48 protein-coding genes and 3 tRNA genes (1 of these 51 only partly in view) are annotated in these 55,997 nt (G+C 67.9%); 26 read left to right on the top strand and 25 right to left on the bottom strand.

The window, feature by feature from the left end; translation table 11 throughout:
- Positions 1-126: 126 nt before the first annotated feature.
- Together HPS01S_RS00550 and HPS01S_RS00545 are read left to right on the top strand one after the other, a co-directional pair.
- Entirely contained in the window at positions 127-1,533 is a 1,407-nt protein-coding gene (locus HPS01S_RS00550) for a sigma-54-dependent transcriptional regulator (RefSeq protein ID WP_243721695.1), read from the top strand.
- Positions 1,533-3,569 (top strand): sensor histidine kinase, encoded by a 2,037-nt coding sequence (locus HPS01S_RS00545; RefSeq protein WP_066149664.1) that lies wholly within the window; start codon positions 1,533-1,535, stop codon positions 3,567-3,569. The genes HPS01S_RS00550 and HPS01S_RS00545 overlap by 1 nt, the downstream gene beginning before the upstream one ends.
- Before the next feature lie 24 nt (positions 3,570-3,593).
- Here HPS01S_RS00545 and HPS01S_RS00540 read toward each other — a convergent pair whose 3' ends face one another.
- Complete coding sequence (locus tag HPS01S_RS00540; RefSeq protein ID WP_066149661.1) at positions 3,594-4,163, bottom strand: exopolysaccharide biosynthesis protein; 570 nt, start codon at positions 4,161-4,163, stop codon at positions 3,594-3,596.
- A 264-nt stretch (positions 4,164-4,427) separates the two neighbouring features.
- Here HPS01S_RS00540 and HPS01S_RS00535 point away from each other — a divergent pair, with 264 nt between their 5' ends.
- Both HPS01S_RS00535 and HPS01S_RS00530 read left to right on the top strand, forming a co-directional pair.
- On the top strand, positions 4,428-5,375 hold the full coding sequence (locus HPS01S_RS00535; RefSeq protein ID WP_066149658.1) for a diacylglycerol/lipid kinase family protein: 948 nt from the start codon (positions 4,428-4,430) through the stop codon (positions 5,373-5,375).
- Positions 5,372-6,175 (top strand): metallophosphoesterase family protein, encoded by an 804-nt coding sequence (locus HPS01S_RS00530; RefSeq protein ID WP_066149655.1) that lies wholly within the window; start codon positions 5,372-5,374, stop codon positions 6,173-6,175. Before HPS01S_RS00535 ends, HPS01S_RS00530 begins: the two co-directional genes overlap by 4 nt.
- Positions 6,176-6,202: 27 nt before the next feature.
- Here the strand turns inward: HPS01S_RS00530 and HPS01S_RS00525 are convergent, their stop codons facing one another.
- From HPS01S_RS00525 to HPS01S_RS00500, 6 genes are read right to left on the bottom strand one after another with little or no spacing between them, the layout of a single operon-like run.
- A complete protein-coding gene (locus tag HPS01S_RS00525) occupies positions 6,203-6,685 on the bottom strand; it encodes a DUF456 domain-containing protein (RefSeq protein WP_066149652.1) in 483 nt (160 codons plus the stop codon).
- A gap of 26 nt (positions 6,686-6,711) precedes the next feature.
- Positions 6,712-7,329: a TorD/DmsD family molecular chaperone gene (locus HPS01S_RS00520; protein WP_066149649.1), complete on the bottom strand. Its 618-nt coding sequence runs from the start codon at positions 7,327-7,329 to the stop codon at positions 6,712-6,714.
- A 5-nt stretch (positions 7,330-7,334) separates the two neighbouring features.
- A complete protein-coding gene (locus HPS01S_RS00515) occupies positions 7,335-9,416 on the bottom strand; it encodes a 4Fe-4S binding protein (RefSeq protein WP_066150863.1) in 2,082 nt (693 codons plus the stop codon).
- Entirely contained in the window at positions 9,376-10,029 is a 654-nt protein-coding gene (locus HPS01S_RS00510; protein WP_066149647.1) for a DUF3306 domain-containing protein, read from the bottom strand. The genes HPS01S_RS00515 and HPS01S_RS00510 overlap by 41 nt, the downstream gene beginning before the upstream one ends.
- On the bottom strand, positions 10,026-10,826 hold the full coding sequence (locus tag HPS01S_RS00505) for a gamma-glutamyl-gamma-aminobutyrate hydrolase family protein (RefSeq protein WP_066149644.1): 801 nt from the start codon (positions 10,824-10,826) through the stop codon (positions 10,026-10,028). Before HPS01S_RS00505 ends, HPS01S_RS00510 begins: the two co-directional genes overlap by 4 nt.
- Complete coding sequence (locus tag HPS01S_RS00500) at positions 10,823-11,467, bottom strand: DUF3305 domain-containing protein (RefSeq protein WP_066149641.1); 645 nt, start codon at positions 11,465-11,467, stop codon at positions 10,823-10,825. Before HPS01S_RS00500 ends, HPS01S_RS00505 begins: the two co-directional genes overlap by 4 nt.
- A gap of 140 nt (positions 11,468-11,607) precedes the next feature.
- Between HPS01S_RS00500 and HPS01S_RS00495 the strand changes: the two genes are divergently transcribed.
- On the top strand, positions 11,608-14,046 hold the full coding sequence (locus HPS01S_RS00495) for a DUF1631 family protein (protein WP_084396925.1): 2,439 nt from the start codon (positions 11,608-11,610) through the stop codon (positions 14,044-14,046).
- Here the strand turns inward: HPS01S_RS00495 and boxA are convergent.
- The 4 genes from boxA to HPS01S_RS00475 form a co-directional block, all read right to left on the bottom strand.
- Positions 14,040-15,329 carry a benzoyl-CoA 2,3-epoxidase subunit BoxA gene (gene boxA, locus HPS01S_RS00490; protein ID WP_066149635.1) on the bottom strand — a complete coding sequence of 430 codons (1,290 nt, stop codon included), beginning with the start codon at positions 15,327-15,329 and terminating at the stop codon, positions 14,040-14,042. The genes HPS01S_RS00495 and boxA overlap by 7 nt on opposite strands.
- A gap of 205 nt (positions 15,330-15,534) precedes the next feature.
- Positions 15,535-16,962, bottom strand: a complete 1,428-nt coding sequence (gene boxB / locus HPS01S_RS00485; RefSeq protein ID WP_066149629.1) for a benzoyl-CoA 2,3-epoxidase subunit BoxB — start codon at positions 16,960-16,962, stop codon at positions 15,535-15,537.
- A 125-nt stretch (positions 16,963-17,087) separates the two neighbouring features.
- The gene (gene boxC / locus HPS01S_RS00480; protein WP_066149626.1) at positions 17,088-18,758 is read right to left on the bottom strand and encodes a 2,3-epoxybenzoyl-CoA dihydrolase; all 1,671 of its coding nucleotides are present in this window, start codon (positions 18,756-18,758) and stop codon (positions 17,088-17,090) included.
- 137 nt (positions 18,759-18,895) lie between these two features.
- Complete coding sequence (locus tag HPS01S_RS00475) at positions 18,896-19,822, bottom strand: helix-turn-helix transcriptional regulator (protein WP_066149623.1); 927 nt, start codon at positions 19,820-19,822, stop codon at positions 18,896-18,898.
- A 174-nt stretch (positions 19,823-19,996) separates the two neighbouring features.
- Here HPS01S_RS00475 and HPS01S_RS00470 point away from each other — a divergent pair, with 174 nt between their 5' ends.
- The 3 genes from HPS01S_RS00470 to HPS01S_RS00460 all read left to right on the top strand — a co-directional run bounded on the left by HPS01S_RS00470 (position 19,997) and on the right by HPS01S_RS00460 (position 24,456).
- Positions 19,997-21,580 (top strand): 3,4-dehydroadipyl-CoA semialdehyde dehydrogenase, encoded by a 1,584-nt coding sequence (locus HPS01S_RS00470; protein ID WP_066149620.1) that lies wholly within the window; start codon positions 19,997-19,999, stop codon positions 21,578-21,580.
- Between the two features lie 33 nt (positions 21,581-21,613).
- Positions 21,614-23,194 carry a benzoate-CoA ligase family protein gene (locus HPS01S_RS00465; RefSeq protein WP_066149618.1) on the top strand — a complete coding sequence of 527 codons (1,581 nt, stop codon included), beginning with the start codon at positions 21,614-21,616 and terminating at the stop codon, positions 23,192-23,194.
- Between the two features lie 149 nt (positions 23,195-23,343).
- A complete protein-coding gene (locus tag HPS01S_RS00460) occupies positions 23,344-24,456 on the top strand; it encodes an ABC transporter substrate-binding protein (RefSeq protein WP_243721694.1) in 1,113 nt (370 codons plus the stop codon).
- Between the two features lie 18 nt (positions 24,457-24,474).
- Here HPS01S_RS00460 and apbC read toward each other — a convergent pair whose 3' ends face one another.
- Complete coding sequence (gene apbC, locus HPS01S_RS00455) at positions 24,475-25,566, bottom strand: iron-sulfur cluster carrier protein ApbC (RefSeq protein WP_066149612.1); 1,092 nt, start codon at positions 25,564-25,566, stop codon at positions 24,475-24,477.
- Positions 25,567-25,679: 113 nt separating this feature from the next.
- Here apbC and metG point away from each other — a divergent pair, with 113 nt between their 5' ends.
- Positions 25,680-27,725: a methionine--tRNA ligase gene (gene metG / locus HPS01S_RS00450; RefSeq protein WP_066149606.1), complete on the top strand. Its 2,046-nt coding sequence runs from the start codon at positions 25,680-25,682 to the stop codon at positions 27,723-27,725.
- A 13-nt stretch (positions 27,726-27,738) separates the two neighbouring features.
- Positions 27,739-28,479 (top strand): YoaK family protein, encoded by a 741-nt coding sequence (locus tag HPS01S_RS00445; protein ID WP_066149603.1) that lies wholly within the window; start codon positions 27,739-27,741, stop codon positions 28,477-28,479.
- 15 nt (positions 28,480-28,494) lie between these two features.
- Here the strand turns inward: HPS01S_RS00445 and bamE are convergent, their stop codons facing one another.
- Complete coding sequence (bamE, locus tag HPS01S_RS00440; protein ID WP_066149600.1) at positions 28,495-29,001, bottom strand: outer membrane protein assembly factor BamE domain-containing protein; 507 nt, start codon at positions 28,999-29,001, stop codon at positions 28,495-28,497.
- 93 nt (positions 29,002-29,094) lie between these two features.
- On the opposite strand from bamE, the gene HPS01S_RS00435 reads away from it, so the two are divergent.
- From HPS01S_RS00435 to HPS01S_RS00415, 5 genes are read left to right on the top strand one after another with little or no spacing between them, the layout of a single operon-like run.
- On the top strand, positions 29,095-30,759 hold the full coding sequence (locus HPS01S_RS00435) for a SulP family inorganic anion transporter (protein ID WP_066149596.1): 1,665 nt from the start codon (positions 29,095-29,097) through the stop codon (positions 30,757-30,759).
- Positions 30,760-30,819: 60 nt separating this feature from the next.
- Positions 30,820-31,032, top strand: coding sequence for a DUF3460 family protein (locus HPS01S_RS00430; protein ID WP_066150860.1), 213 nt, complete (start codon positions 30,820-30,822; stop codon positions 31,030-31,032).
- Positions 31,033-31,054: 22 nt separating this feature from the next.
- The gene (locus tag HPS01S_RS00425) at positions 31,055-31,909 is read left to right on the top strand and encodes a segregation and condensation protein A (RefSeq protein ID WP_066149593.1); all 855 of its coding nucleotides are present in this window, start codon (positions 31,055-31,057) and stop codon (positions 31,907-31,909) included.
- Positions 31,906-33,507: an L-aspartate oxidase gene (gene nadB / locus HPS01S_RS00420; RefSeq protein ID WP_066149590.1), complete on the top strand. Its 1,602-nt coding sequence runs from the start codon at positions 31,906-31,908 to the stop codon at positions 33,505-33,507. Before HPS01S_RS00425 ends, nadB begins: the two co-directional genes overlap by 4 nt.
- Positions 33,508-33,555: 48 nt before the next feature.
- On the top strand, positions 33,556-35,808 hold the full coding sequence (locus tag HPS01S_RS00415; RefSeq protein WP_066149587.1) for a RelA/SpoT family protein: 2,253 nt from the start codon (positions 33,556-33,558) through the stop codon (positions 35,806-35,808).
- Positions 35,809-35,817: 9 nt separating this feature from the next.
- Here HPS01S_RS00415 and greB read toward each other — a convergent pair whose 3' ends face one another.
- From greB to hrcA, 4 genes are all read right to left on the bottom strand, one after another.
- Positions 35,818-36,450 carry a transcription elongation factor GreB gene (greB, locus tag HPS01S_RS00410; RefSeq protein ID WP_084396923.1) on the bottom strand — a complete coding sequence of 211 codons (633 nt, stop codon included), beginning with the start codon at positions 36,448-36,450 and terminating at the stop codon, positions 35,818-35,820.
- 1 nt (position 36,451) lies between these two features.
- Positions 36,452-36,528: transfer RNA gene (locus HPS01S_RS00405), tRNA-Arg, on the bottom strand.
- Between the two features lie 27 nt (positions 36,529-36,555).
- Positions 36,556-36,632 (bottom strand) — tRNA-Ile (locus HPS01S_RS00400).
- 37 nt (positions 36,633-36,669) lie between these two features.
- Entirely contained in the window at positions 36,670-37,689 is a 1,020-nt protein-coding gene (hrcA, locus tag HPS01S_RS00395; RefSeq protein WP_066149581.1) for a heat-inducible transcriptional repressor HrcA, read from the bottom strand.
- 97 nt (positions 37,690-37,786) lie between these two features.
- On the opposite strand from hrcA, the gene HPS01S_RS00390 reads away from it, so the two are divergent.
- From HPS01S_RS00390 to rapZ, 3 genes are read left to right on the top strand one after another with little or no spacing between them, the layout of a single operon-like run.
- Entirely contained in the window at positions 37,787-38,704 is a 918-nt protein-coding gene (locus tag HPS01S_RS00390; RefSeq protein ID WP_066149577.1) for an NAD kinase, read from the top strand.
- Between the two features lie 43 nt (positions 38,705-38,747).
- The gene (gene recN / locus HPS01S_RS00385) at positions 38,748-40,394 is read left to right on the top strand and encodes a DNA repair protein RecN (protein WP_066149574.1); all 1,647 of its coding nucleotides are present in this window, start codon (positions 38,748-38,750) and stop codon (positions 40,392-40,394) included.
- The gene (gene rapZ, locus HPS01S_RS00380) at positions 40,391-41,329 is read left to right on the top strand and encodes an RNase adapter RapZ (protein WP_066149571.1); all 939 of its coding nucleotides are present in this window, start codon (positions 40,391-40,393) and stop codon (positions 41,327-41,329) included. Before recN ends, rapZ begins: the two co-directional genes overlap by 4 nt.
- Positions 41,330-41,336: 7 nt before the next feature.
- On the opposite strand, the gene mutY is transcribed toward rapZ, so the two are convergent.
- From mutY to mutM, 3 genes are read right to left on the bottom strand one after another with little or no spacing between them, the layout of a single operon-like run.
- The gene (gene mutY, locus HPS01S_RS00375) at positions 41,337-42,407 is read right to left on the bottom strand and encodes an A/G-specific adenine glycosylase (RefSeq protein WP_066149568.1); all 1,071 of its coding nucleotides are present in this window, start codon (positions 42,405-42,407) and stop codon (positions 41,337-41,339) included.
- Positions 42,404-44,347 carry a dynamin family protein gene (locus tag HPS01S_RS00370; RefSeq protein ID WP_066149563.1) on the bottom strand — a complete coding sequence of 648 codons (1,944 nt, stop codon included), beginning with the start codon at positions 44,345-44,347 and terminating at the stop codon, positions 42,404-42,406. Before HPS01S_RS00370 ends, mutY begins: the two co-directional genes overlap by 4 nt.
- 50 nt (positions 44,348-44,397) lie before the next feature.
- Positions 44,398-45,213 (bottom strand): bifunctional DNA-formamidopyrimidine glycosylase/DNA-(apurinic or apyrimidinic site) lyase, encoded by an 816-nt coding sequence (gene mutM / locus HPS01S_RS00365; RefSeq protein WP_066149560.1) that lies wholly within the window; start codon positions 45,211-45,213, stop codon positions 44,398-44,400.
- Positions 45,214-45,476: 263 nt separating this feature from the next.
- Here mutM and HPS01S_RS00360 point away from each other — a divergent pair, with 263 nt between their 5' ends.
- The 7 genes from HPS01S_RS00360 to pth all read left to right on the top strand — a co-directional run bounded on the left by HPS01S_RS00360 (position 45,477) and on the right by pth (position 51,173).
- Complete coding sequence (locus HPS01S_RS00360) at positions 45,477-47,099, top strand: tetratricopeptide repeat protein (protein ID WP_255284121.1); 1,623 nt, start codon at positions 45,477-45,479, stop codon at positions 47,097-47,099.
- Positions 47,096-47,587, top strand: coding sequence for a lipoprotein insertase outer membrane protein LolB (locus tag HPS01S_RS21390; protein ID WP_084396921.1), 492 nt, complete (start codon positions 47,096-47,098; stop codon positions 47,585-47,587). The genes HPS01S_RS00360 and HPS01S_RS21390 overlap by 4 nt, the downstream gene beginning before the upstream one ends.
- Positions 47,584-48,498 carry a 4-(cytidine 5'-diphospho)-2-C-methyl-D-erythritol kinase gene (gene ispE, locus HPS01S_RS00355; RefSeq protein ID WP_066149554.1) on the top strand — a complete coding sequence of 305 codons (915 nt, stop codon included), beginning with the start codon at positions 47,584-47,586 and terminating at the stop codon, positions 48,496-48,498. The genes HPS01S_RS21390 and ispE overlap by 4 nt, the downstream gene beginning before the upstream one ends.
- A gap of 89 nt (positions 48,499-48,587) precedes the next feature.
- Positions 48,588-48,664: transfer RNA gene (locus HPS01S_RS00350), tRNA-Gln, on the top strand.
- 80 nt (positions 48,665-48,744) lie between these two features.
- Positions 48,745-49,719 (top strand): ribose-phosphate pyrophosphokinase, encoded by a 975-nt coding sequence (locus tag HPS01S_RS00345; protein WP_066149552.1) that lies wholly within the window; start codon positions 48,745-48,747, stop codon positions 49,717-49,719.
- Between the two features lie 87 nt (positions 49,720-49,806).
- Complete coding sequence (locus HPS01S_RS00340) at positions 49,807-50,433, top strand: 50S ribosomal protein L25/general stress protein Ctc (protein ID WP_066149549.1); 627 nt, start codon at positions 49,807-49,809, stop codon at positions 50,431-50,433.
- A 71-nt stretch (positions 50,434-50,504) separates the two neighbouring features.
- A complete protein-coding gene (pth, locus tag HPS01S_RS00335) occupies positions 50,505-51,173 on the top strand; it encodes an aminoacyl-tRNA hydrolase (protein ID WP_066149546.1) in 669 nt (222 codons plus the stop codon).
- Here pth and HPS01S_RS00330 read toward each other — a convergent pair.
- Genes HPS01S_RS00330 through HPS01S_RS00310 form a run of 5 tightly spaced genes read right to left on the bottom strand, consistent with a single transcriptional unit; the run spans position 51,122 to position 55,365 of the window.
- Positions 51,122-51,421 carry a YfhL family 4Fe-4S dicluster ferredoxin gene (locus HPS01S_RS00330; RefSeq protein ID WP_066149543.1) on the bottom strand — a complete coding sequence of 100 codons (300 nt, stop codon included), beginning with the start codon at positions 51,419-51,421 and terminating at the stop codon, positions 51,122-51,124. The two genes, pth and HPS01S_RS00330, sit on opposite strands and share 52 nt — an antisense overlap.
- Before the next feature lie 10 nt (positions 51,422-51,431).
- Entirely contained in the window at positions 51,432-51,935 is a 504-nt protein-coding gene (gene coaD / locus HPS01S_RS00325) for a pantetheine-phosphate adenylyltransferase (protein WP_066149540.1), read from the bottom strand.
- Positions 51,936-51,985: 50 nt separating this feature from the next.
- The gene (gene rsmD / locus HPS01S_RS00320; RefSeq protein ID WP_066149537.1) at positions 51,986-52,591 is read right to left on the bottom strand and encodes a 16S rRNA (guanine(966)-N(2))-methyltransferase RsmD; all 606 of its coding nucleotides are present in this window, start codon (positions 52,589-52,591) and stop codon (positions 51,986-51,988) included.
- A gap of 17 nt (positions 52,592-52,608) precedes the next feature.
- Positions 52,609-53,937, bottom strand: a complete 1,329-nt coding sequence (locus HPS01S_RS00315) for a M16 family metallopeptidase (protein ID WP_084396919.1) — start codon at positions 53,935-53,937, stop codon at positions 52,609-52,611.
- 18 nt (positions 53,938-53,955) lie between these two features.
- Positions 53,956-55,365 carry a M16 family metallopeptidase gene (locus HPS01S_RS00310; protein ID WP_066149531.1) on the bottom strand — a complete coding sequence of 470 codons (1,410 nt, stop codon included), beginning with the start codon at positions 55,363-55,365 and terminating at the stop codon, positions 53,956-53,958.
- A 29-nt stretch (positions 55,366-55,394) separates the two neighbouring features.
- On the opposite strand from HPS01S_RS00310, the gene ftsY reads away from it, so the two are divergent.
- Positions 55,395-55,997: the 5' portion of a signal recognition particle-docking protein FtsY gene (gene ftsY / locus HPS01S_RS00305; protein WP_066149528.1), read on the top strand. The gene runs 447 nt beyond the window's last position; 603 of the gene's 1,050 nt are visible here — the first part of the coding sequence; it begins with the start codon at positions 55,395-55,397; the stop codon falls past the right edge of the window.

Genomic DNA, 55,997 nt, shown 5'->3' with positions numbered 1-55,997 from the left:
GAGGCCAGTCGCGACAATTTGTCGCGACCCACATCCCACCATCACCGCTGCTCCGGCGGGCCACGTTGTCGGATCGGCGCCAATATCCGAGTGAATTGCTCCACCTCCTCCGTAGAATGCCGCCGGGTGGACACCTCACCTGCGCCTATCTCCTCCCCCGACAAAGGCCTTGAAGGCTGGCCCGACTGGTCCATCCTGGTCGTGGACGACGAGCAGGGCATGCTCAATTTCCTCGTCAAGACGCTGGCGCCACGCTGCCACTTCGTGATGAGCGCCACCAGCGCCGAGGAAGGCGCCGACTGGCTGCACGGCCACCACGCCGACCTGGTCATCCTCGACATCTCGCTGCCCGGCAAGAGCGGTGTGACCTGGCTCAAGGAGTTGCGCGAGCAGGGCTTCAGCGGCGAGGTCATCCTGATCACGGCCTTTGCCGACCTGGACACCGCCATCGAGGCGCTGCGCGCCGGTGCGTCGGACTTCATCCTCAAGCCCTTCCGCGTACCCCAGATCCTCAACGCCGTGAAGCACTGCTTCGAGCGCTCGCGGCTGCGGCGCGAGAACTTCGTGCTGCGCCGCGCGGTGGCCAGCTCCAACGGCCGCAACCAGGCGCTGGTGGGCGCGTCCGAAGCGATGCAGCGGCTGCGCGCCTCGGTGGCTCGCGTGGCACCGGTGGACAGCACCGTGCTGCTGCAGGGCGAGTCCGGCACCGGCAAGGAGCTGGTGGCCCGCACCCTGCACGCCAACGGCCCGCGGGCCAACGGCCCCTTCGTGCCGCTCAACTGCGCCGCCGTCTCGCCCGAGCTGATGGAGAGCGAACTCTTCGGCCACGCCCGCGGCGCGTTCACCGGCGCTGCGCGGGCGCGCGAGGGCCTGTTCCACTACGCACAGGGGGGCACGCTGTTCCTCGACGAAGTGGCCGAACTGCCCCTGCCGATCCAGGCCACGCTGCTGCGGGCCATCGAAGACCTGAAGATCCGCCCGGTGGGCAGCGAACAGCTGGTGCCGCTGAACCTGCGCATCATGGCCGCGAGCAACCGCCGCCTGGCGGACGAGGTGGCCGCGGGCCGCTTCCGCAAGGACCTGTATTTCCGGCTGCAGGTGGTGGAGCTGAGCCTGCCACCACTGCGCGAGCACAAGGCCGACATCCCGGCCCTGGTGCAGCACTTCATGGAGCAGCTCGCGCCCGCGCTCGGCGTGGCGCCGCTGGCGATCAGTGCGCAGGAGCTCGACTACCTCGCGCAGTACGACTGGCCGGGCAATGTGCGCGAGCTGCGCAACCTGATCGAGCGCTCGCTCATCCTCGGTTCGCTCAACATCTCGGCCCTCTACCCCGGGGACCCTGTGCGCAGCGCCGGCACCGAGGCAGGGGCCCCCATGGATCTGGCGACGCTCGAGAAGCAGCACATCCTCAGCGTGCTCGACTCGGTGCAGGGCGACAAGACCCGCGCGGCCGAACTGCTGGGCGTGTCGCGCCGCACGCTGGAGCGGCGCGTGGCCGAGTGGGGTCATGGCTCACAGGCGTTCGGCCGCTGATGAAGCTGCCCACACCGCGCTGGCTCGCCACCTCGGTGCGCAACAAGCTGCTGGCCATGGCGCTGCTGCCGCTGCTGGTGGTGTTCCCCCTCCTGGTGCTGGCCATCGCGGTGTGGAGCAGCGTCACCTACGACCGTCTGCTGATCACCAAGGTGCGCAGCGATCTGGCCGTGGCGCGCGGCTACTTCGACCAGACCCTGGCCGAGGTGGGCAGCGGCACGCGCGGCGTGGCGCGTTCGCAGCGCCTGCTGCAGGCCATGGCCGGTGGTGACCTGGCCGCACGCCTGGCGGCCGACCGGCAGGAGCTGGGGCTGGACTTCCTGCTGCTCATGCGCCAGGACGACCCGAGCGCCACCCTGCCCGCCGGTGTGGCGTCGCTGCTGCAAACGGCCGCGACGACGCCCGCAAGGTCCGCGCAGATCGTGCGCCTCTCGCGCGACGAACTCGCGGCCCTCGCCCCGCGGTTGCTGCCTCGCCTGCACATCCCGCTGGTGAGCACGCGCAACGCCGCGCCCGATGCCCGCGCCACGGAAGACCGCGCCCTGGTGCTGCTGGCGCTGCAGCCGGTGCGGGACGCCGCGGGCCAGCCCCAGGCCCTGCTGGTGGGCGGTCTGCTGCTCAACCAGAACCTGGATTTCATCGACCACATCAACCGCATCGTCTATCCCGAAGGCGCCCTGCCCTTCGGCAGCGAGGGCACCGCCACCCTGTTCCTCGACGACGTGCGCATCACCACCAACGTGCGCCTGTTCCAGGACCAGCGCGCCATCGGCACCCGCGTGTCGCAGACCGTGCGCGACCGGGTGCTCGGCCAGGGTGAGACCTGGCTGGACCGCGCCTTCGTGGTCAACGACTGGTACGTCTCGGCCTACGAACCGCTGCTGGACGCCGCGGGACAGCGTGTGGGCATGCTCTACGTGGGTTTCCTGGAGTCGCCCTTCCGCTGGGTGCGCCACGCCATGCTGGCCGTCATGGGCCTGATCTTCCTGGCGGTGATGGCGGTGTCGGCCTGGTTCTCGGTGCGCTGGGCGCGCAGCATCTTCAAGCCGGTGGAGCAGATGAACCGCACCATGCAGCGCGTGGAGGACGGCGAGGCCGCGGCCCGTGTGGGCACCTTGCCGGCGCGCGACGAGCTCGGCGCCCTGGCCGGCCACCTGGACCAGCTGCTGGACGTGATCGACGAGAACACCGCCGCGCTGCGCCGCTGGGGCGAAGAGCTGGACCAGAAGGTGGCCGAGCGCACGCGCGAGCTGGAGGAGAGCAACGCCTCGCTGCGGCTGGCGCAGCAGCAACTGGTCAAGAGCGAAAAGCTCGCCGCCATCGGCCAGCTCACGGCCAGCATCGCACACGAGATCAACAACCCGATCGCGGTGATGCAGGGCAACCTCGACCTGATCCGCGACACCCTGGGCCCGCAGGCCCGGCCGGTGACGGCAGAGTTCAGGCTGCTGGACGAACAGGTCGAGCGCATGCGCCTGATCGTCACCCAGCTGCTGCAGTACGCGCGGCCCACCGAGTACGCCGGCTACGTGGAGACGCTGGACCTCAACCAGACCGTGCACGACAGCCTGGTGCTGGTGGCGCACCTGCTGGCGCAGACCCGCATCGAAGTGGTGCGCGACCTTCAAGCCACGCAGCGCGTAGGCCTGAACCGGCAGGAGCTGCAGCAAGTCATCATCAACCTGCTCATCAACGCCATCCAGGCCATGCCCAAGGGCGGCACGCTGCGACTGGTCACGCGGGACTGGACCGACGAGCACGGCGCGCGTGGTGCGCTGCTGCAGGTGCAGGACTCGGGGCCGGGGCTGGCACCGGGCGTGGCCGAGCGCCTGTTCCGGCCCTTCTTCACCACCAAGAACGACGGCAACGGTCTGGGCCTGTGGATCAGCCTGGGGCTGGTGGAGCGCTACGGCGGCGGCATCTTCGCGGGGAACCGGGAGGATGGCCACAGCGGTGCCGTGTTCGGCGTGCGGCTATTGACCGAGCCACAGGCGCCGGCGGCGGTGAACACACGGGACGGAAGACCCGGCGGATGAACCGGTGGCGTGTGCCGCTTGCGGTCACTGCAGGGCGGGGACGCCAAGTCTCGTGAGCAGGTCGACCACCAGTTGCGAGCCCCCCCACCACAGCAGCACCACCGACGCGGCGGCCACCAGCGTCGCCACGTGCCCGGCCAGCAGCATCAGGCCATCGCGCAGGCGCAGGCCCCAGGCCGTCAGCACCATGGCCAGGGCGGGCAGCACGTTGTCAAAACTGATGACGGGCACCGGCACCACCATGGAGACCCCCGCCACCGACAGCATCAGGCCGTTGGCCCAGCGCGCGGAGTGGTGGCTCAGGCCCAGTAGCCGGGGCCGCCCCAGACGCGCAATGAGATGGATGACGCGGGCGAGCATGCGGGTGAGCAGTTCCCGGACACGGTCGTTCAGCGTCCGCTCACCGAGCCAAGCGGGCAGGGGCACCGACCGGCCGGCGCAGAGACCGAAGGCGATCACCAGACAGAAGACCCCGACAGCCGAGCCCATGCCCGGCAGCGCCACCGGAAACAGCAGGGGCATGGCCAGCAGCGCCAGCCAGACCAGGCGCTGCCGGCTGTCGTGACCGATGGTGTCGGCCAGGGTGCCACCCATGGCGGACAAATGAGCGTCCGCAATCCGCGCCACGGTGGCGCGGCGCCGGTCCTTGCGGAGCTCGGAGGGTGTCGGGGTTGGGGATGGCTGGCCTGGCATGCGGGATCCAGGAGACGCATGGTCTCGCTGAAGGAAAAAACACCCGCACTGTGCCCGCTGGCGGTGCGCGGTGCAAGGAGCCTGGGCCGAACGCGTCGATCGAAAAAAACTGAACGCCGCGCAGCCGTGCCGACTCACACTCTGTCCTTTCGCCCTCTCGCAACCATGCCGGCACCCCCCTTCGACCCCGACTCACCGCTGCTGTTCGTCATCAATGCCGGGGCCGGCGCCCAGGACGTCGACGCCAAACGGGCCGTGATCGAGTCGGCCCTGGCGGCGCGCGGTCGCCGGGGCGAACTGCGGGTCTGCGAGCCGGCCGAACTGCCGCGCGTGGCGGCCCGGGCCGCGGCGGAGGCGGTGCAGCGGCGTTCGGCAGTGGTCGCCGTGGGCGGCGACGGCAGCCTCAACGCCGTTGCCCAGGCGGCGCACGCGGCCGGCTGCACCATGGGGGTGATGCCCTATGGCACCTTCAACTACTTCGCCCGGACCCACGGCATTCCCACCGACCCGGCCGCAGCGGCACAGCTGCTGATGGATGCGCGACCGCAGCCGGTGCAGGTGGGCGCCATCAACGACCGGGTGTTCCTGGTCAATGCCAGCCTGGGCATCTACCCCGAGCTGCTGCAGGACCGCGAGGCCTTCAAGGCGCGCTTCGGCCGCAGCCGCTGGGTGGCCTTCGTGGCGGCCTGCGCCACCCTGCTGCGTGCGCAGCGCCGGCTGCGCCTGCACATCGAGCTGGGCGACCAGGTGCGCGATGTGAACACGCTGACGCTCTTCGTGGGCAACAACCGGCTGCAGCTGGAGCAGTTCGGCGCCCACCCGGAGGACACCATCGCCGGCACGCCCGGACACGGCAGCATGGCCGCGCTGATGCTGCGCCCCATCGGCACCCTGTCCATGCTCGGGCTGCTGCTGCACGGCGCCATGGGCCGCCTGGGCGAAGCCGCTGGTGTCGAGAGCTTCGAGTTCCACCACCTGGTGGCCCGGCCGCGGCTGCTGCCGGGCCGCCGGGAGGTGATGGTGGCCTTCGACGGTGAGGTGGCGCGCATGCGTGCACCGATCGACTTCCGCGTGCTCGAACAGCCGCTCTATCTGCTCCAGGCCGATTCATGAGCGTACTGCTGCACATTTCAGACACCCACTTCGGTACCGAGCAGGCGCCCGTGATGGCCGCGCTACTGGACCTGGCCGCGCAGCAGCAACCAGACCTGGTGGTGCTCTCGGGCGACATCACCCAGCGCGCCCGGCCGGCCCAATTCCAGGCGGCCAGGGCCTTCGTCGACCGGCTGGGCGCGCCGGTGCTGGCCATCCCCGGCAACCACGACATTCCGCTGCTGGACCTGCGGGAGCGCCTGGCCCGGCCCTACGCGCGCTATGCCGCGGCCTTCGGCACCGACCTCGAACCGGTGATCGCAGCCCCCGAATGGCTGGTCATCGGCGCGAACACCACCCGGGCCTGGCGTCACCGCAACGGCGACCTGTCCATTGCGCAGATCGACCGCGTGGCCAGACTGCTGAGCTCTGCAGACCCCGGCCAGTTGCGCGTGGTGGTGGTGCACCAGCCGCTGGCCGTGACCGAGCCGCGCGACCGCCACCACCTGCTGCGCGGCCACGACGAGGCCCTGCGGGTCTGGGCCGAGGCCGGGGCCGATCTGCTGCTGGGAGGTCACATCCACCTGCCCTACACACTGGCTCTGCACGGGCAGGCGCGCCGGCTGTGGGTGGTGCAGGCGGGCACCGCCGTGTCCTCGCGCCTGCGGCCCGGGGTGCCCAACTCGGTGAACATCGTGCGCTGGGCGCCGGCCCAGGAGCGCTGCCGCGTCGAACGCTGGGACTTCCTGGTTCGCGAGCAAACCTTTGCGCGCACGCTTGCCACCACCTTGCAGCCCGACCGCGAACCCGTCGGCGCCTGAGCACCGGCTATGCGCCGGCGGCGCGCCTCAGATCAGCAGCGCCGCGACAAACAGACCCACCATCACGAAGGCCAGCACCACCTTGGCCAGCAGGCCGAGCATGATGCCCAGCCAGGTGGCCACACCCACGCGGACCGCGCGGGTCTGGTCTTTCTGCGCCAGGTACTCGCCCAGCGCCGCGCCCACCAGGGGCATGAACAGCACACCCACCACGCCCATGAACAGGCCCGCCACGGTGCCGATGGCCGCGCCCAGCAGGGCCTGCCGGCTGGCGCCGGCCTTGCGGGCGCCGAGCAGCCCGGCCACGTAGTCCAGCACCCAGGCCAGCGCGGCCAACACCGTCACCACCACCAGGGTGGTCGTGCCCACGCGCTGGAAGTCGTCGATCCAGGCGCCCAGCACGATGCCCGCCCACACCAGCACCGTGCCCGGCAACACCGGCAGCACGGTGCCGGCGAGGCCCGCCACGATCAGGGCGGCACACAGAATCCAGAGCAGGGTGATTTCCAAGGCGGGCTTTCAGTAGGTGGTCACGCTCACACCATCAGATCAAAACCCTGCGACTCCACGCTGACAAAGGCCGCCGTGAAACCGGCCAGCGCGGCGTAGAACCGGGCCTTGGGGTGGGCGCTGATGGCCTCGCACATGGCGGGCACCCAGGGCTGCACGTGGGCGCTGAAGAACTTCTGCTGCTGGGTGAGGTTGGCCACTTCCACGTCGTCACCGGCGATGAGGTAGCGCATGACTTCGCAGACACAGGCGAAGTGGTCTTCGGTTTCGGGCATGGCCTCGTCGCGCGCCAGACCCAGGGCGGCCAGGTCGCTGCGCAGCGCGGCGAGCGGCTTTTCGTTCAGGAAGCCGCTGAGGTAGAACGAGCCGAACAGGTAGACCTCGGGCTTGCCGACGCCGCCGAACAGGGCGTCGTACTCGTTCGCCACCTGTTCGTCGCTGAGGTCGCGCACGGTGCCGACGAACTGGCGCCACGGTTCTTCGAGGAAGCCGCCGGCCGCGGGCGCTTCGGTCACGGCCACGCGCAGCTGAGCCAGCAGTTCGGGGCCGGGTGGCGCGTAGTACAGCGCGGCCAGCAGGCCATAGACCTCGGCGCGGGCGGTTTCTTCGTCGAGGGCGGAGGACACGGGGATCGGTTCGTTCATATCGTTCACAGATCGGAGATGCGGGACTCGCCCGGGTTCGAATAGATGTCCACCACACGGCAGTCGCCGCACATTTTCAGCCGCTCCAGCGCCTCGCCCTGGAACATGGCGTGGCCGCTGAGTTTGGCCAGCATGACCTCGATGCCCTTGAGCGTGCCGAAGGGCTTGCCGCAGCGCACGCACTGGTAAGGCTGTGCTTCATTCAGCACTCGCGGCTGACGGCGTTCATCGGAGAGCAGCAGGCGCGGCTGCAGGGTGATGGCGTTTTCGGGACAGGTGGTGGCGCACAGGCCGCACTGCACGCAGTTCTTCTCGATGAAGCGCAGCTGCGGGCGTTCGGCGTTGTCCTGCAGTGCACTGGCCGGGCAGGCGCTGACGCAGCTCAGGCAGAGCGTGCAGGCGTCGCGGCCCACGTTCAGGCTGCCAAAAGGCGATGCGGCGGGCAGCGCGATGGCCGCATCCTTCGTGCGGCTGATGCGGTTCGCGCTGTCCTGCAGCAGGTGGTCCAGCGCGAGGTCGAGCGTGGCGCGTTTTTCGGGCTGCACCGCGAAGCTGGCCGCCTTGGTGACGCCTTGCGCGGGCGCTTCGCCCAGCTCGGCGTCGAGCAGCGGCAGGTCGCGCGCGTCGCGCACCTCGATGAGCTTGAAGTGGCGGCCGCTGTAGCCCAGCGCCTGCACGATGGATTCGGCCACCGCCATCTGCTCGCGCAGGGCCTCGTGGTACTGCGGCGCTTCTTCGCCGGTCATCAGCACCCAGACCTGGCGGGCGCCGTAGGCGAACGCGGTGAGCCAGAGGTCGATGCCGGTGGAGGACGTGTGCCACAGCGGCAGCGGGATCACGCGGGCGGGCACGCCGCGCACCGTCTTGTCGAGCTGCGCCAGACGGCCCAGGTCGTTGACCAGCGCTGCGCCCGCTTCCTGGCTGTGCAGCAACAGGGCGGCGTCCTGGCCGCCGGCCTTGGCGTAGGTGGCCAGCAGGGTGCGCAGCTTGACGCCCTGCTCGGTGGCGCGCGGGTATGCGTAGCTGATCGCACCGGTGGGGCAGACGGTGGTGCAGGTGCCGCAGCCGACGCAGAGGTGGGGGTTGACGACGATCTGGTTGCGCTTGAGGTCGCTGGAAATCGCCGAGGCCGAGCACACGTCCACGCAGGCGCTGCAGCCCACGCTCTGGTTGCGGCCGTGGGCGCAGATCTTCTGCTTGTAGGTGAAGAACCTGGGCTTCTCGAACTCACCCACCAGGTCGCGCAGCTGGGTAACGGCGCGCACCTGGGCCAGGGCATCGGCCGTGGCCGGCAGGTGCACATAGCCTTGCGGCAGCGCGTGCTGGGTGAAGCCGGGGGCGTCGCGCAGGTCGAGCACGAGGTCGAAGGTCTCTTCGCGTTCCTGCGCTTCGCGCTGGAAGTTGATCGCGCCCACGGCCTCGCAGGCCTTGACGCAGGCACGGTGCGATTTGCAGAGCGACAGGTCCACCTGGTAATCGAGGCCGATGGCACCTTCGGGGCAGGCGGCCACGCAGGCGTTGCAGCGGGTGCAGAGGTCCAGGTCGATCGGGTTGCTGGCGCTCACCGTCACGGCGAACGCACCGAGCCAGCCCTGCAGGCGGTGCAGCTGGCCGGGGAGCACCGGGTACAGGCGCGCCTGCTGGCCGCTGCCGCCCGTGGGCAGCAGGGTCACGTCCAGCGCGTCGCTGACCAGCGCAGCCAGGGCTTCGGCGCGCTCCAGCGGGCCGATGATCAGCAGGCGGCCTTCGCTGTTGTAGGTGACGGTAGGCACCGGCTCCGGATCGGGCAGGCGGGCCGCCGCCAGCAGGGCCGCCATCTTGGGCGTGGCCTGCGGGGCCTCGCGGCCCCAGCCGCCGGTTTCGCGGATGTTGACGAAGCGGATCGGCCGAACGTCCAGGTCCACCGCGCCTTCGGTCTGGGCCGAGAGTTCACCGAACAGCCGGCTTTCCTGCGTGCAGGCCACCACCAGGTCGTCGCGGCTGCGGCAGGCCTTCTGGAAGGAGGGGGCGTCGCGCCGGCACAGCGTGGTGTGCAGGCTCAGGTCTTCATCCAGCGCCCGGCCCAGGGCCTTGGGGTCCAGGGGCATGGTCTGGTTGCAGTTGCAGATCAGCGTGGTCATCGTGGGGGGTCTCTTCGGGTGCGGCCGCGTCTGGTGCGCGGGTGTCTTCTGTGGCCGGTGGAGGCTCTGCTCTGGCGTCCGTGGCAATGGCTTCGGAGGCCAAGTTCACGGGCTTCTTTGTGTCGTTGTCTTCGGGGTCGTCCACCAGTTTCAAAAACTGGGCGCTGACCATCCGGGCCATGTCGGCGGCCAACAGCGGACTGGGTTTGGAGTAGTCGTCGATGTAGATGTCCAGACCGTCCATCACGTTGAAGTGCGGGTCGGCGAACAGCTTCTTGACGGCGGCATTGCGCACTTCGGGCGGTACGTCCCTAGCCACAAAGCGGCGGAAATCGGAGGCCGGCGTGAGGTGCTGCGTGTCTTCCAGCGTGGGCGGCGGTGGGGCTTCCGCAGCCTCGGGCGCGGGCGCAGCGGCCACATCTTCGGGAGGAACAGGAAACGCTGCTGCGGGGGCCGCAGCAGCGGGCTGCGGGGGAAGAGCCAGGGGCGCGGCCGCTTCTGGCAGTGGCTCGCCCGCGCGGGCCTGCGCCTTGCGGCGCGACCAGCGCGAGAAGAATCCGTCGTCGCCAGCGGCACTCATGCGGGTTTGCGGTGGCGGTCCGCCCGTTCGCGTGTGGCCTGCAGAAAGGCTTCCATCAGCGGACCGCTGTCGATCAGGCCCTGGCGGGCCTCGGCGGGCAGCAGGTGGAACTCGGGGTGCCATTGCAGGCCGAGCACGAAGCCCGGCCCGGTGGCGCGGATGGCCTCGATCACATCGTCCTGCGGGCAACGGGCCTCGACGATCAGCCCTTCGCCCAGACGGTCCACGCACTGATGGTGGATGCTGGTGACGCTGTGCACCGAGGAGCCGTACAGCCGGTCGAGCAGCAGGCCCGGTTCAAAACGGACCTCGTGATGCAGCCGGTCGTAGTGGGCCAGGTCCTGGTGCAGCACCGGGCTGCGGCGCTGCGAAGGGATGTCCTGCAGCAGCGTGCCACCGTAGTACACGTTGATCAGCTGGGCTCCGCGGCAGATGCCGAGCACCGGCTTGCGCGCCTCGATGAAGCCGCGCAGCAGGGCCAGTTCGTAGCGGTCGCGCACCGGATCGCCCGCCCATTCGGGCCGCAGCAGCGTGCCACCATAGGTTTCGGGGCAGACATCAATGCCGCCCTGCAGCACCAGGCCGTCGAGCAGGTCCACCACCTCGCTTGCGGGCACGCGGTTGACCAGGTGGGGGCTGTTTTCGTCGACGAATGGCACCATGAGCGCGATCGCGCCATGGGCCATCACCCAGTGCGCCATGGAGCTTTCAAGGAACTGCAGGCGTTTCTGCGGCAGACCCAGCCCTGGCGGGGGCTCGTGCAGCAAGCGTGCACTGATGCCGATGCGAAGCATCATCTGGATTCTCCTCCGCTGTGGCGCGGGCCCACCTTGCCGGTGCTCACGCGGGCCGGCTGGCCGAACCGGTCGGTCAGTGGCTTGAAGCTGTCGGGCCGCTTGCGGCGCTTGGGCTCGATATGGTGGTGCTCGGCCACGAAGGTCTGCAGCCATTCAACCACCTCGGGCGAGGCGGGCACCTGGTCCACCTTTTCCTGGGCATCAAGCCAGCGACCAGCGTCGTGGTAGCTGAGCGTGGCGATCTGCGGCACGGCCATGGGCTCGCCATCGATCAGCTGCGCATCGTCGGTGCGCCAGAACACCCAGAAGCACGGCGACGGGCTGTTGAGGTTCAGAAAATAGCCTTCTGCGTCGTCCCGGTACAGCGTGGCGCGCAGGCCGTTGAACAGCCAGTACCGTGCGCCCTCCACCACCACCGCACCCGGCAGCGGCTGGACCTCGCGCGGTGCGCCGGCCACAGCCTCGGGGGCGCCCACGGGCACCTCGCCAGGGGCCCCGGCCGCCATCACGTCGGCCAGCACCCAGCGCCAGCGCTGCCACCGAGCCATCGGCCCCGTGACGGGCTCGCGCCGCATCACCACATCGACCGGCAGAGAGGGACGACCGGATGGCGTCGGAGAAACTTGTGCATCGGCATTCATAGGACAACGGACTGTACGCCAAGGCGATGGACGGCTGTATCTGCGGGGTGAATGACCAGTTCGTCCTGTACGGAGGGCGTGCCTCGGTGTAATCTGCGTGAGTTTTCGCACAACAACACCCCACATTCCCCCGCCTTGCCATGTCTTCAGCCCCGTCGTTGCTCGATCAATGCTTTGACCGGGTGCTCAGGGAAGCCCCAGCCTTGCTGGGCCGCAGCCTGAACGCGACGGTGGCGGCGCTTCAGGACGCGGAAAACCAGAGCCGCGAGGTGGCGCAGCGGTCCCTGCTGGCACGCGCCTGGTTCAGCCTGGAACGCCAGCGCAACCCATTGACCGCCCAGTTCCCGCTGCGCCTGCAGCAGGCCTTCCAGCGTGGTGACCACGACGGGCCCACCTCGTCGATGGGGCGCATGTCCGACTCGTCCCTGCTGGCGCTGGTGGACGACGACTCGGTCAACGAGTCGCTGGAGGCGGCCCGCATGCTGCAGGCGCTGCTGCCGGTGGTCGAACAGTCGCTGTCGATGGTGGACGCCCGCATGAGCTCGCTCATCGGCCTGGACACCGTGCACGCCGAGAAAAACCCGCTGCGGCCCTCGGTGTTCGTGCGCACACTGCGCGACCTGATGGCCGAGCGCGAGTCCGACCCGCAGTTGCGCAGCCTGTGGATGCAGAAGATCGTCGCCCCGCTGGCGAAGGAGTTGAGCCAGCTCTACGGACAGGTGGCCCTGATGCTGCAGCAGGCGCGGGTGCAGGAGGCGGGTTACCGCATCCGCCTGGTGGCCGACGGTTCGCCCCAGAGCGCGACGCACCTGTCCACGCGGGGCTGGCTGGAGGAAGGCTCGCCCTCCGAGCGGGCCGGGCTGGCCCCTTCCCGGGAGGGACTGGACACCCCCGCACCGCCGATGTCGCTGCGCATGAAGGACCTGGCGCGCACCCAGACGCCGCTGCAGCACGAGGTGCTGCAGGCCTTCATGGCCGGCGAACAGGCGGTGTTCGATCACCCGCTGGACAACGCGTATTTCGAGCAGGTGCGCCAGGAACTGCACCACGTCGACCTGCTGGCCCGGCTGCCCCAGCCCGCGCCCGAAGAACTGGAGCAGGAGCGCACACGCTACCGCGACCTGCCCGCGGTGGAACGCCCGGCGCGACCGGTCGACGTGGCCTCGCCGCTGGATGCGGACCAGTGGGGCGACTACGCCGCGCCGCACGAACGCACCCGCGTCCTGCTGGAGCTCAAGCACCAGGCCGACAAGGTGTCGCAGGCCGTCGGTCTGGACGTGGTGCGCAAGCTGGTCAACCAGGTCTCGGGCGATCCGCTGCTGCTGGCACCGGTGCGCGAGGCGGTGGTGGCGCTGGAGCCGGCGCTGCTGCGTCTGGCCATGGCCGAGCCGCGCTACTTCAGCCGCGGCGACCACCCCGCGCGCCTGTGGATCGAGGCGGTGGCCCAGCGCAGCTTCCGCTACAACGACGAGTTCTCTCCCGGCTTCGAAGCCTTTTTCGAACCGGTGCGCGCCCAGGTCCGTTCGCTCAACGACAGCGGGTCGGTGGAGGCCGGCCCTTTCGCCTCCGCCCTGGACGAGCTCAAGGCGCAGTGGGCGAGCGACGACGAGGCGCAGGAGCAGCGCCGCCAGCGGCAGCTGCAGGCACTGAACTTCGCCGAGCGGCGCCAGGAGCTGGCGGACCAGATCGCCTGGGAAATCAGCCACCGGCCCGACCTCTACGACGCACCCGCCATCGTGCTCGACTTCCTGTACGGCTCGTGGTCGCTGGTGATCGCCTCGGCCGAGCTGCAGCACCCCGGCAAGGGGCCGGACCCGTTTGGCTACCGCAAGGTCATCGGCCACCTGCTGTGGAGCACACGCAGCCAGGTGACCCTGCGCCAGCCCAGCCAGCTGTTCCAGATCGTGCCCGGCATGCTGATGACCCTGCGCCAGGGGCTGGAGAGCCTGGGCCAGTCACCCGACGAAACCCGGACCTTTTTCGACGCCCTGCTCAAGCTGCACGAACCCGTGCTGCGGCTGCGGCGCGCCCGCGCCCGGGTGGACGGCCATGCCACGGCGCTCACACCCGAGGTCAGCGAGTCGGAGCAGCAGGCGCTGGCCACCCTGCTGGCACCCGCATCGCCCGAGCAGCAGAAACCCACCCCGCGCGAACAGCCCTGGATCGGCGCGCGCGAACTCGCCAGCGCCGGGTTCAGTGAAACCATGCCGCTCACCAGCAGCGAGGCCTCGGAAGCGGCGGAGGTGGTGGAGGCGTTCGCGGAGATCGCAGTCACAACCGATGCGGATGTGAACACGGACGCGGTCGAACCGGCGATGCTGCTCGCGCGCATGACGACCGGCACCTGGGTGGACCTGTACTCCGGCGGCGAGTGGCTGCGGGCGCAGCTGGTCTGGAGCAGCCAGAAGGCCAGCCTGTTCATGTTCAACAGCCTGGGCGGCCGCACCCACACCATGACACGCCGCAGCTGCGAGAAGCTGATGACCAAGCGCTGGCTGCGCCTGGTCGAAACCCGGCCGGTGATGGCGCGGGCGCTGAACCAGGTCGTGACCGCCGAGGCGGTCGCCGAGGCTCAGTAGGTTTCCAGGTGCAGGCGGCCTTCGCGCTTGAGCGCGGCGCCGACCTCGTCCCAGTTCAGTCCGGCGCCGGTGGCGATGTCGCGCAGCGCCAGCACCACGCCCTCCTCCATGGCCTTGAGGCCGCACACGTAGAAGCAGGCGTTCGGATCCTGCAGCAGCTGCGCCAGATCGGCCGCGCGCTCGCGCATCGCGTCCTGCACATAGCGCTTGGGCTGGCCCGGCGTGCGGCTGAACGCGAAGTTGCTGTCGATGAAATCCTTGGGCAGGCTCTGCAGCGGGCCGAAGTACGGCAGCTCTTCCTGCGTGCGGGCACCGAAGAACAGCATCAGCTTGCCGCCCTCGAACTTGCCGCTGGCGCGCAGCCGGCGGCGCCACTCGGTCATGGCGCGCATGGGGGCCGAACCGGTGCCGGTGCAGATCATGACGATGCTGGACCTGGGGTGGTTGGGCATCAGGAAGCTGGTGCCGAAGGGCCCGATCACCTGCACCTGGTCACCCACCTGGAGGTCGCACATGTAGTTGCTGGCGACACCGCGCACCGGCTGGCCCGAGTGGTCTTCCAGCACGCGCTTGATGGTCAGCGAGAGGTTGTTGTGGCCGGGCCGCTCGCCGTTGCGCGGACTGGCGATGCTGTACTGGCGCGCATGGTGCGGCTTGCCGCTGGCGTCCACCCCGGGCGGCACGATGCCGATGCTCTGGCCTTCGAGCACCGGGAAGGGCATGGCGCCGAAGTCCAGCACGATGTGGTGGGTGTCGTAGTCCTTGCCGACGGCGGTCACGCGCAGGTTGCCTGTCACCGTGGCGGTGACGGTCTTCTGCGCGGCCTTGGGGCCGTAGAGGTTGGTGTAGGCGTGGGCCGCGCTCCAGGGCGGGATGGTGGCGCCGTACTGGGCGGAGTTGAAGGCGGTCTGGCCGCTCGGGTCGGCCGCGGGGGCCGGCTCGGGTTCGGCCACCGCGGCGGGCGCAGTTTCACCGGCATCGGCCGCCGCGGCGGCGAGGTCCGCGGCCGGGATCTCGGCGGGCAGCACGTCCCAGCCGAGCTGTTCCTCGATGGAGTAGGCCCTGGCGCGCACCACGCGGCGGTAGTTGTCGATGGAGCCGGTGGGGCACGGCGAGATGCAGTCGTTGCACCAGTTGCACTTGCTGACGTCGACGACGTAGTTGCGCGAGTCGTGGGTGATGGCACCGACCGGGCAGATCGATTCGCAGGTGTTGCAGCGGATGCAGATCTCGGGGTCGATCAGGTGCTGCTTGATGACGGCGGCTTCGGCGGGGGCGTTCATCTTCGGTCTCCGGCTTCTTGTCTCGTGGGGTTCAATTGTCTGGGTTGTTGACTACTTCGTTGCACCGCGTGAACCCGGGTGGCTGACTCCGTTCGTGTCCCCCGCCGGCCTGCGGCCGGCTCCTCCTCTTACCTCACTGCGCCAGCCACCCGGGCTCACGCTCGCGGGCTCGCGCGCGTGGATGCCCGGGCAGACTTCTGGCGGTTCAGTTGAAGCGGACGTATTCGAAGTCCACCGGCTGGCGGTTGATGCCCATGACGGGCGGCGCGATCCAGTTGGCGAACTTGCCCGGCTCAACCACGCGGCCCATCAGCGAACCGACGTAGGCGCGGTCGGTGTCCGACGGCAGCCACTCTTCCACGCGCTGGTTCCACTCGTGGTCGCTCACCACGCGGCCGTCCGGGCTGACCTTGACGCCGGCCAGGCTGCCGATGTTGCGGTGGAAAGCCTTGTGCGGCACCTTCAGGCGGAAGTCGATGCCGGCCTTTTCGATGATGCGGTTCCAGCGCTCGACGCCACCGACGCTGTCCTTGATGTAGTCGTCGCGCAGCACCTCGTTGAGTGCGTTGAGCATCGGCACTTCCTTCTCGACCAGCTTGCCCTCTTCGACGGCCAGGATCTTGTAGGTGTTGCCCTTGAGCACGTGGTCGTCGGTGCGCTTGCCTTCTTCGTAGCGGCCCTTGAGGCCCGAGCTGTAGAAGGTGGCGGCGTTGGACGACTGGTCGGCGCCGAACAGGTCGATGGTGACCGAGAAGTGGAAGTTGATGTAGCGCTGGATGGTCGGCAGGTCGATCACGCCGGCCGCACGCAGCTTGCCCACGTCGTCGGTCTTGAGCTCGTTCATCGCCGCGCAGGTGCGGCTGATGACGCGACCCACGCCGGACTCGCCCACGAACATGTGGTGCGCCTCTTCGGTCAGCATGAACTTGGTGGTGCGGGCCAGCGGGTCGAAGCTCGACTCGGCCAGCGCGCACAGCTGGAACTTGCCGTCGCGGTCGGTGAAGTAGGTGAACATGAAGAAGCTCAGCCAGTCGGGCGTCTTCTCGTTGAAGGCCTGCAGGATGCGCGGGTTGTCGGCGTTGCCGCTGTTGCGCTCCAGCAGGGCTTCGGCTTCTTCGCGGCCGTCCTTGCCGAAGTACTTGTGCAGCAGGTAGACCATGGCCCACAGGTGGCGGCCTTCTTCGACGTTGACCTGGAACAGGTTGCGCAGGTCGTACTGGCTGGGGCAGGTCAGGCCCAGGTGGCGCTGCTGCTCGACCGAAGCCGGCTCGGTGTCGCCCTGGGTGACGATGATGCGGCGCAGGTTGGCGCGGTGCTCGCCGGGCACGTCCTGCCAGGCGGCTTCGCCCATGTGGTCACCGAAGTGGATCTTGCGGTCCTGCTCGGCGGGGTTCAGGAAGATGCCCCAGCGGTAGTCGGGCATCTTCACGTGGCCGAACTGCGCCCAGCCCTGCGGGTCCACGCTCACGGCCGTGCGCAGGTAGACGTCGAAGTTCTGCGAGCCTTCCGGACCCATGTCCTGCCACCACTGCAGGTAGTTGGGCTGCCAGTGCTCCAGCGCGCGCTGCAGCGTGCGGTCTTCGCTGAGGTTGACGTTGTTGGGGATCTTCTCGCTGTAGTTGATACCGGACATGCTGGTCTCCTGAAGTGGTGGTGGAGTGAAGATGCTTCAAATCGAGGGGTGCGGTGGTACCGGCTTTGCCGGGCCACTCGCGCCGCCCCCTGGGGGGTGACGCGCGCAGCGCGGCGCGGGGGGCGTCAAACTCTGTTGAAATCGAACTGGGCCTTGTCGCCCTTGCCGTAGACCTTGAGCGCACCCTTTTCGCCGACGGCGTTGGGGCGCTGGAAGATCCAGTTCTGCCAGGCGGTGAGGCGGCCGAAGATGCGGGTGGCCATGTTTTCCTTCTGGGCGAAACGCAGGTTGGCTTCCAGGCCGGTCAGTGCGTCGGGCGACATGGCGGCGCGCTCTTCCAGCGCGAGGCGGATCTCGTCGGCCCAGTCGATGTCGTCGGGCGCGGCGGTCACCAGGCCCAGCTTCAAGGCGGCGTCGCCGTCGAGTGCCTGGCCGATGGCGCCGCGCGCGGCTTCCATCGGGCCGGCCTCTTCATAGAAGCGGCGCTGCAGTCGGCTCTGGCCGTTGACCATCGGCAGGTAGCCGAAGTTCATTTCGCCCAAGGTCAGCACCGGCTGCCGCTGCGGCTCGTCGGGCAGCACCAGCATGTAGGCGCGGTCGGCGCAGAAGGCCAGCTCGGCCAGCGTGCCGGCGAAGCACGAGCCCGGCTCCAGCAGGGCGAACAGGCTGCGCGAGGACACGTCCAGGCGGGCGAAGGTCCGGCGCAGGTGACCGATGGTTTCGTTGACGAACCAGTGGTCCTTGTTCGCCAGCATCAGCGCGTCGTTGGCCAGCACCGCGGCGCTGTCGCCTTCTGTCTTGAGCAGCCAGGTGCCGATGTCCAGCTCGTTGGTGCGCATGTGCAGGATGGCGTCGTCCAGTTCGCGCACCATCTGCAGGGCGTACCAGTTCGCGCCCAGGGCCTCGATGCCGGCGATGTCGGTCGGCTGGGCGCCCTGCGGTGCCTTGACGGTGAAGGTGGCGACGCGCTTGCTGCGGTCGATCTCGACCGTCACGTTCGTGTAGGCCAGGCGGTCGGCGTCGATGGTCCGGTTCAGCGGGGTCAGCGCGACGGGCTTGGCGCCGGCCGCACCGCGGTGGCTGCCGGCGGCCAGCTTCTCGGCGCGTTCGCGCACCGCCTGCTGAAACACCGCGGGTTTGGCGATGGCATCAACCAGGCGCCAGTCCACGGCCTTCTGTCCGCGCACGCCTTCGACGCTGGTGCAGAAGATGTCGGCCAGATCGTGGCGCACGTGGCGCTTGTCGGTGACGCGGGTCAGACCGCCGGTGCCAGGCAGCACGCCCAGCAGGGGCACCTCGGGCAGGCTCACGGCGCTGCTGCGGTCGTCCACCAGCACGATCTCGTCGCAGGCCAGGGCCAGCTCGTAGCCGCCGCCGGCGCAGGCGCCGTTGAGCGCCGCCACGAATTTCAGGCCGCTGTGCTGGCTGCTGTCTTCGATGCCGTTGCGGGTTTCGTTGGTGAACTTGCAGAAGTTGACCTTCCAGCCGTGGCTGGACAAGCCCAGCATGAAGATGTTGGCGCCGGAGCAGAACACGCGGTCCTTCAGGCTGGTGACCACCACCGACTTCACTTCAGGGTGCTCGAAGCGGATGCGCTGCAGCGCGTCGTGCAGCTCGATATCCACGCCCAGGTCGTAGCTGTTGAGCTTGAGCTTGTAGCCGGGGCGCAGACCGGCGTCTTCGTTGATGGCCAGCGACAGCGTGGCGATGGCGCCGTCGAATGACAGGCGGATGTGCTGGTAACGGGACGGGTCGGTCTGGTAGTCGACGCGGGGGGCGCTGGCGGTGGCGGTCATGGTGGTCTCCTGGGTTCTGGGCGGTGGCCGGTCGGGGTGCACTGGAAATCCGATGGATGTGAATAATAGTGCATGTATCTTGGCGCAGTCAAATGCAATTTAATGCATGTGACCCCGTATTTACCCGAATGCCCGGGTCAGGCTGGCAGCTTGAGCAGCTGGCGCACCTCGCGCCGCAGCTTCGCAAAGCTTTCTTCCAGCGGCTGGGCGCTGGTGTTGAAGGCCAGGTCGGCCTTGGAATAGAACGCGGCGCGCCCTTCCAGGATGCGCTTGAGGTCTTCCATGGCCTCGCGGCTGGCGGCCATGGGCCGCATGTCGCCCTGCGCCGCCACCCGGCCCATGTGGTCGGACGGGTCCGCCTGCAGCCAGACCGTGGTGCAGTGCTGCAGCAGCAGGTTGAAGTTGGCCGAGTCGGCCACCAGACCACCGGGCGTGGCGATCACCACCTCGGGGTAGATCTGGATCGCTTCTTCGAGCGCGCGGCGCTCGTAGCGGCGGTAGGCGTTGGCGCCGTAGAGGTTGTGGATCTCGCTGATGCTGCAGCCGGCGAACTGCTCGATCTCGCGGCTCAGTTCGATGAACGGGAAACCCAGGTCGTCGGCCAGGCGCTGGCCCAGCGTGGACTTGCCGGCGCCGCGCAGGCCGATCAGCGCCACGCGCGCCAGCCGCCCCTGCGTGTCGACCCCGCCGCTGGCGCCCAGCAGCTCCACCAGCTGCAGCCGCGCGCGGCGCAGGTCGGCCTCGTTGCGGCCCTGCAGCAGCTCGCGGATCAGCAGCCATTCCGGTGAGGAGGTGCTCACATCACCGATCAGCTCGGCCAGCGAGCAGTGCAGCGCCTGCGCCACCTGCAGCAGCACCAGGATGGAGGCGTTGCCCGTGCCGTATTCCAGGTTGGCCAGGTGCCGCTCGGACACATCGGCCGCAATCGCCACCGCCTTGCGCGTCATGCCCTTGCGCGAGCGGAGGTTGCGCACCCGCTCGCCCAGCGCCACCAGAAAGGGGTGGCGCTCTTCCTCGTCGGAGGGCGCGGCGGCGGGTGGGGCAAGGGTCTCGGTGCTGCTCATGGCGCGGGCGCCTTTCGTCTGTTGGCGGGGGCGGCTGCGGGTAAACCCCAGCCAGCGGCGCCCCCACAAACATGCACTTTACTGCATACTGCACCGGACGCAAGATAGTGCAGTTATACCGTCAAACCCCCGCCACGACCACGGCAAAAACGCAAAGCGCTGCAGCTTCCGACCATGACCACACCCGACACCCCCCTGCTTCCGAACTACTTTGCCGGCCGCTGGCAGACCGGCCACGGCCACGGCACCACCCTGCGGGACGCGGTGACCGGCGAGTCCCTGGTGCGCGTCGACAACACCGGCCTGAACCTGCACGAAGGTTTTGTCTTCGCCCGCGAGCACGGCGGCGCCGCGCTGCGCGCCCTGAGCTACGGCCAGCGCGCCGCGATGCTGGGCGAGGTGGTCAAGGTGCTGCAGGCGAACCGCGACGCCTACTACGACATCGCCACCCGCAACTCCGGCACCACCACCAAGGACTCGGCGGTCGACATCGACGGCGGCATCTTCACCCTGGGCTACTACGCCAAGCAGGGCGAGGCCCTGGGCGACGCCAAGTGCCTGCTCGACGGCGAGCGCATCCGCATGGGCAAGGACCCGGTGTTCCAGACCCAGCACGTGCTCAACCCCACGCGCGGCGTGGCGCTGTTCATCAACGCCTTCAACTTCCCGAGCTGGGGCCTGTGGGAAAAGGCCGCGCCCGCCCTGCTCTCGGGCGTGCCGGTGATCGTCAAGCCCGCCACCGCCACCGCCTGGCTGACCCAGCGCATGGTGGAAGACGTGGTCAAGGCCGGCGTGCTGCCCGAAGGCGCGCTGTCGGTGATCTGTGGCTCGTCGGCCCACCTGATGGACCAGCTCCAGCCCTTCGACGTGGTCAGCTTCACCGGCTCGGCCGAAACGGCGCGCATCATCCGCAGCCACCCCGCGGTGGCGCAGCGCTCGGTGCGCTGCAACATCGAGGCCGACAGCCTCAACAGCGCCCTGCTCGACCCGTCGGCGACGGTGGACAGCGAGGCCTTCAAGCTCATGGTCAGCGAGGTGGTGCGCGAGATGACGGTCAAGAGCGGCCAGAAGTGCACCGCGATCCGGCGCATCTTCGTGCCGCTCGAACTCTTCGACGACGCGGCCGAAGCCATTTCCGCCAAGCTGGTCAAGGTCACCGTCGGCAACCCGCGCAACGAAGGCGTGCGCATGGGCGCGCTGGTGAGCCAGGAACAGAAGCGCAGCGTGCTGCACGGCATCGAGGCGCTCTGCCACGAGGCCCTGGTGCTGTTCGATGGCAGCGAAGTGCCCCTGGTCGATGCCGACCCCGAGGCCTCGGCCTGCGTCGCGCCCACCCTGCTGGGCCACCGCGACCCGGGCCAGGCCAAGGTGCTGCACGAGGTCGAGGTGTTCGGCCCGGTCGCCACCCTGATGGCCTACGAGGACGAAGACGAGGCCTGGGATCTGGTGCGCCGCGGCGAGGGCTCGCTGGTCGCCTCCATCTACAGCGAGGACCCGGCCTTCATCGCCCGCGCCGCCGCCGAACTGGCCGACAGCCACGGCCGCGTGCACGCCATCAGCCCCGACGTCGCCGCCAGCCAGACCGGCCACGGCAACGTGATGCCCATGAGCCTGCACGGCGGCCCAGGCCGCGCGGGCGGTGGCGAGGAACTCGGCGGCCTGCGCGCGCTGGGCTTCTACCACCGCCGCACGGCCGTGCAGGCCAGCAGCGCAGCGCTCGACGCCCTGGCCGCCACAGCGACCACCCTCAAATACTGAAGTCCGCCAGAGACGCACGACAGGAGACAAGCCATGAGCCAGAAAGACACCGCGCCGCCACCGGACCGCTTCAACTTCGCCCGCCACCTGATCGAGACCAACGCCGGCCGCGCGGCCAAGACCGCGCTGATCGACGACGCCGGCCAGCTGAGCTACGGCCAGCTGGCCGACCAGGTGCAGCGCTGCTCGGCCGCGCTGACCGCCCTGGGCCTGCGCCGCGAGGACCGCGTGCTGCTGCTGATGCACGACTGCAGCGACTGGGTGGTGAGCTTTCTGGGTGCGCTGCACGCGGGCGTGGTGCCGGTCTGCGTGAACACCCTGCTCACAGCCAAGGACTACGCCTACATGCTGGCCGACAGCCGCGCCCAGGCGGCCCTGGTGTCCGCGGCCCTGCTGCCGACGCTGCAGACCGCGATGTCCGATGGCAAACACGAGCTGAAACAGCTGATCGTCTCGCGCAGCAAGGAGCCGCTGCCCGAGGGTGCCCACGATTGGGCAGCACTGGTCTCGGCTGCCACACCTGGCACCGGCGCCGACACCCACGGCGACGAGCCCGCGTTCTGGCTCTACTCCAGCGGCTCCACCGGCGCGCCCAAGGGCACGGTGCACACCCAGGTCAACCTCTACTGGACCGCCGAGCTCTACGGCAAGGGCGTGCTGCGCCTGCAAGACAGCGATGTGGTGTTCTCGGCCGCCAAGCTGTTCTTCGCCTACGGACTGGGCAACGCGCTGTCGTTCCCGCTGTCGGTCGGCGCCAGCGTGGTGCTGATGGCCGAGCGTCCGACGCCGCAAGCCTGCTTCAAGCGCATGACCGAGCACCGGCCCACGGTGTTCTGCGGCGCCCCCACCGGCTACGGCGGCATGCTGGCCGCGCCCGACCTGCCGCCCAGAAGCGCGGTGTCGCTGCGCCTGTGCTCTTCAGCCGGCGAGGCCCTGCCGCGCGACATCGGCGAGCGCTGGACCGCCCATTTCGGCTGCGAAATCATCGACGGCATCGGCAGCACCGAGATGCTGCACATCTTCCTCTCCAACCGCCCTGGCGACGTGCGCTACGGCACCACCGGCAAGGCCGTGCCCGGCTACGAGGTGCAGCTGCGCGACGAAGACGGCAGCGTCATCACCAGCCACAACCAGATCGGCGACCTCTATATACAGGGGCCCAGCGCCGCGCTGATGTACTGGAACAACCGCGCCAAATCGCGCGACACCTTCCAGGGCCCCTGGACCAAGAGCGGCGACAAGTACGTGCGCGATCCGGACGGCTACTACACCTACGCCGGCCGCAACGACGACATGCTCAAGGTCAGCGGCATCTACGTCAGCCCGTTCGAGGTCGAGGCCACGCTGGTGCAGCACAACGCCGTGCTGGAAGCCGCCGTGATCGGCAAGAACGACGACGAGGGCCTGACCAAGACCAAGGCGTTCGTGGTGCTCAAGCCCGGCCACCACGCCACCGAGGCCGAACTGCAGGCCTTCGTGAAGGAGAAGCTCGCGCCCTACAAGTACCCGCGTTTCATCGAGTTCGTGAGCGAGCTGCCCAAGACCGCCACCGGCAAGATCCAGCGCTTCAAGCTGCGCGAACTGGAGAACCAGCGCCTGTTTGTTCACCGCTGATTCGCTGACAGACACCGCCCATCCGGCCAGAGACACCTGCCCCGGGTAAACCCGGGCGCCACGCGCTTGATCTGGTTTCAATTCATAACGAAACTCGTTCGTTTCCGGAGACAGACACAGGGGTCGAGATGGTTCGAAAATGGCTGGGGATGTGTGCGTGGATGATGGCGGCGGTGGCGGCGCACGCAGGAGACGAGGGTGTCACACCGACCGAAATACGGCTGGGCGCCTCGCAGGTGCTCTCCGGCCCGCTGGGGCCGCAGACCCTGCAATACGGCGAGGGCGCCCGCCTGATGTTCGACGCAGTCAACGCCGCGGGCGGCGTGCACGGCCGCAAGATCAGCTTCACCACCCTGGACGACGGTTTCGATCCAAAGCGGGCGGTGGAGAACACACGCAAGCTGATCGGGGAACAGAAGGTGTTCATGCTGTTCAACAGCTCCGGCACCGCGCAGACCGCCGCCGTGCTGCCCCTGCTCAAGGAGTCCGGCACCATCCTGTTCGGGCCGGTGACCGGTGCGTCGTCGATGCGCGAGGGCGTCAACCCCCACCTGTTCCATGTGCGCGCGAGCTACGCCAACGAAACCGAGCGCATCTTTTCCCAGCTCAAGCAGATCGGCGTGACCCGCGTGGCCTTCTTCTACCAGGACGACGGCCTGGGCAAGACGCTGCTGGGCGAGGTCAAGAAGGCGTCCGCTGCACTGAACCTGCCGCTGGCAGCCGAGATCAAGGTCGACCCGGCCGCACCGGACTTTGCCGCCGCTGCCGCGGCCACCGCGCAGGTCAACCCGCAGGCGGTGATTGTGGGTACCGCCGGCCTGACCTTCCCCCAGTACGTCAAGGCGGTCGGCACCACGGCGGCGCGCCCCACCTTCTATGGCTATTCGGTCGCCAGCCTGGACGTGATCAACCGGGAGCTCAAGGACAAGGCCCGCGGCATCATCCTGGCGCAGATCATGCCGTCGCTGCGCAACGCCACCATTCCGGTGGTGGCGGAGTACCTGAAGCTGCTCAAGGACAAGAGCCCCGATGCCGCGCCATCGGCGTCGCAGTTCGAAGGCTTCGTGCACGCGCGGCTGCTGGTGGAAGGCCTGCGGCGCACCGGCCGGGACCTGAGCACCGCGTCGTTCACGCGCACCCTGGAAAGCGCCGGTGAAATTGCGTTCGGCCGCTTCACCGCCAAGTACTCGCCCAAGTCCCACAATGGTTCGGACTATGTGGAACTGGCCATCATCGATGGCCAGGGGCAGCTGCGGTACTGAGCCCGGCGCCTGTCGGACTCAGGTGTCCTTGGAGATCTTGATGGTCGGGAACTTGCTGGAGAAGTCCTTGGCCTTGGCCGCAATCTTGATCGCCACCTGGCGCGCCACCGTCTTGTAGATGCCGGCGATCTCGCCCTCGGGATCGGCCACCACCGTGGGCCGGCCGCTGTCGGCCTGAACGCGGATGCTCATGTTCAGCGGCAGCTCGCCCAGGAAGTCCATGCCGTATTCGGCCGCCATCTTCTTGCCGCCTTCGGCGCCGAAGATGTGTTCGGTGTGGCCGCAGTTGGGGCAGCAGTAGACCGCCATGTTCTCGACGATGCCCAGGATGGGCACGCCCACCTTCTCGAACATCTTGATGCCCTTGCGCGCGTCCAGCAGGGCAATGTCCTGCGGCGTGGTCACGATCACCGCGCCGGTCATCGGCACGCGCTGCGACAGCGTGAGCTGGATGTCGCCGGTGCCCGGCGGCATGTCGACGATCAGGTAGTCCAGGTCTTTCCAGTTGGTCTGGCGCAGCAGCTGCTCCAGCGCCTGCGTGGCCATGGGGCCGCGCCAGATCATGGCCTCGTCCTTGTCCACCAGGAAACCGATGGAGATGACCTGCACGCCGAAGTTTTCCAGCGGCTCCATGGTCTGGCCGTCGGTGCTCTCGGGACGGCCTTCGATGCCCATCATCATGGGCTGGCTGGGACCGTAGATGTCGGCGTCCAGGATGCCGACCTTGGCGCCCTCGGCGGCCAGCGCCAGCGCCAGGTTGACGGTGGTGGTGCTCTTGCCCACGCCGCCCTTGCCCGAGGCCACGGCGATGATGTTCTTCACGTTGGGCAGCAGCTGCACGCCGCGCTGCACCGCGTGCGGGATGATCTTGACTGTGAGGTTCACCGACACGTTTTCCACGCCCGGCACGCTCTTGGCGGCCTCGATCAGCCCGCGGCGAAGCGCCGGAATCTGGCTCTTGGCCGGGTAACCGAGCTCCACGTCGAAGGACACATCGCCGGCGTCGGCCTGCAGGTTCTTCAGGGCCTTGGTGGACACGAAGTCCTTGCCGGTGTTGGGATCGGTCACCGCCTGCAGGGCGGCAAGGAGCGCTTGGGTGTCGACGGCCATGAAACGGGCTCTCCGGGTACTGGGGTGAGGTTATGAAGAATCGCACCGAAGTCTAACGGCCCCGGCATGCCCCGCCTAAAATTGCGGGTTCCCCCGAATGAAAGCCTTCCGACATGAGCCAGCGCCGCCTGTTCGTCACCACCGCCCTGCCCTACGCCAACGGCCACTTCCACATCGGCCACATCATGGAATACATCCAGGCCGACATCTGGGTGCGGTTCCAGCGCATGCAGAGCCACGAGGTGCACTTCGTCTGCGCCGACGACGCGCACGGCGCGCCGATCATGATCGCGGCCGAGAAGGCCGGCAAGACGCCGCAGCAGTTCGTGGCCGACATCGCCGCCGGACGGCCGCAGTACCTCAACGGCTTCCATATCGGTTTCGACAACTGGCACAGCACCGATGGCCCTGAGAACCACGAACTGGCGCAGGACGTGTACCGCGCCCTCAAGGCCAACGACCTGATCGAGACCCGCACCATCGAGCAGTTCTTCGACCCCGAGAAGAACATGTTCCTGCCCGACCGCTTCATCAAGGGCGAATGTCCCAAGTGCGGTGCGAAAGACCAGTACGGCGACAACTGCGAGGTCTGCGGTGCGGTCTACGCCCCCACCGAACTGAAGAACCCCTACTCCGCCCTGTCGGGCGCGACGCCGGTGCTCAAGCACTCGGACCACTTCTTCTTCAGGCTGTCCGACCCGCGCTGCCTGGACTTCCTCAAGGGCTGGACCACCAGCGGCGCCGTGCAGCCCGAGGTGCTCAACAAGATCACCGAGTGGATCGCGCCCGGCGAGGACGGCAAGCCCAAGATGGGCGACTGGGACATCAGCCGCGATGCGCCCTACTTCGGCATCGAGATCCCGGATGCCCCGGGCAAGTATTTCTATGTGTGGCTGGACGCGCCCATCGGCTACCTGGCTTCGCTCAAGAACTACTTCGGCAAGACAGGTCGCGACTACGAGGCCTTCATGGCCGACCCGTCCACCGAGCAGTACCACTTCATCGGCAAGGACATCATCACCTTCCACACCCTGTTCTGGCCCGCGATGCTCAAGTTCAGCGGCCGCAAGGTGCCCAACGCGGTCTTCGTGCACGGCTTCCTGACCATCAACAACGGCGAGAAGATGAGCAAGAGCCGGGGCACCGGCCTGTCGCCGCTGAAGTACCTGGAACTGGGCATGAACCCCGAGTGGCTGCGCTACTACCTGGCGGCCAAGCTGTCGGGCAAGAACGAGGACGTGGACTTCAACGCCGAAGACTTCATGCTGCGCGTCAACAGCGACCTGGTGGGCAAGTTCGTCAACATCGTCTCGCGCTCGGCCGGCTTCATCACCAAGCGCTTCGGCGGCCAGCTGACACAGAGCTTCGACGAACAGGGCACAGCCCTGCTGGCCGACATCCGCGGCGCGGCGGGCGGCATCGCCACGCACTACAACGAGCGCGAGTACGGCAAGGCCATGCGCGAGATCATGGCGCTGGCCGACCGCGTCAACGCCTACGTGGACCAGCACAAGCCTTGGGACCTGGCCAAGGACGCCGCCAACGACGCGCGCCTGCAGCAGGTCTGCTCGGTGCTGGTCAATGCCTTCACCGCCCTGGCCCGCTACCTCGCGCCCGTGCTGCCCGAACTCGCCGGCAAGGTGCAGGCGCTCACCGGTGCCGACCTGAAGGACTGGCACAACGCCGCCGACGTCGCGGCCATCCAGCCCTATCAGCACCTCATGCAGCGCGTGGACGTCAAGCAGCTGGACGCCCTGTTCGAGCCGCCGCCGGCGCCCGAAGAACCCAAGACCGTGCCCGGTGGCGAAGAGATCGCGCCCACCATCTCCATCGACGACTTCGCCAAGGTCGACCTGCGCATCGCGCAGATCGTCAAGTGCGAGGCGGTGGAAGGCTCGACCAAGCTGCTGCGCCTGACGCTGGACGTGGGTGAAGGCCGGACGCGCAACGTCTTCAGCGGCATCGCCAGCATGTACAAGCCCGAAGACCTCGAAGGCAAGCTGACGGTGATGGTGGCCAACCTGGCGCCGCGCAAGATGAAGTTCGGTGTCAGCGAGGGCATGGTGTTGGCCGCCAGCCACGCCGACGAGAAAGCACAGCCCGGCATCCACGTGCTGCAGCCCTGGCCAGGCGCCCAGCCGGGCATGCGCATCCACTGACCGGCGACCGCCCGTGTTCGCCCCCATCCGCGGCTTCACCGCCCTGCAGCGCACGCCGCAGGCGGACCTGAAGCTGGGCACGGTGCTGGCCTTCGTGGCCGGCGCCGCCAACGCGGGCGGCTTCCTGGCCGTGGGCCAGTACACCTCGCACATGACGGGCATGCTCTCCGCGCTGGCCGACAACCTGGTGCTCGGCCAGTTCGTGCTGGTGGGCGCCGGACTCGTCTCGGTGCTCGCCTTCGTGCTGGGCGCCATGAGCACCGCCTGGATCGTCAACTGGGGCATGCGCCGGCAGCTGCGCAGCGCCTACGGCCTGCCGCTGCTGCTGGAGGCCGTGCTGTTGCTGGTCTTTGGCCTCTTTGGCGCCGTCATGAGCCTGTGGCACACCGTGTTCCTGCCGGTCACGGTGGTGCTGCTCTGCTACATCATGGGCCTGCAGAACGCGGTCATCACCAAGATCTCGCAGGCCCGCATCCGCACCACCCACGTGACGGGTCTGGTCACCGACCTGGGCATCGAACTGGGCAAGCTGCTCTACGTGAACCGGCACCCGGACATGCAACCGGTGCGTGCCGACCGCGAGCGCCTGCGGGTGCACGCCCAGCTGGTCCTCAGCTTCCTGGTCGGCGGCATCGCTGGCGCCCTGGGCTTCAAGCACCTGGGCTATGTGAGCACCCTGCCGCTGGCACTCGCGCTGCTGCTGCTGGTGCTGCGCCCGCTGCTGGAAGATTGGCAGCGCCTGCGCGCCAGCTGAACCGCCGGGACCGTCTCAGCGGGCCCGGTCCAGCGCCGGGTCGCGCGCCGACCCGGTCGAGATCACCCGCAGGTCCGGGCTGAAGATGACCGTGAACACCTGGCTGTCGCTTTCGTTCGGGCCATCGCGCCACCGCCAGTCGTAGTGGACCTCCTTTTTGAGGGTGTACTCGGTCACCTTCATCGGTTTGCCCAGCAACTTGCGCACATCCTCCATGGCCATGCCGGGCTTGATCTCGGCGAAGGTCCTCGGGTTGAGCACCTGCCGCAGGGCCGCCATCTTGCCGTCCGGGCCGATGGTGATCTGGTAGTTCTGGTAGCCCTCGGGCTGGCGGTTGTACTCGTAGATCTGGGCGCCATCCGACCCGTCCCACACGGCTTCGGGCGGCCCGAACTTCTCGCGCACATCCACCTCGGTCGAGACACCCTCTTCGAGTTCGCTGATGGCGCGCTGGTCGCAGGCCGTCAGCAACACAGCCCCCAGCAGGAGGCATCCCAAGCGGTTGAACATCTGTGAAGTCATGGGTCGCACCGGGAAGGCAAAGACTCAGTGTAAACCCTGAGATCGTCGGCCACCGCAGCGCGGCACGGGGTGTGCAAACGGTAACATCTGGCGATGCTGAACAACCTGCCCCCGCTGGCGCCGTTCCGGCCCCGCCTGTTCCAGGACATCCGTGGCTACAACAGCGAGAAGCTGGTGCGCGACATGGGAGCTGGCGCGACGGTCGGCATCGTGGCGCTGCCACTGGCCATGGCCTTTGCCATCGCCAGCGGACTCAAGCCGGAGGCGGGACTGTGGACGGCCATCGTTGCCGGCTTCCTCATTTCCGCCCTGGGCGGCACCTCGGTGCAGATCGGCGGCCCGGCCGGCGCCTTCATCGTCATCGTCTACGGCATCGTCGAGCGCTACGGCGTGGCCAACCTGCTGATCGCCACCGCCAGCGCCGGCGTGCTGCTGTTCCTGCTGGGCCTCTTCCGCCTGGGCACCCTGGTGCGTTACGTGCCGGTCAGCGTGGTGATCGGCTTCACCAACGGCATCGCGGTGCTGATCGCGCTGTCGCAAGTGCGCGACTGGCTCGGGCTGGACATCGCCAAGATGCCGGGCGACTTCTTCAGCCAGATCGCCACCATCGCCCAGCACCTGGGCAGCTTCAACCCCTACGCCTGCCTGCTGGGTGCGCTGTGCGTGGTGGGCCTGTTCATCTGGCCGCGACTGTGGGCGGTGGACTCGCAGTTCAGACGTCAGCTGGAACAGGTCGACACCATCAGCGCACTCAAGGCCACATCGCGGCTGCCGGCACCGGTGGTGGCGCTGGTGACGCTGACGCTGCTGGCCTGGCTGCTGCAGATGCCGGTCGAGACCATCGGCTCCCGCTTCGGCGGCATCCCGCAGGGCGTGCCCGCGTTCGAACTGCCCGACTTCAGCTGGCAGACCGTGAAGCTCTTGGTGACGCCCACGCTCACCATCGCGCTGCTGGGCGCGATCGAGTCGCTGCTCTGCGCGCGTGTGGCCGACCAGCTCAGCGACACCCCCAAGCACGACCCGAACCAGGAACTCATGGCACAAGGGGTGGCGAACTTCGCCGTCCCGTTCTTCGGCGGCATGCCGGCCACCGGCACCATCGCGCGCACGGTGACGAACATCCGCGCAGGGGCGGTGTCCCCGGTCGCGGGCATGGTGCACGCCGGCACGCTGGCCGCGGTGGTCCTGATCGCCGCGCCGCTGGCGCAGCACATCCCGCTGGCGGTGCTGGCCGGCGTGCTGCTGTTCGTGGCCTGGAACATGGGCGAGTGGCGCGAGTTCGGGCGCCTCAAGCAGTTCACCAACCACTACCGCCTCATGATGGTCTCCACCTTCCTGGTGACCATCGTGTTCGACCTCACCGTGGCGGTGGAACTGGGCCTGGTGCTGGCCTGCCTGCTGTTCGTGCGGCGCCAGAGCGACATCTTCCGCGCCGACCCGGTGCCCCAGCAGCATCCCGGGCAGCTCCACTTCAGGCTCTACGGCTCGCTGTTCTTCGGCGCCGTCGCCAAGATCGACCCCATCGTGGCGGCGGTCGAGCGGGCTCCGGCGGGCCTGGCGGTGACGCTGGATGCCAGCCGGCTGATCTCGCTGGACACCACCGGGCTGGATGCGCTGGAACAGCTGCACAAGGCCATCCTGAAACGCGGGGGCACCCTGGCGCTGACCGAACTGAACCCGCAGCCGCAGTCGCTGATCGAACGCTCCGGCTTCGGCGCCCGGCTGCGCGGCGAGGCGGCCGACCGGCACGCCGGATGAGCCGGGCCGACCAGTAAAATGGCAGGTTTTCCGCTGACCGGCGCCCTGCGCCTTCTTGCCATGAGCATTTTCGGCCGCCCCCACTACACCTCCGACACCACCCAGTTCATCGACCAGCTCAAGTCCAGCCGGCCCGAGATCGAGCAGGGGCAGCTCGAAGGGCGTTCGCTCCTGTGGGACAAACAGGTCGACCGCGACCTGCTGGCCCAGGCGCAGGCCGCGCGCGTGCCGCAGCAGCCCTACGTCTACCAGACCCAGCCCGACCCGCACTGAGCCCTGCCGTCCCGAGACTGCGATGAGCAACGAGGCCGGCGCACTCGATGCGCCCCCGGAGGGCCTGGATGCCGTGCTGCCCGACGTGGTCGACCAGGTGGCGCTGGCGCGCCTGTACGGTGAGCCGCTGTTCGACCTGCCGCGCGACCTGTACATCCCACCAGACGCGTTGCAGGTCTTCCTAGAGGCCTTCGAGGGCCCGCTGGACCTGCTGCTCTACCTGATCCGCAAGCAGAACTTCAACATCCTCGACATTCCGATGGCGGCGGTGACCCGCCAGTACCTGAGCTACGTCGACGAGATCCGCGCCAGCAACCTCGAACTGGCGGCCGAGTACCTGCTGATGGCGGCCATGCTGATCGAGATCAAGTCGCGCATGCTGCTGCCGCCCAAGAAGACGGCCGAGGGCGAAGAGGCCGAAGACCCGCGCGCCGAGCTGGTGCGCCGGCTGCTCGAATACGAACAGATGAAGCTGGCCGCCCAGCGCCTGGCCGAAGTACCGCAGTACGGCCGCGATTTCCTGCGCGCCCAGGTCTACGTCGAGCAGGCGCTGCAACCCCGCTTCCCCGATGTCAGTGCCCTGGATCTGCAGTCGGCCTGGCGCGACATCATGAAACGCGCCAAACTGGTCCAGCACCACAAGATCAGCCGCGAGGAACTGTCGGTGCGCGAGCACATGAGCATCGTGCTGCGCCACCTGCAGGGCCGCAAGTTCGTCGAGTTCGGCGAGCTGTTCGACACCACCCGCGGCCCGCAGGTCATGGTCGTCACCTTCATCGCCATGCTCGAACTGGCCAAGGAAACCCTGATCGAGCTGACCCAGGCCGAGGCATTCGCACCCATCTATGTGCGCCTGGCGTACACCCCTGCATCATGACCACCCACCATTTCGACGCCCTCATCATCGGCAGCGGACTGGCCGGCCTGACCGCCGCCCTCAAGCTGGCCCCCACCCACCGCGTGGCGGTCGTGACCAAACGCGGCATCTCGGACGGTTCCAGCAACTGGGCCCAAGGCGGCATCGCCGCCGTGCTGGCCGAGGGCGACAGCTACGCCTCACACGTCGACGACACCCTGGTGGCCGGCGCCGGCCTGTGCGACCTGGAAGCCACCCAGTTCACGGTGGAGAACGCTCCGGCGGCCATCGCCTGGTTGCAGGAACTGGGCGTGCCCTTCTCCACCGAAAACGGCGAACTGCACCTGACCCGCGAGGGCGGCCACACCCACCGCCGCATCGTGCACGCCACCGACGCCACCGGCGCCGCCGTGCAGGCCACATTGAGCAGCCTGGCGCGCAAGACCCCCGGCATCACGTTCTTCGAGAACCACATGCTGGTGGACCTGATCACCGATGCCAAGCTGCCCGGACAGCAGCACGGCACCGCCACCCAGCGCTGCCACGGCGCCTATGTGCTGGACGTGGACCGCGACGAGGTCGAGACCTTCAGTGCGCCACACACCATCCTGGCCACCGGTGGCGCGGGCAAGGTCTACCTCTACACCACCAACCCGGACACCGCGACCGGCGACGGCATCGCAGCCGGCTGGCGCGCGGGCTGCCGGGTCGGAAACATGGAGTTCATCCAGTTCCACCCGACCTGCCTGTACCACCCGCACGTCAAGAACTTCCTCATCACCGAGGCCGTGCGCGGCGAGGGCGGCCAGCTCAAGCTGCCGCCCCACCTGGGCGGCCACCGCTTCATGCCCGACCACGACCCGCGCGCTGAACTGGCGCCGCGCGACATCGTGGCCCGGGCCATCGACTACGAGATGAAGAAGCACGGCCTGGACTGCGTGCACCTGGACATCTCGCACAAGAGCCCGGAGTTCCTGAAGGAGCATTTCCCCAACATCCTGGCGCGCTGCGCCGAGCTGGGCATCGACATCACGAAGGAGCCGATCCCGGTCGTGCCAGCCGCGCACTACACCTGCGGCGGCGTGGTGACCGATCTGGCCGGCCGCACCGACATCGAAGGCCTGTACGCGGTGGGCGAGACCACCTGCACCGGCCTGCACGGCGCCAACCGCCTGGCCAGCAACTCGCTGGTCGAGTGCATGGTGTTCGCCCAGGCCGCGGTCAAGGCCATCCACACCGCCACCACAACGTCCCGGCCCGAGATTCCCCTGTGGGACGCCAGCCGCGTCACGGACGCCGACGAACAGGTGGTGATCTCGCACAACTGGGACGAGCTACGCCGCTTCATGTGGGACTATGTGGGCATCGTGCGCACCAACAAGCGGCTGGAGCGCGCGGCCCACCGGATTGCCCTGCTGCAGGGCGAAATCCAGGAGTTCTACGCCCAGTTCCACGTCACGCGCGACCTGCTGGAGTTGCGCAACCTGGTCCAGGTGGCCGACCTGATCGTGATGTCGGCCATGCTGCGCCGGGAAAGCCGCGGTCTGCACTACAGCCGCGACTACCCGGACAAGCTCCCGGAAGCCCGTCCGACCATCCTCGTTCCGCCGGCGCGCTGATCACCCGCACCGACTGTGGTGGTGCGCGTCTCGCGCTACAGTAAGGGGATGATCACCAACGCCGATCCCGGCAGCCTCGCCCCGCCTGCACCACAGGCCCATCCCGCCGCCAGCGCGGCGGCGGCGAGCTTTGCCGCGCTGCTGGGTCGGCTGGACTACCTGGGTGCGGCCGACATCGAAGCGATCCGGCGCGCCTACCGTTTCGCCGATGAGGCCCACCTGGGCCAGCTGCGCAAGAACGGCGATCCCTACATCACCCACCCGATTGCGGTGGCGGCCCAGTGCGCCGAATGGAAACTGGACGCCCAGGCGCTGATGGCGGCCCTGATGCACGACGCGATGGAAGACTGCGGTGTGAGCAAGGTCGAACTCGTTGAGCGCTTCGGCGCGCCGGTCGCGGACCTGGTCGATGGCCTGACCAAGCTGGAGAAGCTGGCCTTCGACACCCGCGAACAAAACCAGGCAGAGTCCTTCCGCAAGATGCTGCTGGCGATGGCCAAGGACGTTCGGGTCATCCTGATCAAGCTGGCCGACCGCACCCACAACATGCGCACCATGGGCGACATGCCGCGCAACAAGTGGCAGCGCATCAGCAGCGAGACACTGGAGATCTACGCCCCGATCGCGCACCGCCTCGGTCTGAATTTCACCTACCGCGAGCTGCAGGACCTCTCGTTCCGCTTCCTGCACCCCTGGCGCTACGAGGTGCTGTCCAAAGCGCTGAACAAATCCCGCACCCGCCGCAAGGACCTCATCACCCGCGTGCAGAAAGAGGTGGAGGGCGCGTTTGCCCGCCACGGCATGCAGGTGCGCATCGTCGGTCGGGAAAAGACGCTTTATTCCGTCTACCGCAAGATGGACAGCAAGCACCTGTCGTTCTCGCAGGTGACCGACATCTACGGCTTTCGCATCGTGGTGCCCGAGCTGACCGACTGCTACACCGGCATGGGCCTGCTGCACCAGCTCTACAAACCGGTGCCCGGCAAGTTCCGCGACTACGTGGCCATTCCCAAGGTCAACGGCTACCAGTCGCTGCACACCACCCTGATCGGCCCCTTCGGCACCAACATCGAGTTCCAGCTGCGCACCCACGCGATGGACGTGGTGGCCGAGTCCGGCGTCGCAGCCCACTGGCTCTACAAGGCCAACGAGCCCAACAGCGACACCACCCAGCGCCTGGGCACACAGTGGCTGCAGTCGCTGCTGGACATCCAGCAAGAAACGCACGATGCCAGCGAGTTCTGGGACCACATCAAGATCGACCTGTTCCCCGACGCGGTCTATGTGTTCACGCCGCAGAGCAAGATCCTCGCGCTGCCGCGCGGTGCCACTGTGATGGACTTCGCCTACGCCATCCACAGCGGCGTAGGCAACCGCGCCGTGGGCGCCCGCATCAACGGCGAACAGCGGCCGCTGCGCACCGAACTCGCCAACGGCGACGTGGTGGAGATTCTCACCAGCGAGTCCGCCGAGCCCAACCCGGCCTGGCTGTCCTTCGTCAAGACCGGTCGCGCGCGCTCCAAGATCCGGCACCACCTCAAGACGCTCGCACAGGAAAAGACACATCTGCTCGGTGAGCGCATGCTGGCGCAGGCACTGCGCTCCGAAGGCATCGCCCAACTCCCCGATGCCAGTGGCGAGCACAAGGCCACCTGGGACAAGCTGCTGCGTTTCACCGGCACCAAGTCGCGCGAGGAACTGCTGTCGGACATCGGCATGGGCAAGCGCATCGCCAGCATGGTGGGCAAGAAGCTCGCCGTGCTGCTGGCCGAAACCGGGCTCAAACCCGACGCGGTGCTCATCAGCACCGAGCGCTACGCCGCCGGTGAGGACGGCTCGGTTTCCCAGGGGGTCGTCAGTCTGGATGGCAGCGAAGGCCTGTCGGTCCAGTTCGCGCGCTGCTGCCAGCCGATCCCGGGCGACCGCATCGTGGGATATCTTGGCCGCGGCGAGGGACTGACGGTGCACACCGAAGACTGTCCCACCGGCAAGCGCCTGCTGGCGCGCGACGGTGAGCGGTTCCTCCAGGTCGAATGGGCCGATGAGCCCACGCGCCCGTTCGATACCACCGTGGTGGTCACCGTGACCAACGGCAAGGGGGTTCTGGCTCGCGTGGCCTCCGCCATCGCCTCGGCCGAGGCGGACATCACCCACGTGGACATGGGCGACGAGCCCGCACAGACGGCCACCGACATCCGCTTCTCCGTGGCCGTGCGCGACCGGGTACACCTTGCCGAAGTGCTGCGCAGCCTCAAGCGGACCACCTCGGTGATCAAGGCGCAGCGACTCCGCGCCAATTGAACGGCCGCATCAGCCCCCGGGCGCGGGATAGCTGACCGAAAGGATTTCCAGCTCCTGGCTTCCTCCGGGCACCACCAGCCGAACCAGATCACCCACTCGCGCCTTCAGCAGAGCGCGGGCCACGGGAGACACCCAGCTGATCTCGCCGCGGGAGCTGTCTGCCTCGTCCACGCCGAGAATGGTCACCGTGGTCTCCCTGCCCTCATCGTCCGCATAGGTCACGGTGGCACCGAAAAACACCTGGTCGCCGCCATGGTGCTGCGAGCAGTCCACCACCTCGGCGACTTCAAGCCGGCGCGTGAGAAAGCGGATGCGCCGGTCGATTTCGCGCAGGCGCTTCTTGCCATACAGATAGTCGCCGTTCTCGGACCGGTCTCCGTTGCTGGCGGCCCAGTGAACGATCTCGACGATGCGGGGCCGCTCGTCGTCGATCAGCGCCATCAACTCGGTCCGCAGCCGGTCGTAACCCGCTCGGGTGATGTAGTTCACCCCGGTCGGCAGCACCGCCGGTTCGGGCAGTTCGTCGTCTGCGTCGGAGTCGGTTTCGCGGGTGAATGCTTTGCTCATGAAGGAACGGCCCGGGGAGAACGCTTCGGAGCGAAAAAGAAAAAAGCCCGCAGCTTGTGGCTGCGGGCTTTTCATTTGGTGCGGCTGGCAGGAATCGAACCCACGACCCCTTGGTTCGTAGCCAAGTACTCTATCCAGCTGAGCTACAGCCGCGAAGACATGCATTGTAGCACGGTTTTTTGGTAGGCCGTGTTGGGCTTGAACCAACGACCAAAGGATTATGAGTCCTCTGCTCTGACCAACTGAGCTAACGGCCCGACGAGGCCCGCATTGTAGGGCGCAGTAACGCCCTGCTCATTTGTGGCTCAGGGCGTTGCTCACCAGCTTGGCGGTCACGTCGACGATCTGGATCATGCGGTCGTACGGCATGCGCTGCGGGCCGATGACGCCCAGCGTGCCCACCACCTGACCATCCACCTCGTAGGGCGCCGTGACGACCGACAGGTCTTCAAATGGCACGACATGGCTTTCGCCACCGATGTAGATGCGCACACCATCGGCCTGTGAAGACACGTCGAGCAGGCGGATCAGCTGGGTCTTCTGCTCGAACAGGTCGAACAGCTGGCGAAGATGCCCCATATCGCTGGAAAACTCGCTCACCGACAGCAGGTTGCGCTCGCCCGAGACCACCACCTCCTCACGCTCGGCGCTTGCGTCGGCCCCGATGTCCACAGCGGCCTGCATCAGCGCCGCGATCTCCCCCCGCAAGGCCTCGACCTCGTTGCGCAGCCGCGCCCGCACTTCTTCCATCGTCAGGCCGGCGTAGTGGGCATTGAGGAAGTTGGCCGCCTCCAGCAACTGCGACTGGGTGAAGTTCGCCTGTGTGTGGATGATGCGGTTCTGCACATCCCCGTCCGGCGACACAAGGATCACCAGCACACGGCGCTCCGACAGGCTCAGGAATTCGATGTGCCGGAACACCGAAGCGCGCCGCGGCGCCATCACCACACCCACGTACTGCGACAGGCTGGAAAGCATCTGGGCGGCGTGGCTGATGACGCGCTGCGGCTGAGCGCCCGCCTCGATGCCGGTGGCGCCGATGTTTTCTGCACCCGAAATGTCCTCGCGCCGCACGGTGAGCATGGTGTCCACGAACAGCCGGTAGCCTCTGGCGGTGGGGATGCGCCCGGCCGAGGTGTGGGGGCTGGCGATGAGCCCCAGTTCCTCCAGGTCGCTCATCACGTTGCGGATGGTCGCCGGGGAGAGCTCCATGCCGGCCGCCTTGGCCAGCGTACGGGAACCGACGGGTTGGCCGTCGGCGATGTAGCGCTCGACCAAGGTCTTGAGCAGAAGTTTGGATCGGTCGTCCAGCATGGCCCCATTTTACGGACGGTGCCACCCGAAAACAGGGAATGAGGACAAGGGTTTCCGGGGGGCCGACTGCCCTTTCCCCCTATGTTGTAATTTGCACATGACCCAGCCAGACACCCGCCGCCACGAGGCCTCTGCGCCGAAGCGCCACCTGCGATTCGCCCATGTGGCCATCGTCGGCAAGTACCAGGCACCCGGCTCTGGCAAGGTGGTCGAGACACTGGCCGAGTTCCTGCATGACGAAGGATGCGACGTCTCGCTGGAGCGGGACACCGCGCTCAACACCGGCCTGCTGCAATACCCGGCGCTGGACGTCCCTGCCATGGGCCGGTCCATCGACCTGGCGCTGGTGCTCGGCGGCGACGGCACCATGCTGGGCATTGGTCGGCAACTGGCCCGCTATGGCGTGCCCCTGGTGGGCATCAACCAGGGCCGCCTGGGCTTCATCACCGACATTCCACTGGGCGCCTACCAGGACAACCTGCGGGCCATCCTGCGCGGCGAGTTCGAGGAAGACCCCAGGTCGCTGCTGGCGGCCAGCGTCTGGCGCGACGGCCGCTGCGTGTTCGAGGCGACGGCACTGAACGATGTGGTCGTCAACCGGGCCGGCGTGGCCAGCATGATCGAACTGCGGGTGGAGGTGGACGGTCATTTCGTGGCCAACCAGCGCGCCGACGGTCTGATCATCGCCACCTCCACCGGATCCACCGCTTACGCGTTGTCGGCCGGTGGCCCGCTGCTGCACCCGTCTGTGGGCGGCTGGATCATGGTGCCGATTGCACCGCACACGTTGTCCAACCGGCCCATCGTGCTGCCCTCGCACTGCGAAGTGGCGGTCGAGATCGTCTCGGGCAAGGACGCCAGCGCCAACTTCGACATGCAGTCACTCACCAGCCTGCTCCACGGTGACCGCATCGTCGTGCGCCGCTCGGAACACACGCTGCGGCTGCTGCATCCGTTGGGCTGGAGCTACTTCGACACCCTGCGCAAGAAGCTGCACTGGAACGAGGGCGCCTGAGAGCGGTCAAAATAGCCGCCTTCCTTTCGTTTGTTCCGAAGCCATGAGCCTCCGACGCATCGTCTTGCGTGACTTCGTCATCGTGCCCTCGCTGGACCTCGATCTGGACCAGGGCTTCAACGTGCTCACCGGCGAAACCGGTGCCGGCAAGTCGATCCTCATCGACGCTTTGCAGCTGGCACTCGGTGCGCGCGCCGACAGCGGCGTGGTGCGCGAAGGCGCCACGCGCTGCGAGATCGCCGCCGAATTTGACCTGCCTGCTTCTCTGCGGCCCTGGCTGGATGAGCAGGGCTTTGCCGCTGCCGACGACAGCCTGCTGCTGCGCCGCACCGTCGACACCGAAGGGCGCAGCCGCGGCTGGATCAACGGCAGCGCGGCCACGATGGCCCAGCTCAAGGCCCTGGCCGATCACCTTGTCGACATCCACGGTCAGCACGCCTGGCAGAGCCTGACGCGCGCAGAAGCCGTGCGCGGCCTGCTGGACGCTTACGCCGGCGTCGACGCTACGGCGGCGGCGTCGCTATGGTCCGACTGGCGCCAGGCCCGCAAGGCGCTGGAGAGTGCGGCCGAGCGCCAGAACACACTGCAGCAGGAAAGCGAGCGACTGGCCTGGCAGATCGGTGAACTCGACAAGCTGCAGCCCCAACCCGGCGAATGGGAAGACATCAACGCGCAGCACAGCCGCCTGGCCAATGCGCAGGGCCTGATGGACGCAGCACGCGAAGCCGCTGCGGCACTGGACGATGAGGACAGCAGCGCCGCGTCGCTGATCCACCGGGCGCTGTCCGCGCTGCAGGCGCAGGCCCACCTGGAACCGGCCTTCAACGACGCCATCGAGGCGCTGCAGGCGGCCCTGGCCCAGGTGCAGGACACGGTGCACAGCCTGCACCACTACGCGCGCCATGCCGATCTGGACCCCTCGGGGCTGGAGGCGCTGGACCAGCGCCTGTCGCAATGGATGTCTCTGGCCCGCCGCTACCGCAGACCACCCGAAGAACTCGCCGATCTGCTCGCGGGCTGGAAAAAGGAACTCGCAAGCGTCGACCAGGCCATGGACCTGGACGCCCTGCGCGCGGCGGAGCGCAAGGCCTGGGGCACTTTCGAGGTTGAAATCAAGCGTCTGGGCAAGCTGCGCCAGCAGGCGGCGCCCAAGCTGTCCCGGGCGGTCACCGAGGCCATGCAGACCCTGGGCATGCAGGGAGGCCGGTTCGAGGTGGGCCTGCAGAAGCTCGACGAACCGCAGGCGCACGGCTGGGAACAGGTCGAATTCCAGGTGGCGGGTCATGCCGGCGTGAGCCCGCGCCCGGTCGGCAAGGTGGCCTCGGGCGGTGAGCTCTCGCGCATTGCCCTGGCGATCTCGGTGGTCACCAGCCGGCTGGGGCAGGCACCGACCCTGATCTTCGACGAGGTCGACTCGGGCATCGGTGGTGCCGTGGCGCACACCGTGGGGCAACTGCTGCGCCAGCTGGGCCGCGACCGCCAGGTGCTGGCCGTCACCCACCTGCCCCAGGTCGCTGCCTGCGGGGACCACCACCTACTGGTGAGCAAGCGCCAGAGCGGGTCGGTCACGCACAGCACCGTCGCCCCGATCACGCACGAACAACGTGTGAGCGAACTGGCGCGCATGCTCGGAGGCAACGACCGCTCGGAAGTGTCGCTGGCACACGCCCGAGAACTGCTGACCGCATGAACACGCCGGCCCCCGCCCAACCCCTCAAGCCGATTGAGCTGGTGCTGATCACCGGCATGTCCGGCTCGGGCAAATCGATCGCCCTGACCGCGCTGGAAGACCTCGGCTACTACTGCGTCGACAACCTGCCGCCCGAGCTGCTGGCCTCGTTCATCGCCCTGGAGCAGAGCCACCGTGCCAGCAAGGTGGCGATTGCGATGGACGTGCGCAGCGCGGCCTCGCTGCCCGGGCTGCCCGCGCGCCTGGCCGAGATCCGGCACCAGCCAGGGCAGGATGTCCACCTCACCACGGTGTTCCTGGACGCTACCACCGACACGCTGGTGCGGCGCTTCTCCGAAACGCGCCGCCGCCACCCGCTGTCGCTCAAGCCGTCCAACGACGAGCACCGGGCGCTCACGGACGCCATCGAATATGAGCGCGAGCTGCTGTCGGAGCTGCGCGACCGTGCCCAGGTGCTCGACACCAGCCTGATCCGGCCGGCACAGCTGCGCAGCCACATCAAGGAGCTGATCGGCGCCCAGCAGGCCCCGCTCACCCTGGTGTTCGAGTCGTTCGCCTTCAAGCGCGGCATTCCGATGGACGCCGATTTCGTGTTCGACGTGCGCATGCTGCCCAACCCGCACTACGAACCCGACCTGCGCCCGCTTACCGGACGAGACGAGCCCGTGGCGGCCTTCCTGGCGCGCCATGCCGAAGTGACGGCGATGCAAGAGCAGATCGACACCTTCCTGCGCCACTGGCTGCCGCACATGCTCGACGATCACCGGAGCTACGTCACCGTGGCCATCGGGTGCACGGGTGGACAGCACCGGTCGGTGTACCTCGTGGAACGCCTGGCCAAGGCCTTTTCCAGCGCCTGGTCCACGCGGTTGCGCCACCGCGAGATCGATGGCTGGCCAACGCCTCCGGCCCGGTCGGCCTCCGCCGGGCCCTGACCGAGCGTCAGCCGGGCAGCTGCTGCAGCAGGCTTCGCACGGGCGCGGGCAGACCAACGTCGCTCAGCTGCTCCATCGGCACCCAGCGACCGTTCGGGATCACCGGCTCCGCCGCGCCCGGAACAAGATCGACCAGCACCGGATGCAGCCGCAGCTCGCGGTGGGTGAGCGCATGGGCCAGCGCAGGCAGGTGCCGGGCCGCTCCCGCGTGCTCACCCACCACCGCCAGCGCCTGGGCGTCGTCTCCAGCCACCGGCACACAGTGCAGGCCTGCCCAGATGCCGCGCGGCGGCCGCCGCTCCAGCCAGATGGACAACTGCCCCGCCTCGGTCTTGCGCAATACCAGCAGCCACCAGCTCTCGTGTCGACGTGCGACCCGCTTCGTCTTCACCGGGAACCGGTCGGTGGTGCCTGATCGGCGCGCCTCGCAGAGCGCAGCCACAGGGCAGCGTTCGCAGGCGGGCTGCCGGAGCGTGCACACACCGGCCCCCAGATCCATGAGGCCCTGGGTATAGGCCACCATGTCGTCCGCCGAAGGGCGCTCGGGCAACAGCGACTGGGCCAGTTGCCACAGCTCCCGTTGGGCTCGGGCCTGTGAGAGATCCCCCTCGAAGGCCAGCAAGCGACTGAGCACCCGGCGCACGTTGCCATCGGCAATGGACACCCGTTCGCCGTGGCAGAAGGCGGCAATCGCAGCCGCGGTGGAATCCCCGATGCCCGGCAGGGTGGCCAGCACCGACGACGTGGCGGGGAAGTGGCCCCCATGTTCGGATACCACGGTGCAGGCACAGCGGTGCAGGTTGCGGGCGCGGCTGTAGTACCCCAGCCCGCTCCACAGGGACATCACCTCGTCCTCGGATGCCGCGGCGAGGGCATGCACGTCAGGAAACCGGCTCAGGAAGCGCGGGTAGTAGCCCAGGACGGTGCTCACCTGGGTCTGCTGCAGCATGATTTCGGACAGCCACACGCGGTAGGGATCGCGGGTGCCCTGCCAGGGCAGGCCATGCCGCCCGTCGCGGCGCTGCCAATGCACCAGAGCCGGCGCAAAGCCGGCGCTCACCGGGCCTGGAACCTTCATGCCTCGACGACTTCGGCCTGGGCTGCCTCGGGTGATTCCAGCAACTGACCGGTCAGCTCCACCAGCTTGGCGTCGACCAGGTTGAGCTCGGCCTGTTGGGACTGCAGCTCGCGAATCCGCTCGTCCAGCCCGCTGGCGGCCTGCTGAATGCGCGACACCGCTTCGATGCGGCGGCTGAAGTTGCGGCGGCGCTCGCGCAGCTGGGCGTCCAGCTGGGCTGCGGCCGATTTGTTCCACAGTTCCACGGCGTTGACCGCCGTGTCGTAGACCACCCGCAACCGGCTCATCAGCGCCCGCGCCAGTCGCTCGCCGAACTCCGGCTGGGCCAGCCGCAGGGCGTTGCCCAGGCTGAGGTACTGCAGGTGGCTCTTTTCGATGAGCTCCAGGTCTTTCAGGTACTGCTGAAGCTGCGGCGGCGTGGGCGGCTGCAAGGAGAAACCGTACTCGGCGTTGAGCCCCTTGAAACTGCCTTCGAGCATCGACTGGATTTCAGACGCGAGCTGGTCGGCCTTCAGCAGGTCAGCCCGCAGGAGTTCGAAGGTGTGCCCGTAAGCGCGACGCACGCCCAGCTTGATGCCGGGCTGCTTCAGCGCCCGCGCCAGCTCGGTCACCCTCGACTTGAGGTGGGAGTGTCCGAGCAGCGAGAACAGGTGCTTGAGCAGCCGCAGATGCACCGACCGCACGGCCTGGATCTTGGCCCCACTGGCGTCGAACTCAGCCTGCTCCTGCTCGATGCGCAGCCGCATCTGCTTGATCACCCCGGCGTTCTTGCCGCGCAGGCCTTCGAGCTCCTGGACCTGCTCGACCAGGTCACGGGCACGGGTGTGCACCAGTCGCCCGGTTTCCTGCCGCAGGGCCTGCATCGCGCTGGCCACCGCCGCGCCCAGTATCCTGCGGCGCTGACCCAGCAGGTCGACGCCCAGCGCGGTTTCCAGCTCCATCAGGTTGCTCGCCTGCAGCAGGCGTTCGTCCCGGCTGACCTTGGCCAGCAACCCCTTCTGTGCGGACACCGCGATCACCTGCAGCGGCGACAGACCCAGCACATCGGCCGATTCGGTGCGCTGTGCTGCGATCTGCAGTTGCACCTGCTCGGGGGTGCTCAGCGCGTCCCACATCGTGTCGATCTTGTTGAGCACCACCAGCCGGCTGGCCTGGCCTTCTGGCAACCCGGCGATGTGCTGGCGCCAGATGGCGAGATCCGACTTGGTCACGCCGGTGTCCGCCCCGAGGATGAACACCACGGCGTGCGCCTGCGGCAGCAGGCTCACCGTCAACTCCGGCTCGGCTCCGATCGCGTTCAGCCCCGGTGTGTCCAGAATCACCAGCCCCTGCTTGAGCAGCGGGTGGGCCATGTTGATCAGCGCATGCCGCCACTTGGGCACCTCGATCATCCCGTCGGAGCCCATCACAGGGTTATCGTCCGGCAACTCATCGTTCCAGAAACCCAGCGCGGTCGCTTCCGAACGGGTCACCCGGCGCACCTCGGCCACCTTCTGGATGGCGCGGGCCAGCTGCTGGGGATCGTTGACGTCCAGATCGACCCGCTCCCACTTGTCCGGCGCGTTGCGCCATTCCAGCAGTGATTTGGACTGCAAACGGGTCTCAATGGGCAACAGGCGCAGGCAGGGCGGGACTTCCGAGTCGTAACCCAGCTCGGTGGGGCACATGGTGGTGCGGCCCGCACTGGCCGGCATGATCCGGCGTCCGTAGCCCGCGAAAAACACCGCGTTGATCAGTTCGGACTTGCCCCGCGAGAACTCGGCCACGAACGCAACCATGATCTTGTCGTTGCGGACCTGCGCGTGCAGCTGGTCCAACCGCTCGCGAACCCCTGCCTCCAGCAGTTCGTGGTCCTGCAGCCATTCGGACATGAGCTTGAGGCGCAAAGCAAACTGCCTGCGCCAGACGCCGTGGTCGTCGAATTCCTGGTTGAAGCTCATGGGCCTGTGGGGGAGTGAATCTATTCAATATAGCATCGCGCCCGTCCCGCTCACGGCTTCTGGCAACGGGGACAGAAATAGGTCGAGCGTTGTCCCTGGCGCAGCTGCCGTATCGGGGTGCCACACGCCCTGCAGGGCTGCCCCTCCCGACCGTAGACCATGGCGTCCATCTGAAAGTAGCCGCTCTGGCCATCTGCGCTGGAAAAATCGCGCAGCGTGCTGCCCCCCAGCGCCAGCGCGCGCTGGAGCACATGGACGATCGCCCCATGCAGGCGGGTCGCGCGCGGGCGGCTCAGGCGGTCGGCGCGGACCGTCGGACGAATGCCGGCCATGAACAAGGCCTCGGAAGCGTAGATGTTGCCCACGCCGACCACCACATCACCGGCCAGCAGCACTTGCTTGATACTGGCACGCCGCTGTTGCAAGGCCATGTGAAACCCGACCGGCTCGAACCCCGGCTCCAGAGGCTCGACCCCCAGCCCGTCCAGCAGCTTGCGGGCCCGCGGATCCTCCATCGAGTCGACCAGCACCACGGCACCAAACCGCCGGGGATCGTGCAGACGCAGCACGCCCCGGGAGGTGTGAAGCTCGAAATGATCGTGAACACCCCGCTCGGGCAGCTCGCTGGCGAACTGAAGGCTACCGGACATGCCCAGATGAACGAGCAGCACCCCCTGATCCAGGTGAATCAGCAGGTACTTCCCGCGACGCCCGACCGCCAGGACATGGCGGCCGGTCAGCATCGTGGGATCGCCCCCCAAAGGCCAACGCAGGGGTTTGCCCATCAGCGCAGCCCGGATCTCCGCGCCAGCGATGCGGTCAGCAAAGCTGCGGCGGGTGACCTCGACTTCGGGCAGTTCAGGCATGGCTTGGTGATTTCTGACGGTGAAGGGAACGCCCGACCGGGCACCGGAATCCCAGACCTGCCGACCTGGACCCTTCCATTATCATGAGCTTGATGAATACTCCGCCCGACCGCAGCCACCACAGCCCGCAACGTCGGAGCATCCGGACAGTACAACAAGCAGTGCTGTGTCTCGGCCTCCTGGCGGGTCTGCCGACCTTGGCGCTGGCCCAGGACAGTCCACCTGCAGAGCCTCCGGCGGCCAACTCCGCGCTTTCTGCTCCTTTGTTCTATCAGCTGCTGCTCGGAGAGCTCAATGTGTCCTCCGGTGAGCCCGGCACCGGTTACTCGCTGATCCTGGACGCTGCCCGCAAGCAGAACGACCCCGACCTGTTCCGCCGAGCCGTGGAAATCGCCCTGCAGGCCCGCTCGGGCGACGCGGCGCTGGCGGCAGCGCGCGCATGGTCGCAGGCCACCCCGGTCTCACCCGAAGCCGACCGCTTCGAACTCGAGATTCTGCTGGCGCTCAACCGCGTGGGCGAAACCGGTCCGGTTCTGCGCCGCCTGCTCGACCAGGCCCCTGCCGCATCCCGCAACGACGCCATCAACGGAATCCCCCGCATCTACGGACGGGTGGCGGACAAGGCTGCCGCCCTTCAGGTGGTGCGCGAAGCCCTCGCTCCAGTGATCAAACAGGGACCGCATGCCGCAGCGGCATGGACCACGATCGGCGCCATGGAGCTGGGCAACAACCAGCCCACCCAGGCGCTTACATCCGCCCGGAACGGGCACGCCGCCGACCAGTCCTCGCCATTTCCCGCCCTGCTCGCCCTGGACCTCATGGAACGCGGGCAGACCGCAGCGGAAGCCGTGGTTCGTGGCCAGCTGAAAGCCAGCCCACCGGTGGCGGGCAGTCCAGCCCCCGTGGCACTTGGCTATGCCCGAATCCTGTTCGACCTTCAGCGCCACGCAGAAGCGCGCAACCTGCTGGAAAACCTGACCCGCATCCAGCCTGAGACCATGGAACCCTGGCTGCTGCTGGCTGCGCTGCAGGTGCAAGACAAACGCCTGCCCGCCGCCACGCAGTCCCTGCAGACCTACATGGGCCTGGCACGCCAGTCTGGTGACGAGCGGGCCGCGCGCGGCCTGACGCAGGCCTATCTGCTGATGGCCCAGATCGCCGAACAGCAGAAAGACTTTCAGGCGGCAAACGCCTGGCTGGACCGGATCGAGAACGCCGACGACATCATGGCGGCACAGATGCGCCGCGCCTCGCTGCTGGCCCACCAGGGGCAGATGGACCGTGCCCGGACACTGTTGCGCAACCACCCCGAGCGGCGCCCCGAGGATGCGCGTCTGAAATTCGTGGCCGAGGCGCAGCTGTTGCGGGATTTCAAGCAATGGGAGCAGGCCTACGAGCTCTACGGCGAGGCGGTCATCCGGTTTCCGAAGGACAGCGACCTGATCTACGACCAGGCCATGATGGCGGAGAAGCTCAACCGCATCGACGACATGGAGCGCCTGTTCCGCCAGGTGATCGAACTCAAGCCTGACCACCACCATGCCTACAACGCACTGGGCTACTCTTTGGCCGATCGTGGCCTTCGCCTGACCGAAGCAAGGCAGCTGATCGAAAAAGCCGTGTCCATGGCGCCCGACGACGCCTACATCCAGGACAGCCTGGGCTGGGTGGAGTTCCGCGACGGCAACATCGCCCGAGCCCTGCAGATCCTGCAGGCCGCCTTTGACAAACGCCCCGATGCGGAAATCGCTGCCCACCTGGGCGAGGTGCTGTGGGTCAGCGGCGATAGGGACAAGGCCATGAAGATCTGGCGCGAGGGGCTGCTACTGGCCAGCGACAACGAGACGCTGCAAAACACCCTTCAGCGTCTGCGCGTCAAGCCATGACCAGGGCGGATCGTGGACGCCTCGCCCTTCTGGGCGTGGTGGCGATGACGCTTGCGGGTTGTGCAACCTCCCGACCGAAAGCGTCGAAGGACACCTCGTTCTGGAGCGGTCGCCTGGCGTTGACTGTTCACAGCGAGCCGCCGCAGTCTTATTCCGCCGGATTCGAACTTCGTGGAGCCCCTGCTGCGGGCGAACTGCAGCTGACCTCTCCGCTGGGAACGGTGCTGGCATCGGTGCACTGGTCGCCGCAGGGCGCCGAGCTGCGACAGGGCGTACAGCGCACCCGCCGCCCCTCTCTGGACGAACTTACGGCGGACCTCGGAGGCACCCCCTTGCCCGTGGCCGCGCTCTTCGGCTGGCTGCAAGGTCAGACCGCCGATGCCAGTGGCTGGAATGCAGATCTCAGCCGCCACAGCGAAGGACGCGTGGTTGCGCGCCGGCTTCAACCCCTGCCCACGGCCGAACTGCGCCTGGTTTTCCAGCCATGACCCCAAAAACCGAACCGCTTCAACGCCTGGAGGGTGTGCCCGCCCCGGCCAAGCTGAACCTGTTCCTGCACGTCACGGGCCGCCGCGCCGATGGTTATCACCTCCTTCAGTCGGTGTTCATGCTGATCGACTGGGTGGACCTTCTGGACTTTGAGCTGCGCCCGGACGGCCGGATCAGCAGGGAAGACACCCTCCCCGGCCTGCCGCCTGAGGACCTGTGCGTCCGTGCTGCCCGGGCGCTCCAGGAAGCGACGGGGTGTACATTGGGCGTCCACATCCGTCTGGACAAGCGCATTCCTGCGGAAGCGGGTATGGGAGGCGGTTCCTCGGATGCAGCGACCTGCCTGCTCGCGCTCAACAGGCTCTGGGGGCTCGGACTGACACGGAGGGAACTCTCCAGAATCGGCCTGAAGCTGGGCGCCGACGTTCCGTTCTTCCTCGGCGGCCACAACGCCTGGGTCGAGGGCGTGGGTGAACAACTGACCCCGGTTTCGCTGCCGTCCGCCCGCTTCGTGGTGGTCAAGCCACCCACCGGCGCGTCGACGCCCGCAATTTTCAGTTCGCCAGAACTTCAACGCGACACAAAAACTGCTATACTCCAAGGCTTTGCTGCAAACACCAATGCAGAACGGTTGAATAGCGATGCCCGCATCGCCTGCGATCTTCAGAAAATTCTGGATTTCGGACACAACGACCTGCAGCCGGTGGCACAGACACTGTGTCCCGACGTGGTGCGATGCCTGGAATGGCTGTCGGCCCGTGGTCTCCACGGACGGATGACCGGTTCTGGTACCGCGGTGTTTGCGCAATTGCCGCAGGCAACGGACCTTTCTGGCGCTCCAGCCGACTGGACGGTCCGTGAATGCAGCAACATGGATGCACATCCATTGCTGGACTGGTGTCCCGAGTAAAATCGGGTCGGTCAGCCCGGTCAACGGATGTGTGACCAGCGACATTTTTCGGGTGTTCGTGAAGCGCAAGCCTCACGAATGTCCTGAGTAGGGGAGTCGCCAAGTTGGTAAAGGCACCGGATTTTGATTCCGGCATGCGAGGGTTCGAGTCCTTCCTCCCCTGCCACCCATTTTTTTTGAACCACACACCCAGCGGCTGCGCCGCTGTCGGCCAGCGCACTGGTCGTTGAAACAGCCGGGAACACCATGCAAGTTCAGCCCCCTGATTTCATGATCTTCACCGGCAATGCCAACCCGGTCCTCGCGGCCGAGATTGCCCAGCACCTCAACACCCAACTGGGTGCGGCCAATGTAGGTCGCTTCTCGGACGGAGAGGTCACGGTCGAGATCACCCAGAACGTGCGGGCTCGCGACGTGTTCGTGATCCAGTCGACCTGCGCGCCGACGAATGAGAACCTGATGGAACTCATCATCATGGTCGACGCGCTCAAACGGGCCTCCGCCGCACGCATCTCGGCCGTGATCCCCTACTTCGGGTATGCCCGCCAGGACCGCCGCCCGCGCTCCAGCCGTGTGCCGATCTCGGCCAAGGTCGTGGCCAATATGCTGCAGACCGTCGGTGTGAACCGGGTTCTGACCATGGACCTGCACGCCGACCAGATCCAGGGCTTCTTCGACATTCCGGTCGACAACATCTATGCCTCCCCGGTTCTGCTGGGCGACCTGCGCCAGAAGAACTACGAAGACCTCCTGGTGGTTTCGCCCGACGTCGGTGGCGTGGTGCGTGCCCGTGCGCTGGCCAAGCAGCTGGGCTGCGACATGGCCATCATCGACAAGCGCCGCCCCAAGGCCAATGTGTCGGAAGTGATGCACGTGATCGGCGACATCGAAGGCCGCAACTGCGTGATCATGGACGACATGATCGACACCGCCGGCACGCTGGTCAAAGCCGCCGAAGTGCTCAAGGAGCGGGGCGCCAAGCACGTCTACGCCTACTGCACGCACGCCATCTTCTCGGGACCGGCCATCGACCGCATCGCCAAGGGATCGGCCCTGGACGAGGTGGTCGTGACCAACACCATCCCCCTGTCGCAGGCCGCCCAGGCCTGCGCCAAGATCCGCCAGCTCTCCGTGGCGCCTCTGATGGCCGAGACCATCGCGCGCATTGCCTCGGGCGAGTCGGTCATGAGTTTGTTCGCCGATCAGGACAACCTGTTCTGAGGCGACAAAAGCCAGGTCGTGCCATGTGGTGCGGCCTTTTTCAACCTGAGGCGTTCTGGTCGCGGAACCCCTCCACTGGAGTCAGTCATGCAATTCGTCGCTTTTGAGCGCGCCAAGCAGGGTACGGGTGCGAGCCGCCGTCTGCGCATCACCGGTCGCGCGCCCGGTATCGTTTTCGGTGGTGACACCGCGCCCGTGACGATCGAAGTCGATCACAACGCGCTGTGGCACGCCCTGAAGAAGGAAGCCTTCCACGCCTCCATCCTGGACATGGAGCTGGCCGGCAAGGTCCAGAAGGTCCTGCTGCGCGATGTGCAGTACCACCCCTACAAGCCGCAAGTCCTGCACGTGGACTTCCAGCGCGTGGACGAAAAGACCCGCCTACACAAGAAGGTGCCGATCCACTTCGTGGGCGAAGAGAACTCGCCGGCTGTCAAGACCGACAAGTGCCTGGTCAACCACATCGTGACCGAGATCGAGATCGAATGCCTGGCCATGCAACTGCCGGAATTCATCGAGGTCGACCTCAGCTCCGCCGAAAAGGGTGCCACCATCCACACCGGCGACCTGAAGTTGCCCGCTGGCGTGAAGATCGTGACCCACGGCCGCAAGGACATCACCATCGCCACCGTCGTTGAGCCGGTGGAAGAAGTGGTGGCCGCTCCCGTGGTCGCTGCCGCCGACGACAAGAAGAAGGGCAAGGGCAAGAAGTAATTCTTGGTCCCCCTCTCAAAGGCCCGCTCCATGCGGGCCTTTGTCTTTGGTGCCCCTGATAATCCAACGCCATGATCCGACTCATCGCCGGCCTGGGCAATCCAGGCCCCGAATACGCCGACACCCGCCACAACGCAGGCTTCTGGTTCGTGGACGAGGCGGCGCGCCTGCTCAAGACGTCGCTGCAGATGGAGCGCGGCCATTTCGGACTCGTGGCTCGGGCCAACGTGGCCGGCCAGAGCGTCTGGCTGGTGGAGCCGCAGACCTACATGAACCTGTCGGGCAAGTCGGTGGCTTCGCTCGCGCGCTTCTTCAAGATCGCGCCTGAAGAGGTGCTGGTGGTGCACGACGAACTGGACCTGCCGCCGGGCGAGGCCAAGCTCAAAAAGGGCGGTGGCCACGCCGGCCACAACGGCCTGCGCGACATCCACGCCCAGCTGGGCAGTGCCGACTACTGGCGGCTGCGCATCGGCATCGGCCATCCGGGCAACCGGAACGAGGTCGCGAACTGGGTACTCAAGAAGCCATCGCTGGACGACCGCATCGCCATCGTGCAGGCGCTGGACCGTTCACTCAAGGCACTGCCGCAGCTGATCGCGGGGAATATGGACAAGGCCACGGCCCTGATCCACACCAGCAAGCCTCCACGCCCCAAACCACCGAAGCCAGTGCCGGCGGCAACCCCGGCTCAGCCAGCGGAAGGCGGCAACACCGCCGGGCCGGGCGACGCCAGCGACTGACCGGCCGCCTGCAGGCGCTGGTACTTCTGCCACAGCGTCTCGTGGTTCTCGGTGTGGGCGGGGTCGACCGGGATGCACTCGACCGGGCACACCTGCACGCACTGCGGCTCGTCGAAATGCCCCACGCATTCGGTGCAGCGGTTGGGGTCGATCTGGTAGAAGTCCTCGCCCATCGAGATCGCCTGGTTGGGGCATTCGGGCTCGCAGACGTCGCAGTTGATGCACTCGGCGGTGATCATCAGGGCCATGATGCTGTCCTCACGCCTGAAGGGGTTGCGGTCTGAGGCGGGCAGCCACACCCGGACTGACCATCTGCGACACATCGCCCCCCAGCGTCGATATTTCGCGCACCAGGGTGCTGGAGATGCACTGCAGTTCGGCCTGCGGCAACAGGAACACGGTTTCCACGGTGGGCAGCAGCTTGCGGTTCATGGCCGCCATCTGGGCTTCGTAGTCAAAGTCGGTCATGTTGCGGATTCCGCGCACCACGGCGCAGGCGCCCTGCTCCCGACAGAAGTCCATGATGAGCCCGTCGAACGGCAGCACGCGCACCGGCAGCCCGTCCAGGACCTCGGCGGCTATGGCCATGCGCTCGTGCAGCGAGAAGCGCGTTTTCTTGTGGTGAGCGATGGCCACGGCCAGGATCAGTTCGTCGAACAGGCCGGCAGCGCGGCGCACCACGTCCTCATGACCGAGCGTGAGCGGGTCGAAGGTGCCGCTGTAGACCGCGATGCGGCGAGAGGGAGAGGCGGAATCGGACATGGCGGGATTATCGGCCAAGGGTCACCTGCGGTCCCTGTCCCCACCGCTTGTCACTGCGGCGGCAAGGGGCGCAGGAGGTGGAAATGCACCTGCCCGGCCCGGCCGTGGCGGTGCGTCTGCAGGCCGATCTGCGCCAGCTCGTCATCGCCCCAGGTGCGCGGCGCCTCGAGGTAGATCAGGCCGCTGTCGGCCACCACCAGGCGGGCCAGGCGCAGCGCCGTGCCGAACAGGGTCTCGTTGCCGCCATCGCCGAACGGTGGGTCTAGGAACACCAGGTCCAGCCCCTGTCCGGCCCGCTGGCCCAGCGCAGCCACGCCATCGCCACGCTCCACGCGCACCGACCCGGCCTTGAGCCGCTGCACGGTGGCCTGCAGGGACTTGCACAGCGCCGGGTCCTGCTCCACCAGCGTCACCTCGGCTGCGCCGCGCGAACCGGCCTCCAGCCCGAGTGCACCCGTGCCAGCGAACGCGTCCAGGCAGCGCCATCCGCTCAGGTCCTGGCCCAGCCAGTTGAAGAGCGTCTCGCGCACGCGCGAGGGTGTTGGCCGCAGGCCGGGCCGGTCGGCCACCGGCAGCTTGCTTCGTTTCCACAGGCCGCCAATGATGCGGACCTCGTGCGCAGCCTGTGCAGCGGGACGTGGCGGTGCTTTGTTCATGCGCCAAGCTTAACCAGTCAGGGCTTGGCGCCGACGACGACCGTCACCATGCGCTCGGGCTGCAGCACGCGTGCAAACGCCCGCCGGATGTCTGCCGTCGTCACCGCCTCGACGCGGCGGGTCCAGCTCTCCAGGTAGTCCAGCGGCAGGCCGTTCCAGGCGATGTTGGCCACGTTGTCCAGCAGCTTGCGGTTGCTGTCGAAACGCAGGGCGAAGCCGTTGACCAGGTAGTCCTTGGCCGCCTGCAGTTCCGCCGCGGTGGGGCCCTCGGCGACGAAGCGGCGCACGACCTCGCGCGCCACCTGGACCGCCTGGTCCGCCTGGTCCGGTCGCGTGCTCAGGCCGAGCTGGAAGGCGCCCGCGTGCAGGCCCGGCGCAAAGTAGCTGTAGGCGCTGTAGCTCAGCCCCCGCTTCTCGCGCACCTCGGTGGTCAGCCGCGAGACGAAGCCGCCACCGCCCAGGATGTAGTTGCCGACGAACAGCGGGAAGAAGTCGGGGTCGTTGCGCCGGTGGCCCGGCTGGCCGATCAGGACCTGGGCCTGGGCGGCGTCGAAGGGAATGCGCCGCTCGACGGCGTTCGCCAGGGGCGCGACCTCGGCCACCGCGGGCAGGGGCTCGCAACCGTTCGGAGACAGGGCCGCCACGAGCCGGTCGGCAATGTGCCCGGCCATGGCGCGATCAATGGCCCCCACCATCACGATCTGCGCCCGGCAGGCCGCCGCGTGGCGGCGGTAGAAGCGGCGCATGTCGTCCACGGTGATCGCGTCCAGCGTGGTCGCGGTGGCCTCGCGGCCGTAAGGGTGGTCGCCGTACACCGCCTGGGCAAACGCACGTGCGGCGTGGGTGCCCGGGCGCGTCTCGGCCTCCTTGAGGGCGCCCAGCCAACGCTGGCGGTCGCGCTGCCAGACGGCCTCCGGCCACGCGGGTGCGGCCAGCTGGCGGGCCGCAAGCGCCAGGGCGCGTTCCAGCAGTTCGGGTTCGGTGAGGGTGCGCAGGGACACGCTGAAGCGCTCCAGCCCGGCGCTCACACCCAGCTGGGCGCCCAGGTCGACCCAGGCCTCGCTGAGCGCGTTTTCATCCAGCGCCGGCTGCGCACCCTGCGCGACCACGCCGGCCGACACCATTGAGGCGGTGGCGGTGGCCAGACCGGCGCGGTCGGCGGGATCGCGGCGCGAACCGCCGTCGAAGTCGATCTGCACGTCCAGCATCGGGATCGACGGGCTGGCCACCAGATAGACCCGGGCGCCGCTGGCGTGGGTCCAGTGCTGGATCGGGATCGCGGCCCAGGCGGGTGCGCAGAGCAGGCACAGCAGGACAAGGTGGAAGAGGTTTGTCATCGGTGTCATCGGTGCATCACCCAGGTCTCAGTGGCGGCCCAGGGCGGGCCGGGGGCCGGTCCTGGCGGGGGTGCTGCGCTGCGAGGGGTCGGGCACCAGCACCGCCACGCTCAGACGCTCGTCGGGAAACAGGCGCTGCGCCACCGACCGGACCTGCTCGGCCGTGACGCCGCGCAGGGCCTCCATCAGGCGCGCCGCGCTGCCGGGGCCGAGCCCGTGGACCCACCAGGTGCCCAGCTCCTGCGCCTGGTTGTAGACCGAGTCGAGCTTGTAGATCTCGCCCGCCGACCACTGGGTCTTGACCCGCTGCAGTTCGGCTTCGCTCACGCCGTCCCGGGCGATCCGGCCCAGCTCGGCGCGCAGCGCCTTCTCGACCTCGGCCACGGCCACACCGGCCGCTGGCACCGCGGTCAGTGTGAACTGCGCGGGCCCGCGCCCCAGCGCACCGTAGCCGGCCCCGGCGCTGTCGGCAAGCCGGGTGCCCGCGGTGCCCTGCACCAGCGCGCGGTCGAGCCGGGCGCCGCTGTAACCGTCGAGCAGCGCGGACAGCACGATCAGCGCCAGCGCATCCCGAGACTCGTCATCGCGGGCGCCGGGGTCTTTCAGGCGCGGCATGGGCCAGGCCATGGCCAGCATCGCCTGCTCGGTCGCGGCGCGGTATTCCATGCGCCGTTGACCGCTCTGCGGCGGTTCCTCGCGCGGCTTGCGTTCGGGCAGCGCGCGAGCCGGAATGCGGCCGTAGATGGACTCCGCCAGCGCATGCACCGCGTCAGGCTCCACATCGCCCGCCACCACCACCGCCGCGTTGCCCGGCACATACCAGCGGCGGTGGAAGTCCCGTACGTCCTGCGGTGTCATCGCGTCCAGATCGCTCATCCAGCCCACCACCGGCCGGCGGTAGGGGTGCGCCTGCAGCGCCATCGCACCGAAGGCCTCGAACATGCGGGCGCGCGGCGATTCCTCGGTGCGCTGGCGCCGTTCTTCCTTGACCACCTCGATCTCGCGCCGGAACTCGTCGTCGCTCCAGCGGTTGTTCTCGAAGCGGTCGGCTTCCAGCCTCATCACCGCTTCCAGGTGCCGCGCCGGCACCTGCTGGTGGTAGGCGGTGGCGTCGCGGCTGGTGAACGCGTTCTCGCGCCCGCCCAGCGCTGCGACGCGGCGGGAGAACTCGCCCGGCGCCAGGCTGGGCGTGCCCTTGAACATCATGTGCTCCAGCACATGGGCCACGCCCGAGGTGCCGTCGACCTCGTCCATCGACCCCACGCGCACCCAGAGCATGTGCACCACGGTGGGCGCCCTCCGGTCGGGCTGCACGAGCAAGGTCATGCCGTTGGAGAGGGTGTAGGTCCGGGCGGTTTCGGTGGCGGACGCGGCGGCGGACCAGAGCATGGCCAGCACCACCAGCCCCCGCATCAGGGAGGAGAAAGCTCGTTTCATAGAATCCTGTGGATTCCAAAGATTGAAACATGTTCTCGTTCTTCAGAAAAAAACCGCCTGCGCCCCCACCGGTCCCTGAACCGGTCCCCGCCGCCGCGCCCGCCCCGTCGGCGCCGGTCGCTGCGCCGGCCACGCTGCCGGCCGTCGTCAGCCCGCCGGCTGCTCCCGCAGCGCCGCCCGAGCGCAAGGGCTGGCTCGACAAGCTCAAGGCCGGCCTGCGCAAGACCGGCTCCAGCATCGCCACCGTCTTCACCGGCACGCAGATCGACGACGCGCTCTATGAAGAGCTGGAGGCGGCGCTGCTGATGGCCGACACCGGCGTCAAGGCCACCGAGCACCTGCTGGCCGACCTGAAGAAGCGCGTCAAGGAGAGCAAGACCACCGATCCGGCGGCCGTCAAGGGCCTGCTGGCCGACGCCATCGCCGACCTGCTGGCGCCGCTGCAGAAGCCGCTGGTGATCGGCGAGCACAAGCCGACTGTGATCATGGTCGCGGGCGTCAACGGCGCCGGCAAGACCACCTCCATCGGCAAGCTCACGCGCCATCTGGCGAACGAAGGCGCCAGCGTGCTGCTGGCCGCTGCCGACACCTTCCGCGCCGCGGCCCGCGAGCAGCTGGCCGTCTGGGCCGAC

This window comes from Hydrogenophaga pseudoflava NBRC 102511 (genome assembly GCF_001592285.1).
Classification (GTDB): domain Bacteria; phylum Pseudomonadota; class Gammaproteobacteria; order Burkholderiales; family Burkholderiaceae_C; genus Hydrogenophaga; species Hydrogenophaga pseudoflava.
The sequence above is the reverse complement of the archived record's forward strand: the minus strand, read 5'-3'. Positions and strand labels throughout refer to the sequence as shown.

What these genes read in the sequence shown, in the direction of transcription:
- apbC (WP_066149612.1), bottom strand. Translation starts at nt 25,566, where the DNA reads ATGGCCGTCGACACCCAAGCGCTCCTTGCCGCCCTGCAGGCGGTGACC.
- recN (WP_066149574.1), top strand. Translation starts at nt 38,748, where the DNA reads ATGAGCCTCCGACGCATCGTCTTGCGTGACTTCGTCATCGTGCCCTCG.
- boxC (WP_066149626.1), bottom strand. Translation starts at nt 18,758, where the DNA reads ATGACCGCCACCGCCAGCGCCCCCCGCGTCGACTACCAGACCGACCCG.
- HPS01S_RS00520 (WP_066149649.1), bottom strand. Translation starts at nt 7,329, where the DNA reads ATGAACGAACCGATCCCCGTGTCCTCCGCCCTCGACGAAGAAACCGCC.
- hrcA (WP_066149581.1), bottom strand. Translation starts at nt 37,689, where the DNA reads ATGCTGGACGACCGATCCAAACTTCTGCTCAAGACCTTGGTCGAGCGC.
- HPS01S_RS00340 (WP_066149549.1), top strand. Translation starts at nt 49,807, where the DNA reads ATGCAATTCGTCGCTTTTGAGCGCGCCAAGCAGGGTACGGGTGCGAGC.
- boxA (WP_066149635.1), bottom strand. Translation starts at nt 15,329, where the DNA reads ATGAACGCCCCCGCCGAAGCCGCCGTCATCAAGCAGCACCTGATCGAC.
- pth (WP_066149546.1), top strand. Translation starts at nt 50,505, where the DNA reads ATGATCCGACTCATCGCCGGCCTGGGCAATCCAGGCCCCGAATACGCC.
- HPS01S_RS00330 (WP_066149543.1), bottom strand. Translation starts at nt 51,421, where the DNA reads ATGGCCCTGATGATCACCGCCGAGTGCATCAACTGCGACGTCTGCGAG.
- HPS01S_RS00510 (WP_066149647.1), bottom strand. Translation starts at nt 10,029, where the DNA reads ATGAGTGCCGCTGGCGACGACGGATTCTTCTCGCGCTGGTCGCGCCGC.
- metG (WP_066149606.1), top strand. Translation starts at nt 25,680, where the DNA reads ATGAGCCAGCGCCGCCTGTTCGTCACCACCGCCCTGCCCTACGCCAAC.
- HPS01S_RS00315 (WP_084396919.1), bottom strand. Translation starts at nt 53,937, where the DNA reads ATGACACCGATGACAAACCTCTTCCACCTTGTCCTGCTGTGCCTGCTC.
- HPS01S_RS21390 (WP_084396921.1), top strand. Translation starts at nt 47,096, where the DNA reads ATGACCAGGGCGGATCGTGGACGCCTCGCCCTTCTGGGCGTGGTGGCG.
- HPS01S_RS00415 (WP_066149587.1), top strand. Translation starts at nt 33,556, where the DNA reads ATGATCACCAACGCCGATCCCGGCAGCCTCGCCCCGCCTGCACCACAG.
- HPS01S_RS00475 (WP_066149623.1), bottom strand. Translation starts at nt 19,822, where the DNA reads ATGAGCAGCACCGAGACCCTTGCCCCACCCGCCGCCGCGCCCTCCGAC.
- HPS01S_RS00505 (WP_066149644.1), bottom strand. Translation starts at nt 10,826, where the DNA reads ATGATGCTTCGCATCGGCATCAGTGCACGCTTGCTGCACGAGCCCCCG.
- coaD (WP_066149540.1), bottom strand. Translation starts at nt 51,935, where the DNA reads ATGTCCGATTCCGCCTCTCCCTCTCGCCGCATCGCGGTCTACAGCGGC.
- HPS01S_RS00370 (WP_066149563.1), bottom strand. Translation starts at nt 44,347, where the DNA reads ATGAGCTTCAACCAGGAATTCGACGACCACGGCGTCTGGCGCAGGCAG.
- mutM (WP_066149560.1), bottom strand. Translation starts at nt 45,213, where the DNA reads ATGCCTGAACTGCCCGAAGTCGAGGTCACCCGCCGCAGCTTTGCTGAC.
- HPS01S_RS00425 (WP_066149593.1), top strand. Translation starts at nt 31,055, where the DNA reads ATGAGCAACGAGGCCGGCGCACTCGATGCGCCCCCGGAGGGCCTGGAT.
- nadB (WP_066149590.1), top strand. Translation starts at nt 31,906, where the DNA reads ATGACCACCCACCATTTCGACGCCCTCATCATCGGCAGCGGACTGGCC.
- HPS01S_RS00500 (WP_066149641.1), bottom strand. Translation starts at nt 11,467, where the DNA reads ATGAATGCCGATGCACAAGTTTCTCCGACGCCATCCGGTCGTCCCTCT.
- HPS01S_RS00465 (WP_066149618.1), top strand. Translation starts at nt 21,614, where the DNA reads ATGAGCCAGAAAGACACCGCGCCGCCACCGGACCGCTTCAACTTCGCC.
- bamE (WP_066149600.1), bottom strand. Translation starts at nt 29,001, where the DNA reads ATGACTTCACAGATGTTCAACCGCTTGGGATGCCTCCTGCTGGGGGCT.
- boxB (WP_066149629.1), bottom strand. Translation starts at nt 16,962, where the DNA reads ATGTCCGGTATCAACTACAGCGAGAAGATCCCCAACAACGTCAACCTC.
- HPS01S_RS00390 (WP_066149577.1), top strand. Translation starts at nt 37,787, where the DNA reads ATGACCCAGCCAGACACCCGCCGCCACGAGGCCTCTGCGCCGAAGCGC.
- HPS01S_RS00430 (WP_066150860.1), top strand. Translation starts at nt 30,820, where the DNA reads ATGAGCATTTTCGGCCGCCCCCACTACACCTCCGACACCACCCAGTTC.
- HPS01S_RS00540 (WP_066149661.1), bottom strand. Translation starts at nt 4,163, where the DNA reads ATGGGTGGCACCCTGGCCGACACCATCGGTCACGACAGCCGGCAGCGC.
- HPS01S_RS00310 (WP_066149531.1), bottom strand. Translation starts at nt 55,365, where the DNA reads ATGAAACGAGCTTTCTCCTCCCTGATGCGGGGGCTGGTGGTGCTGGCC.
- HPS01S_RS00530 (WP_066149655.1), top strand. Translation starts at nt 5,372, where the DNA reads ATGAGCGTACTGCTGCACATTTCAGACACCCACTTCGGTACCGAGCAG.
- mutY (WP_066149568.1), bottom strand. Translation starts at nt 42,407, where the DNA reads ATGAAGGTTCCAGGCCCGGTGAGCGCCGGCTTTGCGCCGGCTCTGGTG.
- HPS01S_RS00545 (WP_066149664.1), top strand. Translation starts at nt 1,533, where the DNA reads ATGAAGCTGCCCACACCGCGCTGGCTCGCCACCTCGGTGCGCAACAAG.
- HPS01S_RS00535 (WP_066149658.1), top strand. Translation starts at nt 4,428, where the DNA reads ATGCCGGCACCCCCCTTCGACCCCGACTCACCGCTGCTGTTCGTCATC.
- rsmD (WP_066149537.1), bottom strand. Translation starts at nt 52,591, where the DNA reads ATGAACAAAGCACCGCCACGTCCCGCTGCACAGGCTGCGCACGAGGTC.
- rapZ (WP_066149571.1), top strand. Translation starts at nt 40,391, where the DNA reads ATGAACACGCCGGCCCCCGCCCAACCCCTCAAGCCGATTGAGCTGGTG.
- HPS01S_RS00515 (WP_066150863.1), bottom strand. Translation starts at nt 9,416, where the DNA reads ATGCCCCTGGACCCCAAGGCCCTGGGCCGGGCGCTGGATGAAGACCTG.
- HPS01S_RS00435 (WP_066149596.1), top strand. Translation starts at nt 29,095, where the DNA reads ATGCTGAACAACCTGCCCCCGCTGGCGCCGTTCCGGCCCCGCCTGTTC.
- HPS01S_RS00345 (WP_066149552.1), top strand. Translation starts at nt 48,745, where the DNA reads ATGCAAGTTCAGCCCCCTGATTTCATGATCTTCACCGGCAATGCCAAC.
- HPS01S_RS00460 (WP_243721694.1), top strand. Translation starts at nt 23,344, where the DNA reads ATGTGTGCGTGGATGATGGCGGCGGTGGCGGCGCACGCAGGAGACGAG.
- HPS01S_RS00470 (WP_066149620.1), top strand. Translation starts at nt 19,997, where the DNA reads ATGACCACACCCGACACCCCCCTGCTTCCGAACTACTTTGCCGGCCGC.
- HPS01S_RS00495 (WP_084396925.1), top strand. Translation starts at nt 11,608, where the DNA reads ATGTCTTCAGCCCCGTCGTTGCTCGATCAATGCTTTGACCGGGTGCTC.
- greB (WP_084396923.1), bottom strand. Translation starts at nt 36,450, where the DNA reads ATGAAAAGCCCGCAGCCACAAGCTGCGGGCTTTTTTCTTTTTCGCTCC.
- ispE (WP_066149554.1), top strand. Translation starts at nt 47,584, where the DNA reads ATGACCCCAAAAACCGAACCGCTTCAACGCCTGGAGGGTGTGCCCGCC.